Source organism: Pseudoalteromonas sp. SaAl2 (assembly GCF_052947895.1).
In genome coordinates this window covers 2421191-2478861 of record NZ_CM129605.1, presented here as the reverse complement: position 1 = coordinate 2478861, position 57671 = coordinate 2421191, and the positions used below count along the sequence as shown (strand labels likewise).

The 57671-nt window shown below is 39.4% G+C and carries 35 protein-coding genes, 7 tRNA genes and 10 pseudogenes (1 of these 52 cut by a window edge); 29 read left to right on the top strand and 23 right to left on the bottom strand.

All coding sequences use genetic code 11. The annotated features are described in order from the left end of the window. Window positions 1-6 precede the first annotated feature (6 nt). From era to pdxJ, 3 genes and pseudogenes are all read left to right on the top strand, one after another. The gene (gene era, locus ACU8V8_RS11720; RefSeq protein ID WP_446887599.1) at window positions 7-882 is read left to right on the top strand and encodes a GTPase Era; all 876 of its coding nucleotides are present in this window, start codon (window positions 7-9) and stop codon (window positions 880-882) included. A gap of 19 nt (window positions 883-901) precedes the next feature. After that, window positions 902-1588 carry a DNA repair protein RecO gene (recO, locus tag ACU8V8_RS11715; protein WP_446887598.1) on the top strand — a complete coding sequence of 229 codons (687 nt, stop codon included), beginning with the start codon at window positions 902-904 and terminating at the stop codon, window positions 1586-1588. A gap of 16 nt (window positions 1589-1604) precedes the next feature. Further along, a pseudogene (pdxJ, locus tag ACU8V8_RS11710) lies at window positions 1605-2335 on the top strand (pyridoxine 5'-phosphate synthase). Between the two features lie 66 nt (window positions 2336-2401). Here pdxJ and ACU8V8_RS11705 read toward each other — a convergent pair. Further along, window positions 2402-2593 carry a hypothetical protein gene (locus ACU8V8_RS11705; protein WP_087531994.1) on the bottom strand — a complete coding sequence of 64 codons (192 nt, stop codon included), beginning with the start codon at window positions 2591-2593 and terminating at the stop codon, window positions 2402-2404. A 52-nt stretch (window positions 2594-2645) separates the two neighbouring features. Next, window positions 2646-2816, bottom strand: a complete 171-nt coding sequence (locus ACU8V8_RS11700) for a DUF1328 domain-containing protein (protein ID WP_087531995.1) — start codon at window positions 2814-2816, stop codon at window positions 2646-2648. Between the two features lie 532 nt (window positions 2817-3348). Here ACU8V8_RS11700 and ACU8V8_RS11695 point away from each other — a divergent pair. From ACU8V8_RS11695 to ACU8V8_RS11685, 3 genes and pseudogenes are all read left to right on the top strand, one after another. After that, window positions 3349-3594 (top strand): OadG family protein, encoded by a 246-nt coding sequence (locus ACU8V8_RS11695; RefSeq protein WP_446887597.1) that lies wholly within the window; start codon window positions 3349-3351, stop codon window positions 3592-3594. A gap of 10 nt (window positions 3595-3604) precedes the next feature. Beyond that, window positions 3605-5393: pseudogene (gene oadA / locus ACU8V8_RS11690) on the top strand (sodium-extruding oxaloacetate decarboxylase subunit alpha). Between the two features lie 11 nt (window positions 5394-5404). Next, a pseudogene (locus tag ACU8V8_RS11685) lies at window positions 5405-6536 on the top strand (sodium ion-translocating decarboxylase subunit beta). A gap of 515 nt (window positions 6537-7051) precedes the next feature. Here ACU8V8_RS11685 and ACU8V8_RS11680 read toward each other — a convergent pair. After that, complete coding sequence (locus ACU8V8_RS11680) at window positions 7052-8365, bottom strand: peptidoglycan DD-metalloendopeptidase family protein (RefSeq protein WP_446887596.1); 1314 nt, start codon at window positions 8363-8365, stop codon at window positions 7052-7054. Window positions 8366-8515: 150 nt separating this feature from the next. Here ACU8V8_RS11680 and tyrS point away from each other — a divergent pair, with 150 nt between their 5' ends. Beyond that, window positions 8516-9715 (top strand): tyrosine--tRNA ligase, encoded by a 1200-nt coding sequence (gene tyrS, locus ACU8V8_RS11675; RefSeq protein WP_256827132.1) that lies wholly within the window; start codon window positions 8516-8518, stop codon window positions 9713-9715. 84 nt (window positions 9716-9799) lie between these two features. On the opposite strand, the pseudogene ACU8V8_RS11670 reads toward tyrS, so the two are convergent. The 4 genes and pseudogenes from ACU8V8_RS11670 to folE2 form a co-directional block, all read right to left on the bottom strand. Continuing rightward, window positions 9800-10743: pseudogene (locus tag ACU8V8_RS11670) on the bottom strand (cobalamin biosynthesis protein CobD/CbiB). 1 nt (window position 10744) lies between these two features. Next, window positions 10745-11452, bottom strand: coding sequence for a 5'-methylthioadenosine/S-adenosylhomocysteine nucleosidase (gene mtnN, locus ACU8V8_RS11665; protein WP_446887595.1), 708 nt, complete (start codon window positions 11450-11452; stop codon window positions 10745-10747). 109 nt (window positions 11453-11561) lie between these two features. Continuing rightward, a complete protein-coding gene (locus ACU8V8_RS11660; RefSeq protein ID WP_446887594.1) occupies window positions 11562-12155 on the bottom strand; it encodes a DUF2726 domain-containing protein in 594 nt (197 codons plus the stop codon). Between the two features lie 84 nt (window positions 12156-12239). Then, a complete protein-coding gene (gene folE2 / locus ACU8V8_RS11655; protein WP_446887593.1) occupies window positions 12240-13160 on the bottom strand; it encodes a GTP cyclohydrolase FolE2 in 921 nt (306 codons plus the stop codon). Between the two features lie 380 nt (window positions 13161-13540). Between folE2 and arcB the strand changes: the two genes are divergently transcribed. Next, window positions 13541-15865 carry an aerobic respiration two-component sensor histidine kinase ArcB gene (gene arcB / locus ACU8V8_RS11650; protein WP_446887592.1) on the top strand — a complete coding sequence of 775 codons (2325 nt, stop codon included), beginning with the start codon at window positions 13541-13543 and terminating at the stop codon, window positions 15863-15865. Between the two features lie 26 nt (window positions 15866-15891). On the opposite strand, the gene arcA is transcribed toward arcB, so the two are convergent. From arcA to trmB, 6 genes are all read right to left on the bottom strand, one after another. Then, entirely contained in the window at window positions 15892-16608 is a 717-nt protein-coding gene (arcA, locus tag ACU8V8_RS11645; protein WP_087532006.1) for a two-component system response regulator ArcA, read from the bottom strand. A 106-nt stretch (window positions 16609-16714) separates the two neighbouring features. Beyond that, window positions 16715-17239: a YfiR family protein gene (locus tag ACU8V8_RS11640; protein WP_446887591.1), complete on the bottom strand. Its 525-nt coding sequence runs from the start codon at window positions 17237-17239 to the stop codon at window positions 16715-16717. Next, window positions 17236-18321 (bottom strand): ATP-binding protein, encoded by a 1086-nt coding sequence (locus tag ACU8V8_RS11635; protein WP_446887590.1) that lies wholly within the window; start codon window positions 18319-18321, stop codon window positions 17236-17238. Before ACU8V8_RS11635 ends, ACU8V8_RS11640 begins: the two co-directional genes overlap by 4 nt. A 181-nt stretch (window positions 18322-18502) precedes the next feature. After that, entirely contained in the window at window positions 18503-18859 is a 357-nt protein-coding gene (locus ACU8V8_RS11630) for a hypothetical protein (RefSeq protein ID WP_446887589.1), read from the bottom strand. A 151-nt stretch (window positions 18860-19010) separates the two neighbouring features. Beyond that, window positions 19011-20036: a 16S rRNA (guanine(1207)-N(2))-methyltransferase RsmC gene (gene rsmC / locus ACU8V8_RS11625; RefSeq protein ID WP_446887588.1), complete on the bottom strand. Its 1026-nt coding sequence runs from the start codon at window positions 20034-20036 to the stop codon at window positions 19011-19013. Window positions 20037-20075: 39 nt separating this feature from the next. Further along, entirely contained in the window at window positions 20076-20801 is a 726-nt protein-coding gene (trmB, locus tag ACU8V8_RS11620; RefSeq protein WP_446887587.1) for a tRNA (guanosine(46)-N7)-methyltransferase TrmB, read from the bottom strand. Between the two features lie 165 nt (window positions 20802-20966). Here trmB and mutY point away from each other — a divergent pair. Both mutY and ACU8V8_RS11610 read left to right on the top strand, forming a co-directional pair. After that, window positions 20967-22041: pseudogene (gene mutY, locus ACU8V8_RS11615) on the top strand (A/G-specific adenine glycosylase). A 24-nt stretch (window positions 22042-22065) separates the two neighbouring features. Continuing rightward, window positions 22066-22339, top strand: a pseudogene (locus tag ACU8V8_RS11610) (oxidative damage protection protein). A 56-nt stretch (window positions 22340-22395) separates the two neighbouring features. Here the strand turns inward: ACU8V8_RS11610 and ACU8V8_RS11605 are convergent. Further along, window positions 22396-25177: pseudogene (locus ACU8V8_RS11605) on the bottom strand (ATP-binding protein). A 460-nt stretch (window positions 25178-25637) separates the two neighbouring features. Here ACU8V8_RS11605 and ACU8V8_RS11600 point away from each other — a divergent pair. From ACU8V8_RS11600 to ACU8V8_RS11530, 15 genes are all read left to right on the top strand, one after another. Next, window positions 25638-25713, top strand: a tRNA-Phe gene (locus ACU8V8_RS11600). Between the two features lie 72 nt (window positions 25714-25785). Continuing rightward, a tRNA-Thr gene (locus ACU8V8_RS11595) sits at window positions 25786-25861 on the top strand. A gap of 215 nt (window positions 25862-26076) precedes the next feature. Then, window positions 26077-26152: transfer RNA gene (locus ACU8V8_RS11590), tRNA-Phe, on the top strand. Between the two features lie 101 nt (window positions 26153-26253). Further along, window positions 26254-26329: transfer RNA gene (locus ACU8V8_RS11585), tRNA-Thr, on the top strand. A 50-nt stretch (window positions 26330-26379) separates the two neighbouring features. Further along, window positions 26380-26455, top strand: a tRNA-Phe gene (locus ACU8V8_RS11580). Between the two features lie 57 nt (window positions 26456-26512). Next, window positions 26513-26588 (top strand) — tRNA-Thr (locus ACU8V8_RS11575). Window positions 26589-26889: 301 nt separating this feature from the next. After that, a tRNA-Phe gene (locus ACU8V8_RS11570) sits at window positions 26890-26965 on the top strand. Between the two features lie 189 nt (window positions 26966-27154). Further along, window positions 27155-27430 (top strand): hypothetical protein, encoded by a 276-nt coding sequence (locus tag ACU8V8_RS11565; protein ID WP_446887586.1) that lies wholly within the window; start codon window positions 27155-27157, stop codon window positions 27428-27430. 92 nt (window positions 27431-27522) lie between these two features. Beyond that, window positions 27523-27939 (top strand): hypothetical protein, encoded by a 417-nt coding sequence (locus ACU8V8_RS11560; RefSeq protein WP_446887585.1) that lies wholly within the window; start codon window positions 27523-27525, stop codon window positions 27937-27939. Window positions 27940-28282: 343 nt separating this feature from the next. Beyond that, window positions 28283-29131 (top strand): ATP-binding cassette domain-containing protein, encoded by an 849-nt coding sequence (locus tag ACU8V8_RS11555; RefSeq protein ID WP_446887584.1) that lies wholly within the window; start codon window positions 28283-28285, stop codon window positions 29129-29131. A 46-nt stretch (window positions 29132-29177) separates the two neighbouring features. Beyond that, complete coding sequence (locus ACU8V8_RS11550; RefSeq protein WP_446889632.1) at window positions 29178-29933, top strand: AAA family ATPase; 756 nt, start codon at window positions 29178-29180, stop codon at window positions 29931-29933. Then, a complete protein-coding gene (locus ACU8V8_RS11545) occupies window positions 29920-30573 on the top strand; it encodes an HNH endonuclease (RefSeq protein ID WP_446887583.1) in 654 nt (217 codons plus the stop codon). The genes ACU8V8_RS11550 and ACU8V8_RS11545 overlap by 14 nt, the downstream gene beginning before the upstream one ends. 825 nt (window positions 30574-31398) lie before the next feature. Continuing rightward, window positions 31399-32805, top strand: a complete 1407-nt coding sequence (locus ACU8V8_RS11540; protein WP_446887582.1) for a TolC family protein — start codon at window positions 31399-31401, stop codon at window positions 32803-32805. Between the two features lie 2 nt (window positions 32806-32807). Beyond that, window positions 32808-34121, top strand: a complete 1314-nt coding sequence (locus ACU8V8_RS11535) for an efflux RND transporter periplasmic adaptor subunit (protein ID WP_446887581.1) — start codon at window positions 32808-32810, stop codon at window positions 34119-34121. Beyond that, window positions 34118-37198 carry an efflux RND transporter permease subunit gene (locus ACU8V8_RS11530; RefSeq protein WP_446887580.1) on the top strand — a complete coding sequence of 1027 codons (3081 nt, stop codon included), beginning with the start codon at window positions 34118-34120 and terminating at the stop codon, window positions 37196-37198. The genes ACU8V8_RS11535 and ACU8V8_RS11530 overlap by 4 nt, the downstream gene beginning before the upstream one ends. Before the next feature lie 87 nt (window positions 37199-37285). Here the strand turns inward: ACU8V8_RS11530 and ACU8V8_RS11525 are convergent. The 4 genes and pseudogenes from ACU8V8_RS11525 to ACU8V8_RS11510 all read right to left on the bottom strand — a co-directional run bounded on the left by ACU8V8_RS11525 (window position 37286) and on the right by ACU8V8_RS11510 (window position 44880). Then, a pseudogene (locus ACU8V8_RS11525) lies at window positions 37286-39326 on the bottom strand (prolyl oligopeptidase family serine peptidase). 239 nt (window positions 39327-39565) lie between these two features. Beyond that, window positions 39566-41524, bottom strand: a complete 1959-nt coding sequence (locus ACU8V8_RS11520; protein ID WP_446887579.1) for a phytase — start codon at window positions 41522-41524, stop codon at window positions 39566-39568. 11 nt (window positions 41525-41535) lie between these two features. Continuing rightward, a complete protein-coding gene (locus ACU8V8_RS11515; RefSeq protein ID WP_446887578.1) occupies window positions 41536-42510 on the bottom strand; it encodes a metallophosphoesterase in 975 nt (324 codons plus the stop codon). A gap of 63 nt (window positions 42511-42573) precedes the next feature. Next, window positions 42574-44880, bottom strand: a complete 2307-nt coding sequence (locus ACU8V8_RS11510) for a TonB-dependent receptor plug domain-containing protein (RefSeq protein WP_446887577.1) — start codon at window positions 44878-44880, stop codon at window positions 42574-42576. 286 nt (window positions 44881-45166) lie between these two features. Here ACU8V8_RS11510 and ACU8V8_RS11505 point away from each other — a divergent pair, with 286 nt between their 5' ends. From ACU8V8_RS11505 to ACU8V8_RS11490, 4 genes and pseudogenes are all read left to right on the top strand, one after another. Next, complete coding sequence (locus ACU8V8_RS11505) at window positions 45167-46075, top strand: GGDEF domain-containing protein (protein ID WP_446887576.1); 909 nt, start codon at window positions 45167-45169, stop codon at window positions 46073-46075. Then, window positions 46059-47048, top strand: coding sequence for an AraC family transcriptional regulator ligand-binding domain-containing protein (locus tag ACU8V8_RS11500; RefSeq protein WP_446887575.1), 990 nt, complete (start codon window positions 46059-46061; stop codon window positions 47046-47048). The genes ACU8V8_RS11505 and ACU8V8_RS11500 overlap by 17 nt, the downstream gene beginning before the upstream one ends. Before the next feature lie 113 nt (window positions 47049-47161). Beyond that, window positions 47162-48513: pseudogene (locus tag ACU8V8_RS11495) on the top strand (magnesium transporter). A gap of 242 nt (window positions 48514-48755) precedes the next feature. Next, window positions 48756-48914 (top strand): hypothetical protein, encoded by a 159-nt coding sequence (locus ACU8V8_RS11490; protein WP_176372522.1) that lies wholly within the window; start codon window positions 48756-48758, stop codon window positions 48912-48914. A gap of 113 nt (window positions 48915-49027) precedes the next feature. Here ACU8V8_RS11490 and ACU8V8_RS11485 read toward each other — a convergent pair whose 3' ends face one another. The 5 genes and pseudogenes from ACU8V8_RS11485 to ACU8V8_RS11465 form a co-directional block, all read right to left on the bottom strand. Beyond that, the gene (locus ACU8V8_RS11485) at window positions 49028-51547 is read right to left on the bottom strand and encodes a TonB-dependent receptor plug domain-containing protein (RefSeq protein WP_446887574.1); all 2520 of its coding nucleotides are present in this window, start codon (window positions 51545-51547) and stop codon (window positions 49028-49030) included. 135 nt (window positions 51548-51682) lie between these two features. Further along, window positions 51683-52678 (bottom strand): sensor domain-containing diguanylate cyclase, encoded by a 996-nt coding sequence (locus tag ACU8V8_RS11480; RefSeq protein WP_446887573.1) that lies wholly within the window; start codon window positions 52676-52678, stop codon window positions 51683-51685. Window positions 52679-53217: 539 nt separating this feature from the next. After that, the gene (locus ACU8V8_RS11475) at window positions 53218-53595 is read right to left on the bottom strand and encodes a DP-EP family protein (RefSeq protein ID WP_446887572.1); all 378 of its coding nucleotides are present in this window, start codon (window positions 53593-53595) and stop codon (window positions 53218-53220) included. 23 nt (window positions 53596-53618) lie between these two features. Then, a pseudogene (locus ACU8V8_RS11470) lies at window positions 53619-56868 on the bottom strand (nSTAND1 domain-containing NTPase). A gap of 132 nt (window positions 56869-57000) precedes the next feature. Beyond that, window positions 57001-57671, bottom strand: partial view of an MFS transporter gene (locus tag ACU8V8_RS11465; RefSeq protein WP_446887571.1) — the 3' portion only. The gene runs 532 nt beyond the window's last position; only the last 671 of its 1203 coding nucleotides appear in the window; its start codon lies off the right edge, out of view — the gene reads right to left on this strand; it ends in the stop codon at window positions 57001-57003.

Genomic DNA, 57671 nt, shown 5'->3' with positions numbered 1-57671 from the left:
TGTGGCATGATAGCCATTGTTGGCCGTCCTAACGTTGGTAAATCAACCTTACTTAATGAAATCATTGAGCAAAAAGTAAGTATTACTTCGCGTAAGCCGCAAACAACACGTCACCGTATTATGGGGATTCATACACAAGGCCAGCATCAAGCTGTTTATGTAGATACACCCGGATTGCACGTTGAGGAAAAGCGGGCCATTAACCGTTTAATGAACCGCGCAGCATCAAGCTCGATTGGTGATGTTGAGCTCATTATTTTTGTGGTTGAAGGCACTCATTGGAATGCTGATGATGAGATGGTTCTTAACAAAGTTAGCCAAAGTGGCAAGCCAGTATTATTAGTCATTAATAAAATTGACCAAGTTAAAGATCGTGACTTAGTACTTCCGCATATGAAGTGGCTGGGCGACAAGTTTGATTTTGTCGGTATTATGCCAGTGTCAGCGACACAGGGTAAAAATATTAACTTAATCAAAGATGAAGTAACGAAACGCCTTCCACCGTGTGAATTTTATTTTCCTGATGATTATGTTACAGACCGTTCTATGCGTTTTATGGCAGCTGAAGTTATTCGTGAAAAGCTGATGCGCTTTATGGGTGAGGAGCTACCTTACTCAGTGACTGTTGAAATAGAGCAGTTTAAGTGGCAAGACAATGGTGTTTGGCATATCAATGGCCTGATTTTGGTTGAGCGCGAAACACAAAAACGGATGGTTATAGGTAACAAAGGCGAAAAGCTAAAAGTTATTGGCCGTGAAGCACGCAAAGATCTTGAAGAAATGCTTGATAACAAAGTGTTCTTAGAGCTTTGGGTAAAAGTAAAATCGGGTTGGGCTGATGATGAACGAGCCCTGCGCAGTTTAGGCTATGGTGAAGATTAACTTCTGCTTAAATTAACCTATGGATAGCGACTTCTACACAGCATATTTGTTACACCGACGTCCTTATAGCGACTCACAAGTAATGCTTGATATGCTAGTAGAGGGCGTTGGCCAATTGCGAATGTTAGCCCGTATTAGTGGCCGACATGCAACAAAGCATAAAGCACAATTACAACCCTTCCAAACCTTACTAGTAAATTACACTGGTAAACATGATTTAAAATATATTCAACGCTTTGAATTACATGGTTCGCAATCACCACTTGTAGGTGATCAGCTTTACTGTGGCTTTTATTTAAATGAACTTACTAATCGCATTGTGCCAATTAATGAGCCAATTGATCATGCTTATCAGCTATATAAAACTCACCTTACGCAACTAAACCAGCATCCAAACTTACAAGCCGTGTTGCGCTCTTATGAGTTTCAGTTACTAGAGTTGCTCGGCTATGGTGTTGACTTTACTTTTGATGCGGCGGGCGATCCAATTGATGCGGCGCACACGTATAGTTACTTTGCTGAATATGGCTTTGTGATTCAGGATTTAAAAGGGGATGGGTTTACGGGAGCTCAGTTAAATGCAATTGCAGATCATGACTTTAGTGCGCCTGATGTGCTATATATGGCGAAACAATTAAGCCGTCATTTAATGAAGCCATTGCTTGGTAAAAAACCATTAAAAAGCCGCGAGCTTTTTATTAAATAATTTATATAGGTAAAAAATGAAAGACATTCTGTTAGGTATCAACGTTGATCATATCGCAACTCTACGCCAAGCACGCGGCACAAACTACCCGGATCCAGCTCATGCAGCAAGTGTAGCGGAACATGCTGGTGCTGATGGTATAACAATCCACTTGCGTGAAGATCGTCGTCATATTCAAGACCGCGATGTTTATGTTATGGCGAAAACGATTCAAACCCGTATGAACTTAGAAATTGCAGTGACCGATGAAATGCTGGATATTGCATTAGATGTAAAACCTGAATATGTATGTTTAGTACCAGAAAAACGTGAAGAGCTCACAACAGAAGGTGGTTTAGATGTTGCTGGTAATCTAGACAAAATTAAAGCTGCCACTGCTAAACTCGCTGCTGCTGGTATAAAAGTCTCATTATTTATTGATGCAGATAAAGCGCAGCTAGATGCGGCTAAAGCATGTAATGCCCCTTATGTAGAAATACACACAGGTGCTTACGCCGATGCAGAAAATGACACTGATATACAAAAGAACTTGAGCATATTCGCCAAGGTGTGGAATACGCGGCGGGCTTAGGATTAACGGTAAACGCAGGGCATGGCCTACATTATCATAACGTCAAACCAATCGCTGCGATGGAGGACATTTACGAGCTTAACATTGGTCATGCCATAATCGCTCGTGCTGCTATTGATGGCCTTGATAAAGCCGTACGTGATATGAAACGTTTAATGCTTGAAGCAAGAGCTTAAAGCGGCGAATTCTTAAAAACAAAAAACGACTCAGGTGAGTCGTTTTTGTTAACTATTAATTATGGATTAACAGTTAGTTTCTTCAGCGTTTACGCCTTCTTTAACTTCTTCACAGGCGTCTTCAACACCATTTTGTACGTCTGTTACTGCTTCATCAATACGTTCACCAGCTTCTTCTGCATGATTGTCTTCACAACCCATGATAAAAAAACTTGCAAATAGTGCGATAACGGCTGTTTTAACTGTTGTAGATTTCATAATGTAATTCCTTGTAAGTAATGTATGTATTAGTGTTTAAATTAATTTCTTGTTAAGGGGTTTTGCCTCGAAGCGCACCTGAAACGAGTGAAATAACTAATAATACTAAAAAGATAAAAAATATAATTTTGGCAATTCCTGCTGCGGCACCTGCGATACCACCAAAACCTAACACTGCAGCAATAAGTGCAATAACTAAAAATGTAATTGTCCAGCGTAACATTGTTGTCTCCTTGGTTTGTTAATTTGTTCAGTATAGTTGATGCCAGTTATGTGCCATTGTTAAAAGTACTTTAAAATCAATGTTTAACATATTTATTGAAAAGGTAGACAAGTGGATTATAAGTAATATTTACTTTATTACGTGTAACTTATTCTTAAAACAAAAAATAACGTGTTATTAAACGCCTCTCTTGGTAAGACCAATTTAACATGGCGGGGTGTTTCCTCTTGAATTTCGTGCATATTCAAACTGCTACTATGATTTTTTAATCAATAGTGCGCAGGATAGTTATAACTTTTAACTATATTCATTATTTATATTGTCTATATCTCAGAAAATAATAGCAAAATGTATGGTGTTAACTTTAATGCAGATATGTTAGCTTAATATTAATTGGTTTTACCAATTTACAAAGTGTTGGACTTGATCTATTTCTTTGATATGATTGGTGCATAATTATTTATATAAAGTGATTTTTTACCTATTCAGGTGGTAAATTAAAACGATAAATTTAGTAATCAAGGGGAGCAGCATGGACATAGCACAACTACTTGCTACAGCAGCAAATTTAATGGTCACTGGAATGGTGGGCGTTTTCGTATTCTTATCGCTGTTAATTTCAGCAATTATTTTTATGTCTAAAGTAATGAGCCGTTTTGAAGAGCCTATGGTTGAGGCTGCTCGTACACCATCTATTAAAGCCCAAGGTGTGCCAAGTGCACACATTGCTGCTATCAGTGCTGCAATCGCTCAGTACAAAAACAAACAAAAATCATAAGGGGTGACTCATGGCTAAATTAAAATTAACAGAGCTAGTGCTCAGAGACGCACATCAATCTTTATTAGCAACACGTATGCGTTTAGACGATATGCTACCAATTGCTGAAAAACTAGATAATGCGGGTTATTGGTCTATTGAATCATGGGGTGGGGCAACGTTTGATTCGTGTATTCGTTACTTAGGTGAAGATCCATGGGAGCGCATCCGTGCGCTTAAAAAAAGCAATGCCAAACACGAAGCAACAAATGCTACTTCGTGGGCAAAACCTTTTAGGTTACCGCCATTATGCTGATGACGTTGTGGAAAAATTTGTTGAACGTGCCCATAAAAATGGTGTTGATGTATTTCGTATTTTTGATGCGATGAATGATGTGCGAAACCTTGAAACTGCAATTAAAGCTGCTGTGAAGGTGGGGGCTCATGCACAAGGCACGATTTCATATACTGTCAGCCCAGTGCATACACTTGATATGTGGCTTACTTTAGCCAAGCAATTAGAAGATTTAGGCTGTCACTCAATTTGTATTAAGGATATGGCAGGTTTGCTTAAGCCTTATGACTGTGAGCAGTTGATCAAAGGATTAAAAGAAACTGTTTCTATTCCTATCGCTATGCAATGTCATGCAACAACAGGTTTGAGTACAGCAACTTATCAAAAAGCCATAGATGCTGGTATTGATATGCTTGATACCGCTATTTCGTCTATGAGTATGACCTACGGTCACAGCGCGACAGAAACAATAGTTTCGATTGTCGAAGGTACTGAGCGTGACACCGAGCTTGATTTAAATCAGTTAGAAGAAATCGCTGCTTATTTCCGTGATGTACGCAAAAAAGTATGCGGCATTTGAAGGGAGCTTAAAAGGTGTAGATGGCCGTATTTTGTTAGCTCAAGTGCCAGGTGGCATGCTAACTAATATGGAAAATCAGCTAAAAGAGCAAGGCGCAGCAGATAAACTGGATCAAGTTTTACTTGAGATCCCACGCGTGCGTGAAGACTTAGGTTTTTTACCATTAGTTACACCAACTTCACAAATTGTGGGTACTCAAGCAGTATTGAATGTATTGACCGGCGAAACGTTATAAAACCATCACAAAAGAGACCGCAGGTGTACTAAAAAGGCGAATATGGTTCAACACCAGCGCCAATGAATAAAGAATTACAGGAGCGTGTACTTGATGGTAGTGAGGCAATTACTTGTCGCCCTGCTGATGTACTGCAACCAGAACTTGAAACATTGCAAGCTGAACTATTAAAAGAAGCGCAAGAACAAGGGTTAGACCTTGCTGATGAGCAAATTGATGATGTATTAACATATGCATTATTCCCACAAATTGGTTTGAAATTCCTGAAAAACCGCAATAACCCAGATGCGTTTGAAGCGGTGCCAAGTGCTGAGTCAGCTAAGCAAGACAAACCTTCTTCAAGCAATAAATCTAATAACAACACAGTTAAAGCTGAACAGTACAGCGTAAAAGTTGATGGTAAAGTATATGACGTTGTCGTTGCCCAAGGCGGCGAATTAAAAGAAGTAACACTCAAAGACAGTGAATTAATTCCGCAATCTGCGTCGGTAGCATCGGGTGAAACTTTGAATGCTCCGCTTGCAGGTAACATCTTCAAGATCAAAGTGAAAGCGGGGCAAACAGTTAACGCAGGTGATGTTGTGATGATTATGGAAGCGATGAAGATGGAAACTGAAATTCGCGCTACTCACAGTGGAACTATTGCTGAACTTTTAGTTGCTGAAGGTGACTCTGTTGCCACAGGCGAAGCAATGATTGCAATGGCTTAGGAGTATAGAGGATGGAAGCGTTATTAAACCTCTGGCAAGCAACGGGTATAGCAAATTTCACTTTTCCTGCGTTAATCATGATTGCAGTAGGGTGCTTATTGTTGTACCTCGCAATTGCACGAAACTTTGAGCCACTATTACTATTACCAATAGGCTTTGGCGCTATATTAACAAATATCCCCGTGGCGGGCTTATCAGACCCCGGTGGTTTGCTCTACTACGTTTATCATATTGGTATTGATACTGGTGTATTTCCGTTATTGATCTTTATGGGGGTTGGGGCGCTGACAGACTTTAGTGCTTTAATTGCAAACCCGAGAATGATGTTACTTGGTGCGGCTGCTCAATTTGGTATTTTTGCTACCTTATTTGGGGCGATTTTACTTAACTATGTACCAGGCTTTGAGTTTTCGCTGCAGGATGCATCAGCTATCGCTATTATTGGTGGTGCTGATGGCCCAACAGCTATCTTCTTAGCATCAAAATTAGCACCAGATTTATTAGGGGCAATTGCAGTGGCTGCTTATTCGTATATGGCCTTAGTGCCAATTATTCAGCCACCAATTATGCGTGCCTTAACAACACCAGAAGAACGTAAAATTCAAATGCCACAGTTACGTACTGTATCGAAAAAGGAAAAGATTATTTTCCCTCTAATGGTATTGGGTTTAACTATGTTGTTTTTACCTGCGGCTACACCGCTAGTAGGTATGTTTTGTTTAGGTAACTTAATGCGAGAATCAGGTGTAGTTGATCGCTTAAGTAACAGTGCACAAAATGAGATTATCAATATCACCACGATTTTCTTAGGTTTAGCAGTAGGGTCAAAATTAGCCGCGGATAAGTTTTTAACTGTCGAAACACTGGGTATTTTAGCACTAGGAGCACTAGCGGTTCTCTATTGGTACAGCATCAGGTGTGTTTATGGCCAAAGGTTTGAATAAGTTCTCCAAGTCACCGATTAACCCTTTAGTTGGTGCGGCAGGTGTTTCTGCAGTACCAATGGCTGCTCGAGTCGTTAATAAAGTTGGCCTTGAGAATAATCCGCATAACTTCTTGTTGATGCATGCAATGGGGCCAAACGTAGCCGGTGTACTAGGGAGTGCCGTTGCTGCGGGGATTTTGTTAGCACTTGTAGGTTAAAATACAACAACAACAGTGCTCTTAATTTTGGGCACTGTTGAAGTAAACTTTACTTCCAACCGACTGGCGCAGTTTATACTGCGCTTTTTTTTGCCTGTTTTTAGGTATACTCAAATTTCGTTTTATTAATTACCTAAACTTAGAATCGGAACTTTGAAGGAATGATATGAATATATTCGTGATTTTAATATCCTTGTTTGTCGCTCTTGTCATTCTGGTACCACTACTTGAAAAGTATCAATCAAAGATGGGCTTAGAGGGCGCAACTAAATATGCGAAATATATTTGGCCACTAGTCATGATTTCATTGGTTGTGCAGCTGATTTATATGTTGGTGCGGTAGAGCGTTACTGTCAGGGAGCAGCGCTATAAGCTGTAAGTTTTAAGATGCTCGGCGTTAAAATAGGCTACGTAGGTTGGGTTGAGCACCGCGAAACCCAACGAGAAAACACTCTATCAAGAAAAAACCGTTGTTACTTACATAACAACGGCTTATATTTTTCCGCTGACAGCTCTTACTTAAGCGCTAACTGTAGCTCTCTGTTGCGCTCTAATTGCGCTAAGAATGTGTCTGCAATTGGCTTAAATTTCGCAAGCTCTGCGCGTGGTAATGGCTCAGATTTAGGTAGTTTAACCGTTTTAGGGTTACGGTGAACGCCGTTAACCAAAAACTCATAGTGTAAGTGTGCGCCGGTTACACGGCCTGTTGCACCTACAGTACCAATTTTTTGGCCTTGCTTAACTTTTTGACCCGTTTTTACTGCGCGTTTATTTAAGTGTAAGTATTTAGTCACGTATTGTGTGCCATGGCTTATAAATACATAATTACCGTTATACTTGCTATAGCCTGATTTAATTACTTTACCGTTACCTGATGCAACAACTGGCGTACCCGTACGTGCTGCGTAATCGATACCGCGGTGCGCTTTTACTTGCCCAGTAACAGGGTGTAAGCGGCGCGGGTTAAAGCTTGAGCTAATATATTTAAAGTTAACCGGTGCACGTAAAAATGCTTTTTTCATGCTACGGCCTTCAGGGGTATAAAAATTACCATCGCTGTGGCGAATAGCGGCATAACGCTCACCTTGATTTATAAATTCAGCGGCAATAATTTTACCTGTACCAATAAACTCGCCATCAACATAATGTGATTCATAAATTAAGCCAAACTGATCACCTTTACGAATGTCGTTAGCAAAATCCACGTCCCAACCAAAGATATCAGCAAAGTTCATAATTTGGCGTTCGCTTAAGCCTGCTGCAATACCTGAAGTCCAAAAGCTGTTGCTGATTTCACCGCCAGTTGATTTAGTTAAGGTTTCAATTTCTTTGCTGTCGATTGAGGTATCGTAATTGCCTTCCTCGTTTAAAGTCACAAATAAAGTATCTGTCTTTGAAATAACATAACGTAATTGTGCTAAAGAGCCGTCTTCGGCTGTGGCAAAGCTAAGAATTTCACCAGGGTGAATTTTAGTAAGTTTACGTGTTTCTGCATTGGTATTAAGTAATTTATGAACGGTTTGCGCGTTAAAACCTGCACGCTTAAAGATAAGTGCTAAATTGTCACCGTTCTTTACTTCAAAGTCGACTAGGTCATATTCTGGTAATTTTGCTGCGTCTTCTTGCGAATTTAATTCAGTTAATTGCTCAGCATCATCAACTTTAATTTGTAATTCGTAGCGCTTGCCAATTTCTAGTGCATCTGCACTGTTATCTTTAGAGGCGGTTGCTTTTTCAGAAGGAATAAGAGTCAGGGCAGCAATAGCAGAAACAAAACCTAGAATAAGCAATTTGTGTTTTTTTGGGAGTTTGTGCACAACGTGAACCATAACGTGCCTTTTTCTGCTGTCAAGATAATTAATCACTAATATTGCAGGATATACCTAATAAAGCGTTAATACCAGTGTTTTGTAGATTTAAACTGTGGCTAATTTACGCTAGAATCCCTAGGTTGACTGAATTTTTTGGAGTAATACATAGTGGATTTACAAACCGCTCTAGCAGAGATTAAACGCGGTGCAGAAGAAATATTAATTGAAGACGAGTTAGTTGAGAAACTAAAGTCTGGTAAAAAGCTTAAGATCAAGGCGGGTTTTGATCCAACTGCACCGGACTTACACTTAGGCCACACCGTGTTAATTAATAAAATGAAAACCTTCCAAGACTTAGGTCACGAAGTGATTTTCTTAATTGGTGATTTCACCGGCATGATTGGTGATCCAACTGGCAAAAATGTAACGCGTAAGCCACTTACTCGTGATGACGTGTTAGCAAATGCTGAAACGTATAAAGAACAAGTGTTTAAAATTTTAGACCCTGCAAAGACCACAGTTGCGTTTAACTCATCTTGGATGGAAAACCTAGGCGCTGCAGGTATGATCAAATTAGCTGCAAGGCAGACTGTTGCACGGATGCTTGAGCGTGATGACTTTAAAAAGCGTTATGCAAGTGGCCAATCGATTGCAATTCACGAATTTTTATACCCATTAGTACAAGGCTGGGATTCAGTTGCGCTAGAAGCTGATGTTGAATTAGGTGGGACTGATCAGCGTTTTAATCTGCTTATGGGCCGAGAGCTGCAAAAAGATGAAGGTCAAAAGCCGCAAACAGTACTGATGATGCCTCTACTAGAAGGCACTGACGGCGTACAAAAAATGTCTAAGTCGTTAGGCAACTATATTGGTATTACAGATGCGCCAAATGACATGTTTGGTAAAGTGATGTCAATTAGTGATGAATTAATGTGGCGCTATTATGACTTGCTAAGTAGCTTATCAATTGAAGAAATAGCTGCACTAAAAGAAAAAGTCGCGCAGGGCACAAACCCTCGTGATATCAAAATTGATTTAGCAAAAGAGCTGATCGCTCGTTTTCATAGTGACGATGCTGCACAAGGTGCACATGAAGATTTCATCAAACGTTTTCAAAAGAATGCATTACCTGATGATATCCCAGATGTAACAGTGACCATTGATGAAGATACTGTATTTGTAACGAATATGCTTAAAGAAGCAGGACTCGTTGCCAGCACGTCAGAAGCTATGCGTATGATCAAACAAGGTGCAGTAAAAATTAACGGTGAAGAGAAAGTAACCGATTCTAAGCTGGAAATAGCAAAAGGCAGTACGGCTATTTACCAAGTAGGTAAACGTAAATTTGCGAACATTACCGTTGCTTAATTAGCTAAGAATGAAAATTCAGTAATAATATAGCCAAATCATCTAGGTGGTTTGGCTATCCACAAACCAGCTTCGGCTGGTTTTTTATATCGTTTTTATAATCTCAACACCAAAGATCACTAACAACCAAAACCCGCGAGCCTGATTAAACCGATTTACCAGCACTGCTATATCTTCAGCTTTAGGTAGCCTGTCAGTACCTATACGCATTTTGTTAAAGCGCTGAGCTTGATACATTGCAGGTCCACCAAGTTGCACACCGACCGAAGCCGAGCATGCGCTTAGCAACCAACCTGAATTACCTTGATAAAAGTGCCGGCCGTAATGTTTTATGTAATGAATACTTTGCTTTGTCGCTTTGCTCATAGCGATTGTTAGAGTAAGCATGCGGATTGGTAGCCACTCGATAATAAATAAAAGTCCTGCAATAGGTTTTAAAAAAGTATTGTTGGGGGAAGGTCGCTGCGCCAAGCTTGATGCATTAGGCTTAATAAATGATAACTTAAGGTCACCATAGCACCAAATACTAAATATATAAAAATGACTGTGAAATAATGGCGAGCAACTCTTAATGCAAATGTTTCCATCGCAGCTTTACATATTCCTGCACTTGAAAGCTTACTCACATCGCGTGCTACTAGTGGGCTAAGTAAATCGCGCGCGGTGGCTTTTTGATTTTGTTTAACTAAACGAGCAATACGTAACGCTTTTTTTTGTATATTTTGCCATTGCAAGCATATGTATAAAATTAAACCGGCGAGTAGCTCAGGATAATAAGCAAATTCTAGCAGCAATACCGTAATAGTCATGATTACAAGAATCACTAAGCTGAAACATAATGTTGATGATAAGTAGTGATAGCTTTTAGGTTCTTTTTCACGGTATATCCGTTTACCTAACGGACGAAATACCGCCGTGAAAAATGTATTTGGATGATACCAGCTGCTTAAAGGTAAAAAGCGCTCAACCAGGAGCGCTAACAAAAACACAATAAAGTCCAAATGTTGTTGAACTAGATTGGGTAACACCTTATAAACTAACCGTTGTTAGTTTTTCAAGCAAAGCAACAACCATCTTAGATGAATTGATTGATGCCGTTTCTAAGTATTCTTCAAACGATTGTGGCGATTCTTTACCTGCAATGTCAGACATAGAGCGAATAACCACAAAAGGGGTTTCTAAGCTATGACATACTTGAGCAATCGCAGCACCTTCCATCTCTACTGCAAGCATAGTTGGAAAATCAGCACGCGCTTTATTGATACGTACAGGGTCACACATAAATGAATCGCCAGTACAAATTAAACCAATTAAGGTTTTAACGTCACTGATTTGAGCAATACTTTGCTCAGCCGCTTCAACTAGTTTTGGGTGCGCTGTAAAACCTGCAGGCATTTGTGGAACTTGGCCAATTTCATAGCCAAAAGCAGTCACATCAACATCATGGTGGCGTACTTGTGATGAAATGACCACATCGCCCACGCTAAGTGATGGATCAAAACCACCGGCAGAGCCTGTATTGATCACGCAATCGGGGTTAAAGTTATCAATCAATAATGTTGTTGCTATGGCTGATGCTACTTTACCAATACCTGATTGAACCAAAGTAACAGTGTTGCCAGCTAATTCACCCGTATAAAAGGTAAAGCCTGCTTTTGTTAAAGTTTGTGGGTTTTGCATAGCTTCACGCAAAATTTTAACTTCTGGCTCCATTGCGCCAATAATACCAACATTCATAATTTTTGATTCCTCGAATTGAATAGATAAGATTATACGTGAAGTTAGTAATAAAAAACAAAAATGCGAGCCTAAACTCGCATTTTTAAATATGATTTATTTACTGCGGTTATATTTCTGCTAAAGCGGTTGAATGTGCTTTTGCTTGTGAAGGGGATAGTACAGCAGGTTTGGTTACTCTATTACGAGTAGGACGCGCAGCTTGAGCTGCGGGTTTACCAAGTTTAAACATAATTGCATCACGGACTTCACTAGGGCGGTAGCCAGATTTTACTTTCATTCGAATATGAGGAATGCCAGCGGCTTCTAATGCGCCATTAACGAACCAGTCACGTTGTGCCTTGTGACCATCTTTATTTGCGTTGTTGACTAAGTCTACAGCGGCAACAATCGATAGCTTCTCTTTATCAATCAACACAAAATCAAGCTGCTTATTTTTTGCTTTGGCAATTGCAGCACGTTTAGCTTTAACCGATAGGCCTTTTTTACAATCAATAATATCGATTAGTTTCACACGACTAACGATTTTATATTGATCGCCTACAGCGCGCTCGAGTAAGTTTAAAAACGCACTTTCTACTTGAGTAAAAACACTTTGCTTTCGGGTGAAGGGATAAGGATTGCCGCCATCATCGGTAAATTTCGATGCAACAACAGAGGCCCCAACAACTAGCACTAAAATTGATAATAAAGCGAATTCCATACGGTAACTCCACAACAACAAATTGACACTTTGCTAGTTATAAGCAATTTATGTGCCCAGTTGGTGTGAAGTTGTATGTTAATTTTAAGGTTGATAACCGCCTGCAATACCTTTAACCGCAATAGCCACTGCATCGTGTGCGTGCAAAGATTCATAATGGTTTATTTGTAGCCAGTAATCGGCGTATTGGGCATGCTCTAGTACTGCTTTTATCTTACGTGCAGCATCTTCGCAAAACATTAAATTTTGCCCATTTAAACGAGCAAACTCTTGTTCATCTTCACGCTTAACGGCCGCTTGTACTGGGGTTTTTAGCTCAGTTTCAAGGGTATCAATCAAACTTAAGATATCAAACTCAGTAATGTTGTTATCAAGTTTAATTTTCACGTTTGCGATTGAACGCTGTGAATGCGGAGTTGCCACAATACCATCAGTACTGCCTAACCAAGCGACTACGTCTTCTTGGTTAATTGTTTGTTGGTCAAACTTCTCTACAAACGCGTTCTGTATTAGTTGGCGTGCTAAAGCGGCAGAGCAAGGACAAGTTGATGAGTAAGTTACATCTAAACTAAGCTCAAAGCTAAGTTGCCCGCGGTCAATTTTTGCCTCTAGTAGAATAGGGTAGCTTTTCCAGCCTACTTTATCGCTAAGCAATGATTTTCTGCGCAGTGGTAGCTCAAATTTGAATTCTATTTTAGCTTGATCACTTAGGCCTTCGTGACTAGATATAAATGTATCGAGGGCTTGAGCAATAGTTTGTGGGTTAACATGCTGCTCAGTAGAAAGTGTATCGAGTGCCAAAAACAAGCGCGACATATGAATGCCTTTTGCATCTTCTTTATGTAGATTTACAAAAGCGCGCGCTTTGGCATTTACATTTACAGGTGCAAGGCCACGAGATTCAAAAATAAATGGCAGCTCAATATCGGCCATACCAACCCAGTCTAATTTACCGGTTTGTAAGGCGGGAGCCGTATCTGCTATATCGGGCATATTGCTTTGCATGAAAAATCTCGTTATTGGCAATTGTAAAGCGCGGTATTTTACACGAAATAATTGAAAAATACGTAGTAGATGAAAATTTTATGTTTTCGTCGCGGAAGATGAAAATTGCTAATGTAAAAATGCTAAAATAGCCGTGCAAGAAAATGGGCCTAGCCATCTTTTTAACATGCTGAAAATCTTAATGATTAAAATAGCGAATGGATTTACAATTTTATAGCGTATTAGAGCAGTGTTATTTAGTTTATTTAATACCAAGATTGGGTATAGGCATTTTCATTTTGAAGCTGTGGCGCTAGCTTTTTTATATACTTATAACACTAGATTGAAGCATTGCTTAGTCTATTGATGTTAAAACCCATAGTCATGAGACAAGTTTATATATGATCGATTCTTCTTTGAGCCCTTGGGCTCGAATGCTTTCAAGTTTAATCACACGGTTTGGTGAGTTCAAAACGGCAGCGATTTGCTATGTGTTGCTGTTAGTTGTGTCATTGATATTAGCATGCATGTTTTATTATGTTGCAGTTGGCCATGTAGTGATTGTAGATGTACTTGCAATGTTATTTTTCACTGCTGTCGTATCACCTATTATGATTAGTGTGATTATAAACTCGATTCGTCAACTCGATGCCTCATACGCATACCTTGATAGCGCAACTAAACAAGAGAAGCTATTAAACCAAACGTTAAAAGATAATATCTCTCGGCTAAACGTTGAAATAGACGAACGTAAAATGGCTTTTCATGCCAAGCACCGCGCAATTGAAGAGCTTAGACGCGAAATAGCAGAGCGTAAGAAAACTCAGCAAGAGCTTGCCCAACAGGGAATGCTATTACGTTCTATTGTCGATTCATCTCCTGATTTATTTTATTACCGTGACAACAATGGGGTTTTCGCCGGGTGTAATAAAATGTTTGAAAAAGTTATTGGCAAACCGGCAACTGAATTAATTGGCAAAACCGCTGAGCAAATATACCCGCAACCTTATTTACCTGAGGTTCTTAGAACAGACAATAAAGTGGAAGAGACTCACCAAGCACTCACCCTTGATGTTGAGTACCCGGTTGATAGTGAAAATCGCTGGTTTGAAATGCGTAAATTACCTTTTATTAACGATGAAGGGGAATACATAGGCTTGCTTGCTTTTGGCCGTGATATAACGAGTCGTAAAGAAGCTGCACAAGCCCTTGAAACCGCATATAAAGACAAGGGTAAATTTATTGCCACTTTAAGCCATGAGCTAAGAACGCCACTTAACGGTATTGTTGGCTTAACACGCATGTTACTCGACACTGAACTTGATAAACAGCAACGTAGCTGGTGTAGCACGGTTTTTTCAAGCGCCGAAACTTTGGGTAATATTTTCAACGATATTATAGATTTAGATAAAATTGACCGGGAGCAGCTGGATATTGTCACTACACCAATAAATGTCTCTGACTTTATAAATGATGTGGTAAATTTTGCTGGCTTGATCGCAGAAGAGAAAGGGCTTGAATTTGAAATTGAGCGTAAAGGCATCTTAGATATTTATGCTTCGCTAGACCCTACTCGTTTACGCCAAGTTGTTTGGAACTTAATTAATAATGCGGTTAAGTTTACTCAGCAAGGGAGAGTAGAATTATCTTGTATTAGAGAGAACCGCGCTGACGGTACGTGGTTAGTGATGAAGGTTACCGATACTGGCCAAGGAATACCGCAAGAGCAATTACAGCGTATCTTTGATATGTACTATAAAGCGCCTGATTTAAATGGCACAAATGCTATTGGCTCAGGAATTGGTCTGGCAGTAACCAAAGCACTCGTAACGGCAATGAGTGGGAAAATTCGAGTAAGTAGTACTGAAGGCGAGGGCAGTAGTTTTGTCGTCGAGATACCATTGGCTTTATGTGTTGCGCCAACAGAACAAAGTTATGCAGGGCGCAGTTTAAACATTTTGTTAGTCGAAGATGTGCCGTTAAATGCTGAAATTGCTACTAATTTACTTGAGCAGCGTGGCCACGAAGTTATTTGGGCTGAAACCGGTGAAGATGCTTTATCGTTTGTTGAAACTGAGGATGATCTTGATTTGGTGTTATTAGATATGCAATTGCCGGATATTAACGGCGATGAAGTCGCAAGACAAATTCGTGCAGATAGCTATTTTGATAAATTACCTATAGTAGCGTTAACAGCAAATGTACGTAGCGCCGAGGAAGAGCTAGAAGGTATCTCCATCCAAGGGGCACTCGCCAAACCAATCAACACGACTAAACTAGATAAAATACTCGCAGAGTTATTTGATATTAAACAAGCTCAGCAATGTGATGAAACGCGCTTAACGGTATCTGCGCAGGATTGTTTAAATATAAATGTAGAACTACTCGATGTTGAAACTATTGAAGACTTTGTTAATTCAATGGGCATTGAGGTATTCAAGCGTAGTAGTAACTTATTTGCCAAGTTAAACCCTCAATACCAGCAAGAGTTGGCAAATACATTAGCGCAAGGTGATAGAGAAGAGTATAAGTCGGTCGCACATAAGCTTAAAGGGGCTGCAGGTTCAGTTGGTCTTAATGACGTGCAGCTGCATGCTAAAATGATGGAGCATGGGGCACTTGAGCAAAATGATGAGGAGTTACAACAATGGTTGATAGAACTTAAAGATAAAATAAATGAAGGACAACAAGCCCTTCATTTATTCTTACAGCAGTTAGAGAAGTAACTGCTGTAGGGTAACCAACAATATTATTAGCTGTCGATTTTACCGATGAATCTATAACCTTCACCGTGAATGGTGCTGATCAATTCAGAGGTGCTGTTGTCGCTTTCAAAATGTTTACGAATACGGCGAATAGTCACATCCACAGTACGGTCATTAGCACGTAGCTCACGACCCGTCATATGTTTAATTAACTGTTCACGACTAAAAATGCGACCTGGAGAATCAAGCATTAAGCGTAGTGCTCTGTACTCACCTTTAGGAAGACGTTTAGCATCGCCGTTTGGAGATGTTAAACAACGGCTATTTTCGTCAAGCTCCCAGCCATTAAACGTAATAACACCATTTGTTTCGATATTAGCTTCCTCACCGCCAAGAGCTGTACGAGAAATTAAGTTACGAGCACGAATGGTTAGTTCACGTGGATTAAAGGGCTTAGTGATATAGTCGTCCGCACCAATTTCTAGGCCTAAAATACGGTCTACATCATTATCACGACCAGTTAGGAAAATAAGCCCAACGTTACGCTTTTGACGCAACTCACGTGCTAAAATTAGCCCGTTTTTGCCTGGTAGGTTGATATCCATAACTACAAGATTCACATCATCATTATTTGTAAGCTTGTCATGCATGTCATCGCCATCTATGGCTTCAATAACTTTATAACCTTCAGCTTCAAATAAACTAACGAGGTTTAGTCGAGTTACGTCTTCATCCTCTACAATCAGAATGACTGGCGTTTGCATTATTAATTAACCTTTTCGGAATATTTTATTTACAATTAATTCGGTATTGTATTATAAAACCGAATACAGAGATTATAGGAGTATATCCATTTGTTAACAAGTAAAATCAATTTGGATAAAACTTTGAAACAGCTAATAACCGAGATTGCATTTTAAAACTACTACGCAATAACTGCTGTTTATTGATATACAGTCGGATTTTATTCCCTTCTTGGATCAAAGCGGCAATCCCGCCTTTTTCTAAAAAACTGATACTCTCACCAACTGTTAAGGTGTCTGACGAAATGGTATCGATCCAAAGTGGAATTATATCATCTTCTTCTGTTTCATCAATGTATGTGATATCACAAAAGCGAGAAAGTTCAGAAATTTGCTGTTTTTTATCTATTAAAATTATTTTGATGGCTTTATCGTTAACTCTTAATGATGGAGTGCTGTTTAAAATCGCTCCCACCCCTAGCTTTAAGTCATAAAAACAAAAGGTCATAGCGTGGTTTTCGTCAGCTTTTGCAAACTCAACAAACTTACTAATTTGATATAAAAATGCAGATTTAACCTGCTCAGGAGACTTTGCTAAAATGCTAAATGGAGCAAAAAATATTATGCTAAGTAACATCAGCTTTAATTTCATTTTATGTTGGCCTGCTCATTCGGCAGGGTGATTATAAATCGAGTCCCTGTAGTTTCTTGCTCATCGTAGTGTACATTGCCGCCTAATGCTTGTGTAACTAAGTTGTATACTAAATGCATACCCAGGCCGCTGCCTCCCTCGCCGCGTTTAGTTGTTACAAATGGGTCAAAAATTCGATTTTTAATTGTTTTATCAACGCCAATACCATTATCAAGATAATTAATAATTAAACTGCTTTCATTACGTTCTATAGTGAATTCAATTTCATTGCCGATATCATCTTTAAAACCGTGGATGACAGAGTTGCTGATAAGCTGCTGTAACACTTGTTGAAGTGGGCCTACTTTAGTTTCAAACATCAGTTCAGAAGGACAATGAATAATAACCTCTGGGGCCTTTTCTTGCATTTCAGTACGCATAGATAACAGTACATCTGAAATCAGATTTTTTACGTTTATTAACGAATTTAGTTCACCATCTTGGTTTACCGCTACTTTTTTAAAGCTAGAGACAAGCTCAGCGGCTCTGTTTAAGTTGCGGTAAATTAAATCAAGGTTTTCTATACCATCATCTATAAAGCGTTTTAACTGACTAGAGGTGAGAGTTTTGTTTTCAAATCCAGTATTAATTTCAGCAAGCTTGTCTCGTAATAAAGTGGAGCCTGTGATACCCAGACCGATGGGGGTATTCACTTCATGGGCGACACCTGCAACCATTTGACCAAGTGAAGCCATTTTTTCACTTTCAACGATTTGATTTTGATATTGATGCATGCGCTCAAGAGTATTTAATAGTTCTTGATTCGCTTCTCTAAGTGCAATTGTTCGCTGATTTACTTTTTCTTCTAGGCTTTGGTTTAGCTGTTTAATTTCGAGCTTATCATTCTTATGCCGCTCAATTTGGTTTTGCGTACGAGTAAGCATGATATTTAGGCTACTGGCGAGCATATTTATTTCTGTGATGTTCGTTTTTGGTGCGCGGGCATTGTAATTGTGATTTTTAGAAACATCTTGCAGTAACATGCTTAATTCATCAATTGGGTTTGCAATACGTTTTTGGATACGCTTAGCTACAAAATACACTAGGACTAAAACAAATAGAGTGAGTAATATATCTATCAGTATTTTTTTATTTATATAGTCGTTAAGACGCTCTAGCCCGCCACGAATATAGACATAACCTTTAATTTCTCCTTCATAGAGTATAGGCTTTATCAGTTCGACTTGATCGCCTGTAATTTTAGCTTCTTTTAACTGCTCAATACTATCTACACGAAGTGGTACAGGTGGCGTTTTTTTGCGTTAAAACTGGTAAAAACACAGCTTTATTTGAAATTTCATCAATGGAGTAGATATGTATATTCTTAACCAGTGGAATGGTTTCAAAGGACTTAAGCCGTTGCTCTTCCGTTTTTCTATCATCAAATAAAACGGTAATTTGGGCGTTAAATGCAACAATTTCAGCAAGGATAGTAAGTTTATTTATGATTAATTGTTTTTGCTCTTTAACATCAAGATAAGTTGAAATCGAAATAGACAATGATAAACAAAGAGCAGTAACAAACATCACTGCACTGATCAACGCTTTTCGAATACTCGTTTGTGGTAAAGATTTAGGCATTTTTTTGTTATAGCCTGATATTCATCATAGTGACTTCGTTTTCTAAGTCTAGCAAACGCAATGAAAAGTGACGAAGAAATATCAAATAATTGTCACTTTTTGTGTATTTACTTTAAAAACGGGGTTTATAGTTGTTTAAGTAGGACTTTATTTAGCTACTATAAACTGCAAACTTATTGTTTTTATGAACTGTTTGATACTCACCAAATTGAGACTCTAAAATAGGTGGGTATTTTAAAAAGCAATTCGCAACAATTGTCAGTTTGCCCGATTTAGTTAAGTGTTGTTTTGCATTACTTAAAAACTGCTCTGCAATCGTATAATCAGTCGCAATACCCGTATGAAATGGTGGGTTAGAAATGATTAAATCAAATTTGCCATTAATACTAGTAAGGCCGTCACTAAGCACAGCTTTACCATTTATATTATTAAGCGCTAGAGTTTGTGTTGTGGCATAAGCTGCAAGCGCACTTACATCTGAGCAAACAAAGGATAGGGCTATATTTTTAAGGCCTAGAAATGTAGCTATTAAACCTGCGCCGCAACCAAAATCGAGCACTTGGCCACTTTTAACATTTGGTGCGTTTTCTAGTAGCATTTTAGTCCCGGCATCAAGTTCACCGTGATTAAATACTCCGGGGATACTAATTGCGTTAAACTGCGTTCCTGCTACTTCAACAGTGAACTGCTTGTGATACCGGCTAATACTGAACTCAGCTAGTTGTGCAATACCAGAGAATAAATAGAGTGCGCAGTGGCGTGCACTATCAATTTTACGGCCAAATTCACAATGACTAATAAATTGTTTTTCTATCGACTTTACACCGCTTTTATTTTCGCCTACAACCAGCACGTCCGCATCCGCATGGATCGCGGCACGAATATTATCCAACGTCATTAATGCTTCAGGCTTTGATTTTGGATAATAGTAAATTACTAAATCAAATTGTTGCTCCGTTATTTCATGGCTTACGCAAACATCGATGCCGTTGATGTTTTTAGCAAATTGACCATTGGCATGGTTGTAACTAAAAGCGGTTATTTTACTGTTTGGGTTTAAACTTTTAAGTTGAGATAAAAAGCCATCTTGCACAAAATTGACTACCAAAATAGATTCAGCATTGAGTGATTCGCTATTTCGTAGTAATAATGAACTTGGGTTAGTTAATGCGCTCATAAATGGCTTTACCTTAAGAGTTGATTAATAAGTTGCTGGTTAGCTAATGCGTTCAAACATTAAATCCCAAACACCATGGCCTAAACGATGGCCGCGTTGCTCAAATTTAGTTAACGGACGTAAATCAGGGCGAGGCACATAATCGTTGCTTTGCGATTGGTTCTTATAGTGCTCAGCAGCTTGCATTACTTCAAGCATATGCTCTGCGTAGTTTTCCCAATCTGTTGCCATGTGAAAAACACCACCAAGCTTTAATTTACTGCGTAAGCTTTCAACAAATGCAGGTTGTACAATACGACGCTTATGGTGACGCTTTTTGTGCCATGGATCAGGGAAAAAAAGCTGCAACTTACTTAGGCTGCCATCAGCGATACAGTCTTTGAGTACTTCGACAGCATCATGTTCAAAAACGCGTAAATTGGTTACACCAGCTTCATCAGCATCCATTAAACATGCACCAACACCCGGGCGGTGTACTTCGATACCAATAAAGTTTAAATGCGGTGCGTTTTTAGCCATTTCAACTAATGACTTACCCATCCCAAAGCCGATTTCTAAAACAACATCATTATCATTACCAAATACTTGAGCTAAATCAAGCATACCGTTTTGGTGCTCAAGGCCCATTGTCGACCAGCATTTTTCAATTGCTGCTGCTTGTCCTTTGGTTAAACGACCTTCACGTTTAACAAAGCTACGAATTGTGCGAATATATTTACCTTCTTGCTTTGCTTGCTCAAGGTTATCGTTACTTGAATCACTCATATATTTTGGCCTGATGAAAACAACATGTTTAAAATGGTGGCGTATTATCCCTGACCGTGAGCTTGATCACAAGGCTTTATCCTTTGTGTATGTTTAGAACTTGATATTTTAACTCACTGCAATAGACTGCCCGCTATCAAGGGTCGAGTTATAAAAGTAGTTATTTTGAAGTTAAACAACACTGATGCAAACTGGTTTTCTCAGCAGGTAGTTGATTGGTATCAATTACATGGGCGTAAAACCTTACCATGGCAATTGAATAAAACACCCTATAAAGTCTGGGTGTCTGAGGTAATGCTTCAGCAAACTCAAGTTGTGACAGTTATTCCTTATTTTGAAAAGTTTATGGCAAGTTTCCCCGATATTATCGCTTTAGCGGATGCAGATGAAGATGTTGTGCTGCATCATTGGACTGGGCTGGGGTATTACGCAAGAGCACGTAATTTACATAAAACAGCCAAAATAGTACGTGATCAATACGATGGTGAATTTCCAACAAATATTGAACAAGTAATCGCATTACCAGGAATAGGCCGTTCTACTGCTGGTGCCGTCTTATCTTTGTCTCTTGGCCAACATCACCCAATTTTAGATGGTAATGTAAAGCGAGTTTTAGCTCGTTATTTTATGGTTGAAGGTTGGTACGGGGTTAAAAAAGTCGAGAATCAACTATGGCAACTAACAGAGCAACTAACTCCTAAAGGTAATGTCACTGAGTTTAATCAGGCAATGATGGATTTAGGTGCAAGCTTATGCTCTCGTAGCAGATTTGAATGTGAACCTTGCCCCCTTAACAGTCGCTGTAAAGCATTTAATAACGCAGTCGTTAAGCAGTTTCCTCATTCAAAACCTAAAAAATCAGTCCCTAAAAAAAGCTGCCATCAGTTGATCATTCAATGTGATGACCAAGTATTGATGGAAAAAAGGCCAAACTCTGGTATTTGGGGGGGTTGTTTAGCTTTTTTGAGTTTGAAAAAAAGAACAACTCGATGCTTTCCTTGCACAGCAGGGGCTGGAACTGAGTGTCACACAAGTGGAACCGTTTACTCATGTGTTCTCGCATTTTGAACTAACGATTAACCCTCATGTGCTTAAGGTTATTAAAATGCCTGATGTAGTTAATGAACGTCAGCTCGTTTGGTATCCGTTAGATCAATCGATTGAGGTCGGTTTAGCTGCACCAACTAAAAAGCTGGTTAAACAAATTAGCACAATGGTTTACACTAGAGATAAGTCTTAAACGCATATTAAGAAGAGATCAATTATGGCACGTACAGTATTTTGTCAAAAGTTACAAAAAGAAGCCGAAGGCCTTGGTTATCAACTATACCCTGGTGAGCTTGGTGAAAAGATTTTCAATAATATTTCAAAAGAAGCATGGGGTCAGTGGCAGCATAAGCAGACTATGCTAATTAATGAAAAACATCTAAACATGATGGACCCAGAGCATCGCACATTTTTTGGAAGAGCAGATGGTTGGCTTTTTATTTGAAGATAAAGAGGTCGAAATCGAAGGCTACCGTCCGCCTGAGAAGTAAATTTTTTGCAAGGCTAGTTGATAAAAGGGCGACGTTGCCCTTTTATCAACCACAAACTAGATACTATTTTCTTCTTGTTCGTCAGATTTTCTAATTTGTTCTTTCAGAAATTGCGCGACTCTAGAGTACTCGATTTCTAGAGTATCTCTTTGTTCTATTAGCTCATCACTCGATAAATTTTCTAAATTACAGTGTTCTTCAAAATCGGCGGATAATTTACTAATTTGTTCAGCTCCAATCGTTTTAGAAATTGATTTTAACTGGTGGCAGGCTTGTGCAATACCTTGATAGTCTGTAACCATAACAGCACTGTTTATTTCTTTAGTTAAGTTATTACTTTGCTCTAAGTACATTTTAAAAAAGCGTATTTGTTTAGCTTCATCGTTGTTTACGTATTTAGCTAGCATTTCTAAATTAACTGGGGCTGCAGGCCTTTCGCCGAGCTCGCCCACATAAACAGTACCTTGCTGACTTTTTTTGAGCCCACTTCTCTAAAATGGCTTCTAAAGTATTTAATTCCACAGGCTTAGTAATAAAATCATTAATACCTGCATTTAAACAGCGCTCTTTTTCGCCTTTCAGCGCATTCGCTGTGATTGCTATTATATATGGCTGTGCATTAATATCATCAAGTAATGAAGCTTCCTCTCTGATTGTTTCGACCATATCGTAGCCTGACATTTTAGGCATATGTAAATCAGTAAGAATGAGTGAATAGCGTTCTTCTCGCCATTTTTGCAAGCCTTGCTCACCGTTTTCAGCGACTTCAACGCCAAAGCCTAGCAAATGCAATTGATCGGTTAGTACTTGTTGGTTTAAGAGGTTATCTTCAACAAGTAAAATGAGTCTATTTTCCTCTCTAGCCTGTTCTACGTTTAGGTAGTTATTTAGAGTTTTAACGGGTTTCACTTGTTTAGGTTTATGAAGTCCAGCAGCTACAAGTAATGACATCATAAAGTTAGATTTGCACAATGGTGTAGCATTAAGATAAAAAATATTTTTATGGTTAATTGCTGCTTCATCTAGCTTACTTAGTACAACAACCTGTTGGTTATGATCTTCTAGAGTGTATATTAGACGACGTAGTAATGAATTCGTTTTTTCTATCGAATCAACACCATCAAGAACCCAGACAATACCAAAACTCTCTTGGTGCTGCTCTATTTCATCAAGAGTATCCGCTTGAAGTGTTTTAGCTCCCATAAACGATAGGTAACGTGATAATGTTTGCTTTCTCGTACTATTTTCGCTTATCAAAACTACAAGTTGATCTTTTAATGTATTTTTATGTGCGTACTTAATTGTTCCTTCGGTGCTAAAAGGTAATTCAACAACAAATTCACTGCCAATGCCTAAATCACTTGTAACATTAATTGTACCAAGCATGAGCTCGGTTAAACTTTTACAAATTGAAAGGCCAAGCCCCGTGCCACCATATTCTCGAGTGATAGAATTTTCAGCTTGAATAAAGGGGTTAAAAATTTCACGTAATTGTGCCTGGCTCATACCTTTTCCATTATCACTGACAATAAAACGTAGAGTGAAATGATCTGTCGTGTTTTGAGCTACTTCAACGGCTATACGAACATGGCCACGACGGTTCTCATCGGTGCTAGTGAATTTAATAGCATTACTACATAAATTGTACAGGACTTGGCGTACTCTCATGGTATCGCCAATTAAGTTTGTTGGAATATCTGGGGCAATTGCTAGCTCTAAATCGAGCTGGCGTTTTTTGGCAACCGATGATAAAACTCTGGCTACTTCTTCAATAGTGTCAGAAACTGAAAATGGGGTTGGATCTATATTGAGCCTACCAGCTTCAATTTTAGAAAAATCTAATATGTCATCTAAAATACCTAATAATGAAAACGCAGATTCACGAATAATAGTGCTTAGTCGATGCTGAGCGCCATCAAGCTCAGTTTGTCTCAATAGATCTATTGTGCCAATTACACCATTCATTGGCGTGCGTATCTCATGACTCATTGTTGCTAAAAAAGTAGTTTTAGAATCACTTGCTTGTTCAGCTCTTAGTGTTGCTTTCTCAAGCTGCATTGTACGTTTTTGAACTTCTATCTCTAACCCATTTTGCAGGCTTTGCAATTGGGACTGTGTTACTTGATTACTAACAATCGCGTTTTGTACTTGCTTGAGGAGTTTATTTATATTTATTGCAACTGCTTTCATCCCTAAATCTAACTGCTCTTTTACTTGTGATTCATAGTTAGAAGACTGACAAATTGTATCGATTTCTGAAGCGAGGTAGTCGATATTTCTTTTTATTCTTTTGTTTATAAAAGCATTAATATAGAAGGCAAATATAAATAAGCTAAAAAATGCTAACCCTGCTAATACATAAGTAAATAGCATTGAATCTGCTATAGTTGAAGCTGAGCTATGCCTGTCTTTAATTATTAATTCTCCAATAGGTTGATCATTCAAAATTAATTGTTTATGAATAACTGTTTTATTTTGAATAAATGTGTCCAGCTTTAAAGGTTTGATAGCAGGCTTATGGCTTGAATAAATGAGTTGAGGTGCACTTAATGATGTATACCTATATAAGTAATATTCAAATTGATTATTTAGCTTTGAGCTTAAAATTAATAGTTGCTCTGCTTTGTTTTGCCCCGATTCACTAAGAGTGGTGACTAATTGTTTTTCTAAATTATTAGCTAACTCGCTTAAGTCAGTAGCGCTTTTGGCTTGAAAGTTACTAATTTGTTTTATCGGGTAGAAGTAGTAGGCGGCTAAAGCTAATGTTATTGCCACAATATTTGTAAATATAATAAGTGGTAATAAGCCCTTAACGGGCGAAGAAAATTTACTCTGCATTTATTTTCCAATTTTAATGTATTAGCTACGAACCAAACAGCAGCTTATTTACTTGGAATCAATCCTAACATTTACTGAAAATAATTCACTACGTAATGTACATATTATTGCAATACTTACTACTTTACAGAATAAGCCCTTGTAATTACCCATAAGCAATTACAAGGGCTTATTCTAAATCACTTATTTTGATGTAAAAAGCATCATTTAATATGTTTATCGTACACATTGCTGTAAAACTGTTCAAACAGTGGGGTGGGATAAAAAAAAGTTGACTTGCAGGGGCAAAACCAGTTTAATACGCCGCACGCCCAGATAGCTAAGTCAGCAGAGCTTGTTGGGAAGAGTGTTGATAATACTCTAGGTTTTAAGTAAAGCTGAATTCCCACGATAGCTCAGTCAGTAGAGTTAGTAGGAAATAAATTGAAAGTCCTATATAGTTTATAGGCAAACTGAATTTGCCTCGATAGCTCAGTCGGTAGAGCAGAGGATTGAAAATCCTCGTGTCCGTGGTTCGATTCCGCGTCGAGGCACCATTATTATAAGTAGTAATGTTTGAGTTGTATGTTAAAACGTTATTACGCGTGCCAAAGCACACGATTTAGTGTGCCGACTTAGCTCAGCTGGTAGAGCAACTGACTTGTAATCAGTAGGTCAACCGTTCGACTCGGTTAGTCGGCACCATTTATTTGATAATTTGAACAGAGCAACTGACTTGTAATCAGTAATTCATTTAAGTTATCCGTTCGACTCGGTTAGTCGGCACCATTTATTTTAGATAATTTGAACAGAGCAACTGACTTGTAATCAGTAATCATTTAAGTTATCCGTTCGACTTGATTAGTCGGCACCATTTATTTAGATTAAATGTTTTAAACATTTAATTAGCACTATTAAGTGCCTCGATAGCTCAGTCGGTAGAGCAGAGGATTGAAAATCCTCGTGTCCGTGGTTCGATTCCGCGTCGAGGCACCATTTATTTGAAAAGGCTTCGCAATAGCGAGGCTTTTTTAATTAAAAAATTTAAGTTAATCAATCTTTAAAATTGATATGTGCCATAGCACACAGTTTAGTGTGCCGACTTAGCTCAGCTGGTAGAGCAACTGACTTGTAATCAGTAGGTCAACCGTTCGACTCGGTTAGTCGGCACCATTTATTTTAGATTTATTGTTAAGTTAACAGTGAATCAGCACAGTTGTTGTGCCTCGATAGCTCAGTCGGTAGAGCAGAGGATTGAAAATCCTCGTGTCCGTGGTTCGATTCCGCGTCGAGGCACCATTTATTAAAGTTAATCAATCTTTAAAATTGATACGTGCCTAGCACACAGTTTAGTGTGCCGACTTAGCTCAGCTGGTAGAGCAACTGACTTGTAATCAGTAGGTCAACCGTTCGACTCGGTTAGTCGGCACCATTTATTTTAGATAATTTGAACAAAGCAACTGACTTGTAATCAGTAATCATTTAAGTTATCCGTTCGACTCGGTTAGTCGGCACCATTTATTTTAGATAATTTGAACAGAGCAACTGACTTGTAATCAGTAATTCATTTAAGTTATCCGTTCGACCCGGTTAGTCGGCACCATTTATTTTAGATAATTTGAACAGAGCAACTGACTTGTAATCAGTAATTCATTTAAGTTATCCGTTCGACTTGATTAGTCGGCACCATTTATTTAGTTAATAGTTGCTACTGTTAACAAGCACTGTTAAGTGCCTCGATAGCTCAGTCGGTAGAGCAGAGGATTGAAAATCCTCGTGTCCGTGGTTCGATTCCGCGTCGAGGCACCATTTATTCTAGCCTAGCGCTAATATCTGAAATGCCTTTTCCTACTAAAATATAGTTTCCCTACAAAAGTACCTAGTTTTCGTCATAACAGACGGAGGCGACTTTGCGAACGCCAGAAAGCAAAAAACCGCGATAAAGAAACTCAGATTAAGTTTGGCGACTTAAGTTTCTAACGCGGCTTTCATAAACAATTGACTAGAAAATTTAAAAATAATTTTTCATCAGGCCTAAATACAGTTGCTGATCAATGTGGCAAAAAGAAACAAGTGTTTTTTGCGCTTGAAGTATTGTCTGCTACTCAAACATTAGTTTTGGGACATATCGCATACCATCATGCAAAACACGGTAAATTTAATTCATCGGCATCAGCTGTGGCTAAGCATCTGGCTTATTCAATTAATGCAGTTAAAAACGCCCTTAAAAGCTTACTAGGGCCATTAAAAGATGAAAAAGAGCCCCACTACTGATAGAAACACCCAATAAATCGAGCTATAGCCGCACACTACATTTAAATGTAAAGCACCCGCTTGGCTATCGTTTATTGCAAAGCTTTACGCAGATGCTTAATAAACAACAATCGAGCCATACACTACGCTTATACCCTGTACAGCTTCATCTATTTGATTCAAAAAGTCGTTATGACTCACGCCATCAACACAAAATGCTTATGCTGCAAGCGTTGATCACTAGCAAGATTAAAGCAGGCAAAATCGCTAGCCGAAATAAACGCGATACTTATCAGCAAAGTATTTCACAGTTAGCCAATAAGCTAGGTTGGGCGTATATGACAGTAAAATCATTGACAGAGACTATGCTCGAGGTGGGCTTATTGTCAGTGGTTCGAGAAAAAGTACGTAAAGTCGTTAAACTTATCTTTAGTTGTACTAAACAGGTTAAAGTGAAATTGTCGAATAATCAGCACCCTAAAGTACCCATATCAGCACCAATAGAGCGTTATAGAAATCCTGTAACCTAGTTCCTTTCTTTTATTTTGACTGCCTTAAGCTGGTAGGGCTTGAGTGTGCCTATTACATTAGTAAAAACATATTTTTTACCTCAATGGTTGATTGGAACTACTAAACATTACTTGTTTTGTTGAATCCTTCTGAATTCTTCAGGTTTTTTTTCTCAGAATTATTTATGCATAATAACTTTAATTAGTGACACTTGAGTTGGAACTTTGATAAGTTCGTGCCTAGTAAAGTAAATTTAGTAAGAGCTACATTTAAATTTGTGATGGCTTTAAATAATGATAAATAAAAATAATAATCAAAAATATTGCGCAAAAATTTTAATTTCATAAGTAAGGAAGAATTAACATGCTTTTAAAAAGTGTGCAGTTAAAAGGGAGAACAATTCCTTTGGCTAAGCCAGGAGTAACCAAGGGTGCAAATGCTGTAACAGTCATAATGGGAAATAATGGTAGTGGGAAAAGCTATCTGTTTCAAAATATTTGCTTCGCTTTTATTAAGGTCAGTTATAAAAATAATTTTCGGTACGAATTAAATAATTTTTCAAATATACCAAAGAAAGAAGAGTTAGATGATATAACTTACCTAAGTAACGATATTTCATACTCAATTTCAAAGCCAGTCCATCCTTTTGTTGAAAAATATAAAGTTTCAAACGATGAAGTTGTGACTTTGGTTTCTCATTACCCATATGAAACTGTAATAAATATAAACGAAACAAACGATGGAGGAAGTAATCAACAGCTGATGGAGTACTTCCTTACTGAGGTTAAAAATCAATCTCAAAAACTTATTTGTAAAAAAAATTCTCAATTGGTTGACTTCAAAGACCTTGTTTTTCCATGTAAAATTTTGGGTATTACAGGCAGTCCATATGATAAATTTCCCTTTTTAGAGCGACGACCTCATCTAAAGCTTACTATTCCTTACGTTTATCTAGGCACTAGATCAAGTGATATTTCAGGAGCAAGACTTAAGAGAAGCTATTTAAGTAATAAGTTTGATCAGCTTGGGGCCTCATTCATAAAATTACTTCTTAAGCCTAAGCGCAAATATATTGATTTCTCGAAAGTTTTTAATTATTTGAATATATCCAATACATTTACTTTGAAGTTGATTCTATCAGAGCGTTTTCGAGTTGAGGATGTTGAAAAAAATAAAATACTAAACATGATTAGAAGTATTAAGTTTTTTTAAAGATAAAGACCATGATGAGTTTCGAAAAGAAAATGACAATGAAGCTCTGGCAGAGCAGTTAATTAATGCATTAGAGTTTGTTCTAGAGGGTAAAGAGTTAGATAATCATTTCTTTAAGCCTATAGAAATTAGTTGCGCAATAAATCTTGAAAAAGAACATGAAAATAAAACATTTTTAAGCTCCTTAGAGCTTTTAACTGAATACGATTTAATAGAACTTGATGATGTTGAATTTAAGAAACGAGATTCACAAAGTGAGTTTTTACTTTCAGAGGCAAGTTCTGGGGAGTTGAGCTTATTATTCACGATGTCATCCATAGCAGGAGAGATTGAAAATAACTCATTAATACTGATTGATGAGCCTGAGCTTAGTTTACACCCAAGGTGGCAATTGAGTTTTTTAGATCTACTTCAATCTACATTTTCTAATTATAAAAATTGTCACTTCATCATTGCTACGCACTCTCCAAATTTGATTTCCTCTATAAGTAAAAAAGATGCATTTATAGTTAATCTAGGTTCAGATATCCCAGAATTGATGTTATCTAAGGATTACCATAATAGATCAGCGGATTTTCAATTGGCAAAAGTTTTTGATGCGCCAGGCAATAATAATGAATACTTAATAAAATTAGCGATTAATATATTTTCTAAAGTAAAAGCTAATAAAAGTTTTGATGAGGAAGATCTTCAAAACTTAGACTTTATGAATGGAATAAAAGGTAGTTTACCTGAAAATGATTCTGTTATTGAGTTAATTGAAATGCTTAATGAGGTGTATCAAAAGTATGGCCGAAATTAAGAGTGAAGTTTTATTTAACAAGGCTCAAAAGCAGTTGATATCAGATGTTGTTGATAATCCTGATTTTAAGCATAGTGATTGGAACAATGATAATTTAAGCAAAGAGTTAGCTGGTTTACGCTCTTTTATTAGAAAGCATTACAGAGTTCAACAAAATAAGAGATGCGCCTATTGTAGAAAAGACATGAGTGTCGTTTCTGCTTTAAATTGTCATGTAGAACACATTGTTCCAAAGTCACTGCATGATAAATACATGTTTCTTCCTAAAAATCTGTGTGTTGTTTGTGCGGATTGTAATCAAATAAAAAAAGATAAAGAAACATTAACCTTAAATCAAGGAGGGAAAAAGCGCACACGGTACCCTAGAGCTAGTTCAGGTTTCAAGATTGTGCACCCTCACTTTGATAACTATGAAGATCACATAGATATAAGTAGAGACAATTGGTACATAGATAGAACAAGTAAAGGGCATTTTACCATTGGTGTGTGTAAGTTAAATCAACGTTCAGCAGATTATGGGATTGATGAACCTAATGAGGTTTTACAGTTGGCTGTAGAGTTGCAATCAGCCATAGCTAACGGTAATCACCAAACAGTGCAATTACTCAAAGATAGAATGATGAATCTCTTAAATTGCTAAATTAACCGCGTCACTCCCGCGTAGAAATAGGGGAGTGACGCGGTGGGCAAACCCAACCGTACCAACAGGTCTATTACTTTTGTTGAAGTTATGGGCGGGTTATCCCATTATCGGATTACTTACTTAACGAGGCCATTGGTCAGCGTATCTTTAGAACAAAGCTTTCAGCTTTGTCATTTCGAAAAGCTACAAACGAGTGTAGCCAATAGGCATTTAATTTTCAAAATAACTAAAAGTTTATTTGGCGCTCGTTCGCCTAAAATTTGCTATATTAGCGATATTTTAGGTATTAATAGCCCTTTAACGGCTATTAAAAAATAGGAGACTTGTTATCACCTAACTAACCTGTACTAAGAAAATTTTTTTGTAGCAAGTAGTTATCAGTATAAAGCTGAACCACCTATTGATTAATATTTACTGTTATTTTCTAATCTTGAAAAACTCGCAAACTCGCAAACTCGCAAACTCGCAAACTCGCAAACTCGCAAACTCGCAAACTCGCAAACTCGCAAACTCGCAAACTCGCAAACTCGCAAACTCGCAAACTCGCAAACTCGCAAACTCGCAAACTCGCAAACTCGCAAACTCGCAAACTCGCAAACTCGCAAACTCGCAAACTCGCAAACTCGCAAACTCGTGCTCTTTACAAGTGAATGCAACCCCGCAAACTTCATCCTACGCACCAGCTTTTAACCTTTCATCTTACTAATCCAGCACTTTAACGTACTGTATGCTAAGAATTTGTAATGTTATGTAAAGTCAGTTGAGCTATTCGTGCATGAGTGCTTGAATTACACTCAGTAATAGATGTATTCAGGGTTAAACATGAACTGGCAATTAAAGCCGAGTATTGTTGCACTATCTGTGTTGTTTATCGGGGCATGCGCAACACAGCCTACTCAACAAGAGCGTGTGCAGCAGCTCGAAACACTACCAAATAATTGGCAACAAGATTTAGAACAACAAATAGCGGGAACGGTCGCAAACGATTGGTTGCAGCAGCTTGAAAATCCACAAGTGTATGTACTTGTAGAGCAAGCGCTTAAGCATAACCAAGCTATTTTACAAGCGGGTTATGATGTCGCTATAAAAGAGCAGCAATTAATAGCTACAGGAGCAGCGCTTTGGCCAAGCTTAGATCTATCTGCACGTACAAGTAGAAGTAAAGATAATCGTCCCGTTAGCTACAGTAATGCCAGCTCTGCCGATTTATCACTCAGCTATGAAATTGATCTATGGGGTAAACTCTCTTTAGCTGAGCGCCAAGCAAATTTGGAGTATTTAGCGCAAAAAGCAAACTTTGAGCAGTCTCGCCAGCAATTGGTCGCTGAGGTAGTCAGTGGTTGGTTTAATGTAATAACAGCCCAACAGTTATTAGAGTTATATAAACAAAGAGAAAAAATAGCAGAGCAAAATCTTGCGATTATTGAATCTGGTTATCGCCAAGGCTTGAATGAAGCGCTTGATGTTTATTTAACTCGTAACGAATTAAATACTGAACGTTCAAATATTGCTGAGCAGCAAGCAACCTTAACAGAATCAATTCGTGTACTTGAGCGTTTAACCGGTGAATACCCTAAAGGTGCTTTAACTGTAGATGCCGATTTACCTTTACTTGACCAACCAATTCCGAAAGGTTTACCGTCAGAGCTTATTACTCGTAAACCAAGTTTAATGGCTAGTTGGTATCAATTATTAAGCACTGATGCTGGTTTAGCATATGCTCACAAACAGCGTTTTCCTAGCTTAAATTTGTCAGCGTCAATTGGTGATAGTACTGATAGGGTTAGTGATCTATTTTCGCCTTCAAGTTTAGCGTGGTCACTGGTTGGTAGCATTGCGATGCCTATTTTTGATGGTGGACGCTTAGCTGCGAATGAAGAGCAAGCTAGATTAACGGTGAAACGTCAAGAGCAAGTGTATCTTGAGTCTTTATACGATGCATTTGGTGATGTTGAAAATGCAATTACTCAAGAGCAGTCGTTGCAGCAACGCTATGAAAAAACACTCGAAGCGCAAACCAATGCTATTGCCGCAGAAAAGTTATCATTTGAACAATATCAAAGTGGTTTAGTTGATTACACCACGGTACTTGATGCTCAAGATCGCTCTTTCAGTGCACAAAACTCAGTGATCAATATCAAAAACCAATTAATATTAAATAGAATAAAGTTACATATTGCCCTTGGTGGCGATTTTTCCGAGCCTAACCAAGAGCCAGAAGAGCAATAATTATGAACAGTAAACTTCGTAAACTATTAATCCCAACTATTATAATCGCAGTTACCGCGACGTTGATTGTCGTTATTAAAGACAACCCACCTGAAACGAGACGTTTTGGCTCTGCACCTAAAGCGAATGTGACTGTTGCAGTGTCTCGCTTAGAAGCTAAGCCTTATCAAATAATGATCAACAGTTTTGGTACGGTAAAGCCAAAAACACAAAGCATGTTAGTGTCGCAAGCATCAGGGCAAATTATTAAAATTAGTGACCAATTTCGCGAAGGTGGCTTTTTTGATAAAGGTGAGGTGCTACTTGAGTTGGATGATAGAGATCACCGTGCAGAAGTTAAATCTGCTCAAGCTAACTTATTAAGTGCACAACAAGCTTTGTTAGAAGAAGAAGCGCGTGGTAACCAAGCACAAACTGATTGGCAGCGTTTAGGAAATGGTGAACAAGCCAGTTCATTAGTACTGCGTAAACCACAATTAGCAGCAGCGCAAGCTGAGGTTTTATCAGCACAAGCGCAGCTAGAAAAAGCTGAGCTTGATTTAGAACGCACTAAAATCCGAGCACCTTATGCAGGTAGAGTTTTAAGCCGCAGTGTTGATTTAGGGCAAGTGGTAAATAATAACACTGAACTTGCCTCTATTTATGCAATTGACAGTGTGGAAATCCGTCTTCCAATTAAAAATAAAGACTTACCTTTTATCGAATTACCAGAACAGTTTCGTGATGGGGTAAGTAATGAGCAAGGTTCAGCCGTTGTTTTTCGCTCCGATCTTGTTGGCGCACAACAATGGCAAGGCCAAATAGTTCGTACTGAAGGTGCTATAGATTCATCTGCTCAGCAGCTTTATGTGGTTGGGCAAATTCACGACCCATATAAAGCAACGGCAAATAACCAATATCCAATTAAAATTGGTCAATATATAACAGCGCAAATTAAAGGGGTAGAGGTTCAAAATGCAATTGTAATTCCCAATAGTGCTATTTACCAAGGCAGCTATGTATATATTGAAGAGCAAGGTATCTTAAAGCGTAAAGATATTAGCTTAAGATGGCAAAATGCCAATGATGCGATTATTGCATCCGGGCTTAGTGCGGGCGATAACTTAGTTATTACGCCGCTAGGTCAAGTAAGCTCAGGCACACAAGTAAATATTATGGGTGAACAAGCCTATCAAAGTACCCGTGGTCAAAAGCAAGGTCGAGGTGAACGCCCGAGTAAAGAACAATTAGAAGCTATGGCCAAAGAGCAAGGTATTTCAGTTAAAGAGCTAATGCAGCAGCGTCGCCAAGCTCGCGGCCAAGGAGCTGGGCAATGATAGCTTGGTTTACTAAGAACCATGTAGCCGCCAACTTACTGCTTATTAGTATTGTGTTGTCTGGGCTATTTAGTTTATCGACTCAAATTCCTTTAGAAGTCTTTCCTTCTTTTGAGGCGGATCGTATTAGCGTAAAAGTGACTTTGCGTGGTTCAACCCCGGAAGATGTTGAAAAGGGTGTGACTATTCGCATTGAAGAAGCGGTGCAAGACTTGGAAGGGATAGAGCAAATTTCAAGTAGTTCTTCTGAAGGTTCATCGTCCGTGAGTATTGAAGTTGAAACTGGTTATGATGCTCGTGATTTATTGGCTGATATAAAAAGCCGAGTTGATGCCATTAATACTTTCCCAGTGGATGCTGAAAAGCCCGTTGTTGCGCTTGATCAACGTATTCGCGAAGTAATCGCAGTGACAGTTTCGAGTGAATATGGTGAAAAAGAAACCCTTGAATATGCTGAAAAAGTACGTGATGACTTACTGCGTATTCCTTTAATTACCCAAGTTGAACTAAGCGGTGTTCGTGATTACGAAATTGCTGTAGAAGTAAGCCAAGATGTATTACGTCAATACGATTTAAGTTTGGCGGAGATTTCTTCAGCAATATCTCGCTCAAGTACTGATGTCTCTGCCGGTAACTTAAAAACTGAGGGCGGTGAGGTGCTTATTCGCTCAAAAGGCCAAGCCTACCGTAAGAATGAGTTTGCACAAATTGTTGTTAAACAACAAGCTGATGGCACTATTATTCGTTTAGGTGACATTGCCAGTATTACTGATGATTTTGAAGAAACCCCAGTTCGCACTCGTTTTAATGGTAAGCAAGCTGCATTTATCGACGTGTATCGTATTGGCCCACAAAGTGCGATTGGTGTGGCTGATGCAGTAAAAGATTACATAAATGAACAACAAGAGAGCCTACCGAAAGGCTTTCAGCTCAGTTACTGGGATGATGATTCGCAAATAGTAAAAGGGCGTATTGCCACTTTAACAACCAATGCGATTCAAGGTGGTATTTTAGTATTGGCACTACTGACGTTATTTTTACGCCCAGCCATTGCAATATGGGTGTTTGTTGGTATTCCTGTATCGTTCATGGGTGCATTTTTAGCGATGCCGTTGTTTGGTATTACGCTAAATATAATGAGCTTATTTGGCTTTATTTTAGTACTGGGGATTGTTGTTGATGATGCGATTGTCACTGGCGAAAATGTCTATACCCATTTAAAAACTGCAGAATCGGGAGAGCAAGCGGCTATTCTAGGAACCCAAGAAGTTGCTACTCCTGTCACTTTTGGTGTTTTAACAACCGTTGCTGCATTTTTACCGCTGGCATTTATTGAAGGCGGGCGTGGCGCTTTGTTTGCACAAATTCCCGTTGTGGTTATCCCGGTATTACTATTTTCGTTAATTGAATCTAAGTTTGTGTTACCAGCGCATTTAAAGTACATCAAATTGCGTAATCAAAAATCAGAGCCTTCAAAGCTTGAGCGTTTACAGCAGCGTTTTGCCGATGGTTTTGAAACAGCGATTATGAAATATTATCAGCCTGTACTTAATTTAGCACTAAAAAATAAGTTAGCTACAGTAAGCGCATTTATTGGTATATTTTTAGTGATTCTAACACTGATATCGAGCGGTTGGACTAAGTTTGTTTTCTTCCCGCGTATCCCCAGTGAGACAGTACGTGCAAACGTTACTTTCCCAGCGGGTACACCTTTTGATGTGACTAATAAATATATTGTACTTATGGCAGACAAAGCCAAAGAGTTACAAGATAAGTACCGTGATGAAGATGGCGAAAGTGTTATCTTGAATATCTTGGCAAGTACAGGTGGTCGAGGAGGCACATCAAATACTGGCTCTGTACGTTTTGAAATTACGCCGGCGGAAGAGCGCGACTCAGATATTGGCTCGCAGCAACTATCGAGTGAATGGCGAGACTTAATCGGGGTGATCCCTGGTGCTGAAACGATTACCTTTAGGGCTGAAATTGGCCGTAGCTCAGATCCAATCAATGTTCAGCTCTCTGGTAGCACAATTGAAACATTAGAAACAGTTGCTGAAAAAATTAAAGTGCGTCTAGCAACCTACCCAACGGTATTTGAAATTGCAGATAGTTTGTCAGACGGTAAAGAAGAGCTGCAAGTTGAACTGACCGACCAAGGTTTGGCGCTGGGTTTAAACCGTACAGATGTATTACAGCAAATTCGTAATTCGTTCTTTGGTTCTCAAGCGCAACGTATACAAAGGGGCCGTGACGATGTGCGAGTGATGGTTAGGCTACCATTATCTGAGCGTCGTTCAGTAGCAGATTTAACTGACATTCTGATTGATTTGCCAGATGGTGGTACAGTGCCATTATCACACGTTGCTAAGTTAGTAACAGGTGAGAGCCCATCGAGCATTCGCCGTATCGATCGCTACCGTACCTTAAATGTTACCGCTGATGTTGAGAAGAACAACACCAATATGACGGTTCTTCAAGCTGACTTGAAAGGGTATTTAGACGAGCTTGTGCAACAATACCCTGGTGTAGATTACACCTTAGAAGGTGAGGCGAAAGAGCAACGAGAGTCGTTTGGTTCACTTGCCTGGGGGTTATTGTTTGTATTCTTTATCATTTATGCTCTATTAGCAATTCCGTTTAAGTCTTACTTACAGCCATTAATAGTAATGAGTGTGATCCCATTTGGCATGATAGGTGCGGTAATGGGGCATTGGATCATGGGAATGGATTTAACCATAATGAGCCTACTCGGCATGCTAGCCCTTGTTGGTGTAGTTGTGAACGATTCATTGGTACTGGTTGATTACGTAAACAAAAAGCGCAGTGAAGGCGGTGATTTACTTGAAGCTGTAAAACGCGCTGGTGCGGCTCGTTTTCGTCCCGTTATGCTAACGAGCTTAACTACGTTTATAGGTTTAATGCCGCTATTGTTTGAAAAGGCAACACAAGCACAATTTTTAATACCGATGGCTGTAAGCCTTGGCTTTGGTATTATTTTTGCGACTTTTATTACCTTGTTATTGGTTCCTGTAAATTACATGTTGATGGAACGCTTTCAAGGTTGGTTTAAGTAGTTAGAATTAACCTTTCTTCTTAAAATAGACAAACAAAAATGCCGCAGTTTAGCGGCATTTTTTATGAGATTAAAACAAGAGGTTGAGTTATTTCTTGTATCGCTCAAACCACGCTAACGTGTGCTCTACTTTAGAAATCATGCGAGATGGGCGTCCTGCAATACCATGGGGTGAGCCTGGTACACGGATAAGTACGGTGTCTACTTTTTGTAACTTGAGAGCTTGATAAAACTGCTCAGATTCTGAAATCGGCGTGCGTCGGTCTTCTTCACCTGTCATCAGCAAAGCTGGTGTTGTAACATTGCCTACGAGTGATAATGGTGAACGCTGCCAATAATGCTCCACATTATCCCAAGGCATACCTGGGAATTGATTGCGGATTTGGCCGATATAACTGTCAGCCGTTAACGTTTTACTCAGCCAGTTAATTACCGGCTTTGTGATTGCCGCGGCGTTAAAACGATTAGTTAAGCCAATGGCGTAAGCTGTGGCAATACCGCCTGCAGAGCCGCCTGCAATAAATAGGTTTTCTTTATCAATAAACCCTTTGGCTATCATGGCATCAACCGCTGAATTATGATCGGCAAAGTCTTCTTTTGAGCTATATTTTCCATCGAGTAATAAGGCAAAGTCTTTACCGTAACTGGTTGAGCCTCGGTAATTTACATACACCACCACATAACCTTCACTTGCGTATCGTTGTAGCTCAGCTGTAAAGCTTGGTCCGTAGGCAAGGTGTGGGCCACCGTGAATTTCAAGCAATAAAGGGTACTTCTTGGTTTTGTCGAAATTAGGCGGAGTAATGTACCAACCTTGAATATTTTCATTATCAAATGATGACTTAACATTTAACTCATGGACTTCACCTAATTGTTTGTGCCCGAGTAAGTCTTCATTTAAAGCGGTTAAGGTTTTGCTTTTTCCTTTGTGTAAATAGGCTAAATCAGCCGGGCGTTGACTACTGCCTTGGGTATAGGCAATTGCGCCATTTTTAGCGAGACTGAAACTACCACTGATATACGGACGACCAATAGAAGTGCCTGATAGTGAATCAACGAGATCGGTTACTTTGCCTTTAAATGATAATTTTGCCAGCTTGCGCTTACCAAAGTCGTCATATTGAATAACAAAATCACCTTTACCTGACCACTTGTAATCAGCCACTGAGCGGTCAAAGTCATTACTTACATTGGCAATTTTTTTTATTACTTTTAGTAATGACATTGAGTTGGTAATTTACGTAGGGAACGGGGGCGTTATCACGGGCAATAAAAGCAATTTGTTTGCCATCTACTGAGTAAGTTGGGCTAGACTCTCGACCTGGCAATTGAGTTAGCTGGGTATAAGTACCTTGTTTTATATCAACTTCATATAAATCAGATTCAGTGGTGCGATACTCCCAATCAGCATGCTGATCTGATGAAAAAGCAAGTTTGCTATCATTAGGAGACCATGCAAGCGGCCCATAATGCTGGAAATTCCCAGTTGTTAATTGCCTAGCTGTGCCGCCATTAGCGGGTACCACAAATACATGACGATAGGCAGGCTCTAAATAGCCTGAACCATCCGCTTGATAGCGGGCTTTTTCATACACCTTTACGGGCTCTGACCAAGCGGCGCCTTTTGGCTTTTTAGGTAACTTAACTGACTTAACAAAGTCTGTTTTACCGGCAGGTACATTCATGGTAAAGGCGATGTTGTTACCATTATTAGACCAGCTTAAACTGCGAATTGATTTAGGCAGCTGAGTTAATAACGCTAATTTATCTTGCGCTAACCAATAAACGTAAAGTTGATTACTGCCGCTTCGATTAGAAGTAAACGCGACTTTTTTAGAGTCGGGCGACCAAGTCGGTTGCCCGTAATTATGTTCATCAGCGAGTAGTGGATAATGCTGATTTTGTTTTACATCGTATAGCCAAATACTGCGTTTTGCAGCATCTTTCATGATGTCATAGCCACTTCTTAGATAAATGATTTTCTTACCATCAGGACTTATTTGTGGATTGTTAACATATTCAAGCTGGAAAATATCTTCGGCAGTAAGCGTGTCATTTGCGTAAAGGTTTACGCTGTAGGAGGCACATAGCAGCGCCGAGCTTAACGTTAGTAATGCATTTAATTTCATAGTTATTCATTTTTTGTATAATAAAACATCATCCTATGATGCCCCAATTTTTTGGACAAGATAATTGAGATTAATGAGCACGTCATTAAGTTAAATGGCAATACAGCAATGACTACACTTTTGGGGAGATAGAAATAGGCTCTATTCGTGTTTAGGTATAGTTGGGGGAGTTTTGACTGTGCCAAAAAATGCCGCTTAATCGCGGCATTTTTTATAGCTAAACTTTGGTTACAGTTTATCTATTTAATGGCTTTTTTTACTTCACGCCAGTCAACAATTTTAAAGTTTTGTGGTTGTAGTGGCATACGGTTGTAACCATCTTGAACGATTAGCATGCCTTCAGGGTAACCAGGTAAAGCTGCTGAAGTTACTGTTAAGCCGTCTGTTTCACCTGCGCCATCAATGCCTTTATCAAGATTCGCGATGACATTAAACTTACCCGCAAAGCTCAAGCTTGGCTGAGTATCATCTGAGATATTATAAAGCACATAACTATTATCGCCTTGGCTTGATACCACTAAATAACGCTCATCATCACCATGGTAAATTTCCATACCTTCAACATCTGCCACAAGTTGTTCATTAACACCTTGCAGCATAACTGGTGAATTACCCGCTGTAGGCTCTGCACCAATATACCAAATACCTTGATCTTCTTCGCCAGCAAATAATTGGCCTAGTTTATCATCTGCAGTGCAGCCTTCAGGTTGGCTTGGCAAAGTAAACTCTCTAACTAATTCGCCGCTGACATTATTTTGCTCACCGGTTAATTTGTATTGCTGAAATAAGCCAGATTTATCATTTACATAAACATAATGGCCAGAATCAGATGAATACATACACATACCGTAAATTTCAGCTAGGTTTGTTGCCACTTCTGTTACATGTTGTACCTTGTTGTCGTTATCGACTGTAAAAACGCTGATGCTGTTCAGTGTACGGTTACTGGCAGTGATCCAGGTGTTAGTTTGATTGTTTATACCTTGATGTTGACGAACATCAACATTGTTTAAACGTCCAACATTGAGTGACTGTATTTTGTTGCCATCAAGATCATAAACCATTAAGCCACGGCGTTTATCGGTGCCTAAAATCAAGCTGTTTTTAGCATCTTGTGGGTTTATCCAAATTGCAGGATCATCCGCTGCATCGCCAAACGCGGCTACGGGTGTGGTTTGTGCGCTCGCTGTAATGTGAGTCATCGCCGCCTTGTTTTGAGAAGCCGTCGTTTGCGCTGTGTAGTTAACCTTTGTGGTAATGTAAGCACCCGTTTCATCATCAATTAATACCAACTGTGCTTGCTCATTATTAATAAGCTCTGCTGCCACAGACTCAATTGCCAACTCACCGTTAAGTGACCACTGACTAAGTTTTTCTGTTTGTGCGTTGTAGGCATAAACTTCATTATTATCAGTGGCTGTCAGCCACAAGGTACCATCGTCTGATACAGATAACGCGCCGATTTCAGCTTTTAATTCACCATAAGGCTCAACTAATGCCACTGGCTGTTTATTGGCATCGGATTCAGCATCAGCATTGATAGCCCAAACGCCGAGTTCAGCTTCGCCCACATACAAGGTTTTTGTTTCGTCATTAACTGCGCAACCTGAGGCTTCAGTAACGGCTGAAAATTCACGAACAGCGATGTTTTTTGCTTGCTTGCTCGCTAAGTCATAAACAATGGTTTCACTGATCAAGCCGCGAACATCTGGCACAAACGCTGATACAGTTGCATTGTTATCGTTTTTAAATAAACACACAGCATCTGGTTGTGCTTGTGGTGGACTGATACGTGTAAGCTCAGTTAGCTGCCAAGATGAATCCGTTTTCAGGAGCTTAAAAATAGCCACATTGTCTTGATTGTTATCTAGGCTAGCCAATAAAAATTGTTGCTCTGTGATTTTCTTCAGTGAGATAGATTCAAAGTTACCCGCTAATAACACACTGCTTTGGTCTTTATCTGCCACTAATAAGCCTTGGCTTTCGCTGGCAATCAACCATTGGTTATTACCCAGCGCTGATGCCTGTGAGCCTTGCATATTTTGTTGAGGGCCAAATTTTTCCACAGCTATTGCTGTTTTTACCATAGCTGCGTTGCTTTGGCTGCTGGGTTCCTCATTACTTGTGCAGCCGCTAAGTGCTGTAACCAGAAGTGCACTTGAGAGCACTGTTGAAATGGTACTTAATTTAAAGTTCATTATTTTATCCTTTACTTATTAATATGCTTTTCAGTGCTAAAACGTACTTCACCAAGGTGATTAATTGCGCTCATTTTTAGCGTTTCACCATTGATAGATACACTTAAAAAGCCAGGGGTTGCTTCTGCATAACGGGTAAATTCACGCTGTTTTACAAAACGTGCTTCGCTTCCTCCGCCAGAGACAAAGTGAGCAACCTTGCTATTTTTTGGTTGGTTGTATTGCAGGTCATGCTCGTGCCCAGCAATATAGGCTTGCACGTTATGACGTTCTAAAATCGGCTCTAAAATATCGCGAATACCTTGGTTACGGCCAAAGCGTTTACCACTGGAATAAAGTGGGTGATGACCGACCACAATCTTCCACTTTGCTTTACTGCCGGCAAGTTGGGTTTCAAGCCAAGCCAATTGTGTTTGATAACCTTGACCTTGAGTTGAGCGGTATTTTTCACGGGTTTTATATTCAGGCTGAATTGGGTTGGTATCTAAAAACACCATTAAAACTTGTTCATTGTTTTCAAGTTCAAAGGTTTTACTGTAATACCTTGCGGGTAACTGCCAGCGCTGACTTTTGTTTGTATAGTCAATTTGTGCTTGGGCGTTGCCAAGGTAATCATGGTTGCCTAATACAACATACCAGTCTTCAAATGTATGCGGGCCGTGGTATATATCCTCAAAGGCAGATTGCCATAAAGGGTCGTTGACGCTTGCTACCCCATTCGGGTAAAAGTTATCACCAGTTGAGACGATAAAGTCAGCATCGGTTTGATACATGGCTATTTCTAATTGGTGTGCGACTTCTTTTTGATAAAAGTGGCCGTTATGTCCCCAGTCGCCAATTACCATAAAGTTAAGGCTATCTGGTAGCGTATTTAACGTGGCAATTTTTTGCTGTTGATAAAGCTCATCTTTATAAATAACTGGTGTGGCAGCACTAAGCGTATGAGATGCTAATAATGCAGCCATGATAAAAGACAGTTTAAACATGTTTTAACTCCAAAAAGCACGTAATGGCTTGCCAATACGTGCTTAAAATGACAATACCCGTGATTAGAATGCGTAACGTAGCATTACTTGAATGACTGGGCCTGCTTCTTCAGACTCAAGCTCATATTCATCAAAGTCACGATTGTTTTGGTCATCAAGTGAGTCAAACTTGTTGAAAACTTCATCTTTACTAGCATCTAGTAAGTTTGAACCCACTAGGCGAAGTGTTACATCTTGCCAGCGTTTTTCTACGAATAACTCCAAGTCAGCGCCGTAAGAGGTTGTTACTTCTTCCCCTACAAAGCGTCCGTAAGCATCACCTTGGTTACGGTATGTTGCACCAAATGATGCGCCTAGGTCAGGTAAATCTTGGATAAAGCCAATGTTATAAACATAATCTGATTGGTCATTAAACTTACGTTTACCAAAGTTGTCTTCAACTTCACTATCAAGCCAAGAGTAGTTTAAGAAAATACCAGTATTTGGCATGTTGATTGCGCTCAGTGGCGTTGATAAATCAAACTCAATACCTTGTACTGTGCCATCGCCAGTATTTTGTGGTTGCAGTACAAATGTACCTTCGCCTTCTGAGCCTTCAACACCTGTGCTGGCAATTTCAATTAGGTCGCTAACGTCACGGTAAAATACGTTTACACCGACAACGCCACTTTTACCTAAACGGTATTCGTAACCTAAATCGATACCCCAAGAAGATTCTGGCTTAAGATTTGGGTTACCTAAAAAGTCATTATCAGCGAGTTCTTCTTCAAGTAGAGCCGGTGTCATATAATCAAAATCTGGGCGGCGTAAGCTACGAGCAACAGAGGCGCTGACTCGGCCGTTATCACTTACACTGTAACGAAAGTGAGCCGACGGTAAAATAAAGTCATAATCATTTTCGGCAGTAACGCCTTCATTGGTATCGGTAATACTTGAGTCAGTTGACTCCCAGCGCACACCCATTTCCCATGAGAAAACATCGGCTTCGTGTTTGATTAAAGCAAACAAATCAAAACGGTCTTCTTTGAGGGTGTTCACACCGCCGTCTACTGCTTCAAATTCGTTATTAAATACAGCTAAAGACATAGGCGTTTGGTTAAACTGATCCCAGCCAGTAAGTGTTTGCTCATTTTCATCTTCAGCTTCAAAAATTGCTGTGTCGCGCTCTTTACCTTGTACAAAAGCACCGAATTGAACTTCTTTTGAGTCGCCTACAAGCAAGCTATGCTGCCATTGCAATGACCACTCTTTATCATCGATATCAACAGTTTCTTCGGCTTCTTCAAAAACCATTGGTAGTTCAGACGTATCAAGCTCAACTTCTTGCTCGTATACAGATTCTTCAAAGCTGGCGTAACCTACTTTAAACTTACTGGTACCGCCTAAAAGCGGTAGTTGATAGCCTGAGTTTATGTTGTAGTTGGTTTGGTCAATGTAGGAAACATTTGCGTTGTCTGAAAGCAAGTTACCGCCTTCAACCACTGAGTTAGATGTGGCTGTCGCGTCGTCATATTCAAAAGAGCGCTCATCTTCGGTACGGTCGGTATCGACCCACATTGCGCTAATATCAAATTTACCGCCGTTATCAAACGCCTTTTCAAAGCTAGCGTTTAGTGAAGTATCATCGCCATCACGAGTATCTGATTGATCTTCACGGTTATCAAAATCATCTGTTGCATAATTAGGATTATTTTCAGGGCTATCGCCATAACGAATACTTGATTTTTGTTTTGGGTTATAACGACCTTGTAAGTTGGCACCTACTAGCAAGCGGCCGCCAGCAAACTCAGTGCCGTATACGCCTGCAAAGCTTTCTTTTATTTCGCCATCATCATAACGCAGACCGCCGGCGCGGATATAGCCGCCGTCTAAGCTGTAGCCATCACGTAGTACAATATTAAGCGTTCCCGCAATAGCATCGGCAGAGCGGTTTGCACTTGATGAACGAATTATTTCGACACGCTCGATTAATTCGGCAGGAATACGGTCGACAAAGAATGAACGGTCAGCGCCTGCGCCCGGTACTTCTTCACCATTAATGAGTACTTTAGTATACGCAGGGCTTAAACCACGCATACGTGCGCCGTCTGATTCAAGTACGTCAGATAAAAACGTTACACTAGGTACACGCTTTAGTGCATCACCTGCTGTTAGTGGCTCAAAACGCTGAAAGTACTCTTGTGAGTATTCAAGTGTAGGGGCCAATTCTTGTGAGCGGTTGCGATAACCAATCTCACCATATACCACAAGCTCTTCTGATACTTTTACTTCTGGCTCTCTTGGCGATGTTTGTTCTTCTGCGTTAACACACACACTAAATTGGCTTAATGCCAGTGCAGCTACTACAGCGTTTAATTTAAATTGTTTCATTGATTTGCTCCCGGTTGTCCTTGGTTTGGAGAGCAAACTAAAAAAAAGTAAATGACGCTAATGTGACAGTTATAAAGATAATCTTTGCTAAAGCGCTAATTTACAGCATTAAAAAATACATTTGAGCTGTTAAAACATCGCTGTAAGCCGCTATAAATGGCAGCTTATAGTTTGTTTATTGACAAATTTTAATCTCAATGTCATATCAATGAGCCAAAATGACCCTGACGAATAAAGCATGACTGCGCTAGCATGCAGACCAACATAGACTAAAGAAGCCACCGTAATGCGATATAACCCATTTACCAGCCATGTAAAATTAACCAATATCATCATTTCATTATTGGTTATTGCTGTAGCAATATGCGCTTACTTTGGCGAACTTAAGCAATGGCAAGAAATTGCATGGCTCGATATTTTAGGTGAAGGCGGTATTGTGTTGATGACCCTAAGCTGGATAATCGCTTTACTCATCTCACGCCCGCCAGGCAAAGTAACCAGTTTATTAGTGCTTGGTTTAGGCCTGTTTATGTTCTCTGCCACTTTGGATTTACTCGATGAATGGCTTAAGCAACCATCACAGCTTTGGTTGACTTGGTTTGAATCATTACCAGCTCCTTTTGGCATGTCGCTTACCAGCGTAGGGCTTTATTATTGGCATCAAGAGCAATTTGTTTTAAACCGACAATTACGCCGTCGCGAAGCACATTTACGAGAGCACGATAAAGTTTGCCCAGTGACGGGTTTATATCGTGTGAACTATTTGCACTCGTTAATGCAGCAACATCAAAGTGAACAGCGTGCAGCCACTTTAGGTATCATTGATATTCGTGATTTCGCTAAGTTTAACGCCCAGTTTGGTTTTACTGAAGGCGATAGGTTGCTTAGAGAAATCAGTGATTTATTAGTGATGAATTGCCGTTTGAATGATGTGTTATGCCGCTACGCTGGCGATTGTTTTATTGTGCTAATGCCGGGAACTAGCCAAAGCCAAGGCAAAGAATTATTAGCACAAATGAAAGCTGCACTTAATCATTGTGCTTTTAAAGTCGCAAAAAGCAAAGGTGCGCAGTTTCAGCATATACTAACCGCTACCACTGCATTACATTTTGAGCACGATCCCGTACAGCAAACCAGCCTATTACATCAGCAACTACAACAACAAAAGGCGCTAATTGGTGCAGCAGTATATTAGTTTAGATGATAAGTATATCAGCGCTGCTGGAATGGTCACTGCGCTGGTGGAGTTAGCGCAAGGTCGTGGGATCCCGCTGCATAAATTGCTACGTGGTACCGGGATTTTTGAGCAAGACTTATATGACTTATCTCAGCGCTTTAGTCTATCGCAGTTATTGTCTTTAATTAGCCAATTTAAAACCCTAATGAAAAGTAATGACAGTGGCTTTTTATTAGGGCATCAACTGGTTAATGATGTGAGTCCTGCAATGCAAAGTGTGCGTTTAAGCCCAACTCTTGGCAGTGCTTTAAAGCAATTACAAAAAATACGTAGCACACTTACGCCGTTATTTTTTACTCGTCAGCATATTTTTCAAGACGACTTTTACCTGTACCTACAGCCGAGCGTTGGTATGGATGAATCGTTAAAAAACTATTGTTTTGAAATATACAGCGCTGCGTTTATCAGTTTAATCAAAAGAGTCAGTAATCATTACCCACACTGCTATTTTGATTTTACTTGTAAGCGTCCACGGCATATTCAAGAGTATGAACAGCATTTAGGTTTACGGATACGTTTTGAGCAGCCTTATACTCGATGGCATTTTAATAAACAATTATTGAAGTGCCCAAACCCAGAATCAAGCCCGTTGCGCTGGCAGCAGTGTTTAGCTCAAGTGCAAGGGCGAGCGGTGACGTTTGTCGAGGCTGTGTGCCAACGAATTCATCAAGATAAAAATAATAGCCTAGTTAGTAGCGCCGAATACTTTGCAATGAGCCCGGCAACATTTAAACGTAAGCTCAAACAACACGGGGTTAGTTATTCGCAATTACAAGATGAACAAAATAAGCTCAAAGCCCTTTACCTACTGGGCGTACGCCAACAAGGCAATGAACAAGTTGCAGAGCGTTTAGCGTTTTATGATATCCCCAACTTTCGCCGTGCTTTTAAGCGTTGGACTGGTATTACACCAAGTCAGTTAAAAATATAAAGTAAATGACGTATGTGAAATTGCTTATTTTTATTCTAAAGAGAAAGTTTTAACACCACTTTTTGTCAAGCTACGTTAAACTCTGATTATAGATGTAATTAATTGAGATCCCTATGATCGAGTACCCAGTTGACCAACTTCCTCAACTCATTGATGAGTTATTACAGTGCGACACCACCTCCCGCAAAAACAAACTGTTGGCAGATGCCAAGGACAAGCTATCAACTGAGCATCTATCATTATTATTTGAGGCGCTTCCGAAAGAGCAGCGCCTAGAAATATGGCTATTACTTGATGAAGACACCCAACACGAGATTTTTATTAATTTAGGTGCTGATAGCTGCCGTTGGTTATTACAAACTCTGGATGAAGTTGAAGGCTTTAAGCTTTTAGATGAAGTAAGTGTTGAAGAGTTACTGGAATTAGAAGAGGTAATTCCTGAGCGCTTTGTAGATTATGCCCGCAGGCAACTTGATGAAGTACAAACCAAGCAATATGATTTAGCACAGCAATTTAACCCAGAACAGCTAGGTCACTGGCTTAACTTTGACTCAATTAAGGTATCTGAAAAGCTTACCGTAGGCGGTGTGCGCAAAATATTACAAAAAGGGCTGCCGCAATTTACTGAAGTGATTTATTTGGTGAGCCGTAAAGGCACCTTAATAGGCGAAGTATCAGTTAATGCGTTATTTAAAGCACAAGACTCGGATAGTTTACTCGACTTTGCTAATTTAGATGTTACCTCACTGCACGCTGACGATGATTTATACGAGGCTGCAGAAGTGGTGATCCACAGTGAAACAATGGCGATGCCAGTGGTCAATGCTGATAATAAATTGCTTGGTCGATTAACAGTGTCCTCTGCTTATGAACTACGTCAGGAGGTTACGGACGAGGCTGCTGCCAAAGCGGGTGGTTTGAGAGAAGACGAAGACTTATTTTCAAGCGTAACTAAATCAGCAAAAAACCGTGGCATTTGGTTAGGTATTAACTTGGCTACAGCGTTTTTAGCCTCATGGTTTATAGGTTTGTTTGGCGCCACTATTGAGCAAGTTGTGGCGCTTGCGGTATTAATGCCTGTGGTGGCTTCAATGGGCGGTATTGCCGGTAGTCAAACACTTACGGTTATAGTGCGCGGTTTAGCACTGGGGCAGGTGACCGATTCAAATCGCAAAGCATTACTTAAAAAAGAATTACGGGTAGGAGCCGTCAATGGTTGCGTCTGGGCAATAGTGATTGGAGTGCTGACTAATCTTTGGTTTAACGATGCGATGCTCAGTATAACGATTACTGTGGCTATATTGTTAAACTTAGTGGCAGCATCGCTTTCAGGAGTCATTATTCCGTCAATTTTAGACAAGATGAAAATAGATCCTGCGCTTTCAGGGTCAGTAATTCTAACCACAGTCACTGATATTGTGGGTTTTGTGACCTTTTAGGGTTGGGTAGTTTGTTACTTCTTTAAAAGGTGGCTAGATTTATTCACTAAATTGAGTTTGAAGTGGGTACGGAAATAGCGAAAGGGTTAGCACTTTTTTTGCATTATTTTTGTGAAATGGTTATGTCCATCAGTTTAATTGGTTTCAGTTTCATTGCGACTTTATGAATTTTTGGTGAATAAGTGGTTGCAGGCTATTAACTACTACTTTTTTATAATACTGTGGCTTTCTCTGCAATTAGAGATTCATCAATTTTAAAGGAAAAATAATGTCAAAAAAGCCAGCTAAAGCTAAGAAAAGTGACGCAAAACTTGCTAAAAAAGAAGTAAAATCAATCAAAAAAGAAATCAGTGCACGTAAAGAAAAAGTTGCTAAGCAAAAAGCAAAAATCGGTAAGCTTAAAAAAGCACTTAAGAAGTCAGCTTAATTTTAAGTGGCAGCAGAAACGCTGTTTAGTGCTCGACAATGATGATAAAGCTATCATCATTGTCGGCATCTCCTTCCTTAACTAATTATTGCAGAAGCTACTCTTAACCATAGTTAAAAGCTATAAGTGATATTGCCGTAAATAAAGCGGCCATCTAGGCTATATGGTGTAAACGGGCTATAACTAAATATTTGATTAAAGTCACTAAAGCCGACATTACTTACAGTATCTTGCGGATATTGATCAAATAAATTGTTCGCACCGATAGCCACTTTCCATTGTTGAGATGGGTGATATGCTACTTCAAGATCAGTGATCCATTTTGCCGCAATGACTTCATCCCCTTCAGGCGTACTTGAAGTATCTGTGACTTCGCCGTAGCGAGTTGTACGTAATGTTGTTTGAAAATCAGCGAAATCCCACGTTGCTGATAAATTCCATTTATCGGCTGGGGTGCCTTCTTCAAATCGGGTGATCTCACGACGAGCAAAATACTCGTAGTCATCGCCCAGAGCTTCAAGTTCGGCTGGGTTTTCTTTTACATGAGTGACTTCTGTATCATTAAAGTTCACTGCAGCGCTTAAACGTAAGTCACCATAACCTTCTAAATCTAACGAGTAGGTTGCCACAATATCAACCCCTTGCGTACGTGAGTCAATCGCATTAGTGAAGTACCGAACGCTTTGCGTGTTTAGCTCGCCTGCCTGAGCTAAAATTGCCTCAACTTCAGTCCCTTGTAGATTTTCAGATAACACAATTCGGTCGTCTATCTCAATTCTGTATGCATCAAGTGTTAGGCTGAAATTGCCTTGAGTGAAGATGAATCCAGCAGTCATGTTCACTGACTCTTCAGCATCAAGAGCGCGGGCACCAAGCGCTTTTGCTGCAGGCTCATCTACTGGGAATAAACCAACTTCACTAGGAACACCGTTTTCAAATACCGTGCTCACAGATTTATAACTGGTTTGCGCAAGCGAAGGGGCTCTAAACCCTGTACTAATTGCGCCGCGAAGCGATAATGACTCGTTAATGCTATAGCGAGATGCGAGTTTTGAGGTAAAGGTACTGCCAAAATCGCTGTAATCTTCAAAGCGCCCAGCTAATACAAGATTCCAATCTTCGGTTAAGTAAGTGTCAAACTCAGCAAATACAGCTATATTATGACGGCTCCTATCAGTGGTATTTTCTGGTGAAAAACCTGCTAATACTTGAGCACCGCCAGCAGCAACCGGCTCACCGTTCTCATCAAGTACAGTAATATAAGAAGCTTCTTCACCTGCTTTTATTTGGTAGTTTTCATGGCGATACTCAGCACCAATCGTAATAAAAACATCATCAGGTAAGCCAAAGTCAAAACTGTTGTTTGCATCCATGTTTATTAGGTATTGTTCATAGACTAATGAACCGTTATCAAATTCAATTGGGCTATCTATGCCCATTGAAGTGTTTATGCTATTGCTAACCCCCAAACCAAAGTCATTAAGGCCGTAGTTAGTACTTACCTCCCATGCCCAGTCGTTGGTTTCGCCGTTTAGGCCAATGGCGAATGAGTAGTCATCTACGTCTGTATTAATTTGTGGTAAAAAGCCGTCAGGGTAAACCTCAGGTAAATTACGTATGTCGCTAGCACGGCGATAAAAACCAGCAGAGTTACCTTTACGGTTTGAATAGCTAGCAAATGAATACAGTGATAGCGAATCGTCAAAATCGTAGCCTAGGTTATAAAATAGCGCGATGTCTTCAATATCGGCTTTACCAAAACGATGGTTATAGCGGTCAAAGTCGAATTCCCGTGAGTCTAATGCATCATTTGTATCGAGACTGTATTGCTCGCGTTCGTCGATACCAGAGCGATTGGTCGGTTCGTTATTACGCGATTCAATCGATATATTAATAAAGCCGTTATCAGCCAACGAAAAGCCTGCATTAGCACTGGCTGTACGTGAAATACCATCTTTTAGTTTACGGTCGCTGCCTTTGGTAAAGCTTAACCCGCCAGCTTGGTCAGCGCTGGTACCTAACAATTGGGGGGAGCCTGCCATTTGTGTGTTGTATTGGCCGAAGGTGTAACTAACGGCTCCACCGTCATCGGTATCTTTCAGGATGATGTTGATCACACCTGCAATGGCGTCAGAACCATATTGCGCGGCTGCACCGTCGCGTAGCACCTCAACGCGCTTGATAGCTGAGGTTGGAATATTATTTAAATCGACTGCGGTTGAGCCACGCCCTACAGTGCCACCTAAATTTAAGAGTGCACCTGAATGACGGCGTTTACCGTTGACCAACACTAGAGTGTGATCTGGCGCGAGGCCACGAAGCACGGCAGGTTTTGCGTGATCAGTGCCATCTGCAAGGGTTGCACTTGGGTAATTAAAGCTTGGTAATTGTGCAGCAAGAACTTGGCTGATTTCTAGCTGGCCTGTTGTTGCAAGGTCGCGGCTTGTTAATAAATCTACAGGCACTGTGCTTTGGGCAATACTGCGCAAGCTACGACGAGTACCAGTGACTGAAATAACTTCAACCTCTTGTGCTGTTGTATCCACTGTCTGCTCAGCAGCGATTGCAGTCACTGAAGCCCCAAGTGTACTTGCAATGGCGAGTTGCAAAGGTAACTTTTTAAAAAATGTCATTGTTGATCCCGTCTGACTATCGTGTTTTAGCGCAGTCTATATAGCCAATTAGGAACAAACAAATAACAATAAAATATAGTATATGTATAACAAGCGAGACTTGTTAATCGGGTTTTTATATTGTTAATTACGTGTTTACGCACGAACAATTATTTTATTTCTACCGTCACTCTTAGCTCTATATAAAGCGGTGTCGGCTGCGCAAATTAAAGCTTCATAGGTGCGGTATTGGTTATTGTTTTCGCAGGCAATACCTTGACTAACGCTAATTTTAACGCCTGGCGGTAGACCAATATCGGTAAAGGTCATGGCGTTTATTTGTTGTTGGATATGTTGTGCCACTACATTTGCGCTTTCACGATTACAACGCGGTAATATCACTGCAAACTCTTCACCGCCGTATCGCGCTGCTAAACAATCTCTTGAAGGGATACAATCTAATATCACCTTGGCTATTTTTTGCAGGCATTTATCACCTTTAATATGGCCATAGGTATCATTGAATTTTTTAAAGTGATCCACATCAATGAGTATACTGCTGAGAGCTTGTTTACTTTGAATGCTTTCTTGCCAGTATTTTTCTAATGACTCATCGAGCGTTAACCTGTTTGCTAAACCAGTTAAGTGATCGGTCGATGCCTGTATTTTTAATCTATTATACATAGCTTTATGTGAGCTTATATCATGCAAAATACATATATACAGCTTTTGTGCACTTGCTATGCTATTTGGCATGCTTGAGATTGATAAGTCGGCTTCAATAATACTGTCATCAGATTTAGTTATTTTCACTTCGTTGGGGCCAAAGTTAAGGCGAGTGTCTTTAATATCTAGCCAATTTAATAATGTATACATGTATTTGTCGCGATCAGTATTATATAAAAAATCTAATATACTTTTACCAATTAACGCTTGTTGTGAATCCCCCAATAATTGAGCGGCTACTGGGTTTACAAATTCAAAATTACCATGTTGGTCGATTACAAACATGCCCTCAGCTGTGCCGTTAAACAATTCAATTAAAGAACCAAATTGCAGATGAGACAAAGAGGTAGACAGGCTACTTCCAACTTGCTCTGTTTGTACATGTGTAGCCAACAGTTGGCTGTTATTATTAGTTTGGTTAGGCACGTTAATTCCTTCACGCTTTGCTATACGTTTTTGGTGTCTACTAATTTATGAAAAAAACAGCAAATATACCTTCTGCTAACCTTCTGGTTTTAAGTTTTTGAATTTAATGACTTTGTTTTTTGTGCGTAGGCTTAATTTAAAGCTGTGCGGCTATGTAAGTCATTTTTCCTTTGTTTACTATTCTTGGATCTTGGCTTAAGCCTAATTTAAGCAGGTCAAAGCATGCTTGTTTTAGGCTGACTAAGCTGGCGAGAATTGCCGTTAGACTGCTAGCATCGCCAGTATGCTAAAGGTACCGAGCAGGCAGCTGCTTATGAGGGACTTTCTGATATATAGATCAATTTACTATTAGATTTTTCGTATATTAAATCATTAAGTAATCGCAATTTTTGGTCTTTATTATACAGTAGTAATTAAAGGATAGGTTATTGGGGGTATTAATGCGTAAGTGTTGGCGTTAAAGTGTTTTGTCTTATAAAAATTGCACAGAAATAAATCAGCCCCATGCAATTTAAAAATCAATAATTAAGCGTTGTTCATTAAAGTTCTTTTTCATTTATAACTTGAGGGTCAGGGCTTGAATAAGGCTTTTCATTGCACTCAACATGAAATACTAAACAGGCAGTGCCGGGGTTTTCATCGGTGTCGATAATGGTGATTGCTTGACCATTATCATTGACTTTTGTTGTAAAGTTGCTGGCACAGTTGCCTTCTTTATCGGTGATAGTTGCCCCTGTGAATAAAAAACCTTTAGCAAGTGTTGCTTCATTTAAGCTATAAATACCCGCTGTTTCGGTTCTGACAACGCCACCGCCAGTAACTTCTTTGTTATCCTTAAAGTATGTAAAGTTGGCCTTGTCGTAACTGTCTAGTTCAATATTGACAGTAAAGTTGATTTGCTCTTGAGTGGTATTCATATTATTTCCTGTTGTATGCATGCTTATAGCTTAAAATTAGTAATGCCTAATTTAACTAGGTTTGCTTTTATTGCTGGTATTTCGTTTGCTCGGTTTAAGCAGGTGTACGCCTGTACCTGTGGGTACGTTACGTGAACGCTTTGGTTGATTTTTACTGTTTGAGCAATGTCATTAAGTGCATTTAAGCAAAGTTGCTCTCGCTGGTTCACTGATTGCAGCTATTTTTGCTTTAAGTAAGTTTACCCGTATGAGCACTACGTTATCGCCTGTTTGTATTTGATTTGCTCTATACTTTTGATAGTTTTCGTCACTCTCAAGGGTTGTTAATAACTCTTGCGCTTTAAGGGAAGCGTTTCTGTCAATGAAATAGTGAATCAGACTAATTTGTATATTGATTGGGCTGATATTATTAAAACCTTGTGATTTTAAGAACTTAATAGTTTCTTCTATTCTTAAATCAATATTTTTATCGTTAGACAGCATTAGTAAGTGCGCTAAAGAGCGATAATACATTAGCTGAAATTTATTGTCTTTTGGATCTTGCTCTAAAGCCTTGTTTATAATTTTGTTAGCAAAAAGAGCTTTTTGATAGGCTATTCGTTTATCGGTTAAATAGCTAAGTAAGTAACTTTGTTGCATGTGTATATTTGCTGACATATAAAAAAGGCTTGCGTCATTGGGGTAGTGATTAGCCATTTTTTTGAACACGCTAACTGCATTTTCCAGCATATCTACTGCTGCATTAAAGTTACCCAATCTCTCTTCTGTTTTTGCAAGCCAGCTGATGGTGTCGGCTTTATCGCGCAATAAGTTTTTATTGTTTGGTTTAAGTTCAAGGGCCTTGTTTTTAAGGGTGAGTGACTTTGTAAACCGTTGCTTCGCGGCAGTGTAGTTAAATTGCTTTAAATACAATGACCCCAGTGAATTATGTGAGTACGATAGCTCCATAATGGAGTTAAAGTCATTCGGTGCTAACGAATACATGGTTTCACTATAAGCGTGGTATTTTTTAAATAATGGCTCAGTGGCGGCGTAGTCACTGTTGTCATAATTAAGTTGACCCAACCAAAAGGCATTAGCCCCTGCAAGCGTGAGTAACTCTATGTTGTTTGGTTGGGTTTTTAATAATGCCTCAAGACGAGTGCGGGCGTTTTCAAAGGCGGTAAAGGCTTCGTCTGTTTTACCGCGGGAATAGGCCACTTCTCCCATGGCCTCAAGGGTTTGTGCATATTGAAAGCGGTTGTTAAAGTCAGCTTGGTTATCGGTGAAATTAAATAACGAGTCGTTATGCTGTTGGTTAGTAAAGTATTCCAGTGCTTTATTGCTTATGCCATCAAGTAAGTCCATACGTTTTACACTACGTAGTTTATCGGCAAATTCACCTACCATAAAGCCGAGTAAATTCTCTGCTTCTAGGCGTTTTTGTTGGGCTACTTGCTCAGCGTGGTAGCTGCGCACACTCATTGTAATGGCAATGACACTGATAACAAAAAACACCGCAGTGGTAAATTGTAGTAAGCGTTTATTACGTTTAGCTTTTTTGTTTGAGGCTTTAAGTAGTGCAGTTTCTGAGTTTGATAATCTAAACAGTGAACTGTTGGCAATACTTTGTGCTTCTTGCAGTGGTTTACCTTGAGCTAATAAAAAGTCAGGGTGCTTTTGCTCGTTTAGCCAGCGCTCAGCAGCGTGTTGCAATCGGCTTTTTATGGCAAGGCTTTCTTGGTGCTCGCTTATCCAACTAATAGCACGTTGCCAATGACGCAGTAATGCTTCGTGGGCTAAGCTAAAACAGGCTTGCTCATTTTTAAGGTGTGACACAAATAAGCGGCTATCGACCATCGCTTGTACTAGCTGGTTTTGCGCTGGATTATTTAGCTCATCCCAACGTGCTGCCCGGCTAGTGAGGGTTTCACCATCGGCGTTTAAGGTAATTAATCTAGACAGTATTAAACCCAGTTCAACTTGTTGTGGTTTGGGTAATTGCGTAAATACTTGTTCGGCTTTTTGGCCAATAGCGCCTTCAATACCGCCTAATGCTTGGTAGTGTGAAACTAATAATTCATCGTTGTCACTACGCTGTAAATACAATTGTTGCAAGGTGTATTGCAACATGGGTAGGGCATCTGGGTTATTGATGGTGTCGTTACAGAGTATTTCATCCAGTGGTGTTTGGTGCTCAGGATCAAGCTGCCATTTAAGGTCAGCAGCTAAAGCTGGAAGGCGTATCATCTGTTTGAGTTCAGCGCGTGTGGGCGCGAGTAAATCAAAATGAGCACCGTTGGCTTTGCCTGCCATTAAGCTTGGCTCGTTGACAACATGGGGATAGAAGTCATTGCGACAGGCACTAAAAATTATTATGCAATCACTACTAGCAAACAACTCTATTAAAGCGAGAAATTGACTGCGCTCTTGCTCGTTAAATAACGCTGATGAGAGTAAGACTTCAAGGCGGTCAATAAACAAAAATAAATAGGGTTTTACTTTGTTTACTTGCTGCTTTAGTGCTTTTTTACATAGATCAATTACTTGCTCTGGCGATGTTAATAGCAACTCGCATAGCGCATCTGCACTAATATCGTTGAAAACAGGGGTATGGTTAATTTCTAAATCTAGTAAGGTCGAGGCTAAATCAAGAAACAATCGCTCTTTGTTTATATCGGCAAAATCGAGCTGGCAGTATGATTCAACCCGAAAACCATCGTAGCCAGCGCCACTCATTAATGCTGGTAAAACACCAGCGTTGACTAATGATGACTTGCCAGAGCCACTTGAACCAAGCAATAAACAAAATGCACGGCCATAACTTATTTGCGCAGACGTACGCTGTAGTAATGTGGCGATTTGTTTAGTACGACCAAAAAATACAGTGGCTTGCTCAGGCGAAAAAGCGCTTAGGCCAACAAAGGGCGAGTCACCTTGCCAGGTTGTATTATTTGCTTTTTGCTCGTCATCAAGGGGGAACCTAATAGGAGCAATAACACGATAACCACGTTTACGAATGGTTTCAATGTATTTAGGGTCGCTCGCTTTATCATTAAAGGCTTTACGTAATTGAGTGATAACTTTGTGTAACGGGTTGTCACCTACAGCAATATTTTGCCAACAATGATTTATTATTTCGTCACTGGAGAGTAACTCACCTTGTTTTTCACATAGCAATAATAGAACGTCCATCGCTTTGGGCTCTAGTTGCTTGACCTTTTCACCTAAACGAAGGGTATTTGTAGCTGGGGTAACTTGCCAGTCACCAACAAAAAAGATAGGTGTGCTCATGCTTTGCTCATTATTGTTATTTAAGCAGTAATACTCTATTAGCATCCTACTGCAAGAGTAATTTTAATACAATATTATGAGATTAAAGAAACATGAAAAGTGTTTTACTCTGTTGCTGAAGTAGAAAAGTGATTAAGCTGGGGCCGTTAAATCTTTATTTTTGCCCATCTGCATGGCACTTATAAGCCACATTATTAAACCACCAGCAAATAATGCTGCTGCAACGTAGCCGGTTTGATTGGGTAGAGCACCATTTGCTATAACCAGCCCACCAACCCAAGGACCAATCGCATTTGCAACATTAAATGCGCATTGCACTAGTGCCCCTATCATGGCATGGCCGTTTGGTGATACATCCATCAGCATAGTTTGGATAACGGTTCCTAAACCTACGCTACAGCCAATAAAGAAGATAACTACATACATGAGCCAAATATGCTCACTCGCACTGACATACATAGTGGCAAAAGCAATAGCGCTTAACAGTGCAATACCTGTTGTATATAACGGTGAGTGATCCGCCGCTTTACCGAGTATGTAGTTACCCAATGTGCAACCAATACCAAACATGATCATTGCAATAGAAATTGTATAAGCTGGAGTATGTGTCACTTGTAAAATTGTATCGGCTATATATGTGTATATGCAAAATACACCACCAAAGCCAATGATTATGATACCTAAAATAGACCAGACTAATTTGTTTTTAAGTACGCTTACTTCACCTTTTATATTTGATGCGTGTTGATTGTCTTTATTTGGCACCACTTTATAAACCAAAAAGAATGCGATAAAAGCCAGTA

Excerpts from the sequence above, each read along its gene's own strand:
- ACU8V8_RS11490 (WP_176372522.1), top strand. The coding sequence starts at position 48,756 with ATGTCAAAAAAGCCAGCTAAAGCTAAGAAAAGTGACGCAAAACTTGCT.
- ACU8V8_RS11510 (WP_446887577.1), bottom strand. The coding sequence starts at position 44,880 with ATGAAACAATTTAAATTAAACGCTGTAGTAGCTGCACTGGCATTAAGC.
- ACU8V8_RS11680 (WP_446887596.1), bottom strand. The coding sequence starts at position 8,365 with ATGGTTCACGTTGTGCACAAACTCCCAAAAAAACACAAATTGCTTATT.
- era (WP_446887599.1), top strand. The coding sequence starts at position 7 with ATGATAGCCATTGTTGGCCGTCCTAACGTTGGTAAATCAACCTTACTT.
- ACU8V8_RS11560 (WP_446887585.1), top strand. The coding sequence starts at position 27,523 with ATGCTTAATAAACAACAATCGAGCCATACACTACGCTTATACCCTGTA.
- ACU8V8_RS11700 (WP_087531995.1), bottom strand. The coding sequence starts at position 2,816 with ATGTTACGCTGGACAATTACATTTTTAGTTATTGCACTTATTGCTGCA.
- folE2 (WP_446887593.1), bottom strand. The coding sequence starts at position 13,160 with ATGCAAAGCAATATGCCCGATATAGCAGATACGGCTCCCGCCTTACAA.
- ACU8V8_RS11540 (WP_446887582.1), top strand. The coding sequence starts at position 31,399 with ATGAACTGGCAATTAAAGCCGAGTATTGTTGCACTATCTGTGTTGTTT.
- recO (WP_446887598.1), top strand. The coding sequence starts at position 902 with ATGGATAGCGACTTCTACACAGCATATTTGTTACACCGACGTCCTTAT.
- ACU8V8_RS11505 (WP_446887576.1), top strand. The coding sequence starts at position 45,167 with ATGCGATATAACCCATTTACCAGCCATGTAAAATTAACCAATATCATC.
- ACU8V8_RS11545 (WP_446887583.1), top strand. The coding sequence starts at position 29,920 with ATGGCCGAAATTAAGAGTGAAGTTTTATTTAACAAGGCTCAAAAGCAG.
- ACU8V8_RS11695 (WP_446887597.1), top strand. The coding sequence starts at position 3,349 with ATGGACATAGCACAACTACTTGCTACAGCAGCAAATTTAATGGTCACT.
- mtnN (WP_446887595.1), bottom strand. The coding sequence starts at position 11,452 with ATGAATGTTGGTATTATTGGCGCAATGGAGCCAGAAGTTAAAATTTTG.
- ACU8V8_RS11475 (WP_446887572.1), bottom strand. The coding sequence starts at position 53,595 with ATGAATACCACTCAAGAGCAAATCAACTTTACTGTCAATATTGAACTA.
- ACU8V8_RS11520 (WP_446887579.1), bottom strand. The coding sequence starts at position 41,524 with ATGAACTTTAAATTAAGTACCATTTCAACAGTGCTCTCAAGTGCACTT.
- ACU8V8_RS11530 (WP_446887580.1), top strand. The coding sequence starts at position 34,118 with ATGATAGCTTGGTTTACTAAGAACCATGTAGCCGCCAACTTACTGCTT.
- ACU8V8_RS11515 (WP_446887578.1), bottom strand. The coding sequence starts at position 42,510 with ATGTTTAAACTGTCTTTTATCATGGCTGCATTATTAGCATCTCATACG.
- arcA (WP_087532006.1), bottom strand. The coding sequence starts at position 16,608 with ATGCAAACGCCAGTCATTCTGATTGTAGAGGATGAAGACGTAACTCGA.
- trmB (WP_446887587.1), bottom strand. The coding sequence starts at position 20,801 with ATGAGTGATTCAAGTAACGATAACCTTGAGCAAGCAAAGCAAGAAGGT.
- arcB (WP_446887592.1), top strand. The coding sequence starts at position 13,541 with ATGATCGATTCTTCTTTGAGCCCTTGGGCTCGAATGCTTTCAAGTTTA.
- ACU8V8_RS11630 (WP_446887589.1), bottom strand. The coding sequence starts at position 18,859 with ATGCCTAAATCTTTACCACAAACGAGTATTCGAAAAGCGTTGATCAGT.
- ACU8V8_RS11640 (WP_446887591.1), bottom strand. The coding sequence starts at position 17,239 with ATGAAATTAAAGCTGATGTTACTTAGCATAATATTTTTTGCTCCATTT.
- ACU8V8_RS11555 (WP_446887584.1), top strand. The coding sequence starts at position 28,283 with ATGCTTTTAAAAAGTGTGCAGTTAAAAGGGAGAACAATTCCTTTGGCT.
- ACU8V8_RS11485 (WP_446887574.1), bottom strand. The coding sequence starts at position 51,547 with ATGACATTTTTTAAAAAGTTACCTTTGCAACTCGCCATTGCAAGTACA.
- rsmC (WP_446887588.1), bottom strand. The coding sequence starts at position 20,036 with ATGAGCGCATTAACTAACCCAAGTTCATTATTACTACGAAATAGCGAA.
- ACU8V8_RS11660 (WP_446887594.1), bottom strand. The coding sequence starts at position 12,155 with ATGGAATTCGCTTTATTATCAATTTTAGTGCTAGTTGTTGGGGCCTCT.
- ACU8V8_RS11705 (WP_087531994.1), bottom strand. The coding sequence starts at position 2,593 with ATGAAATCTACAACAGTTAAAACAGCCGTTATCGCACTATTTGCAAGT.
- ACU8V8_RS11535 (WP_446887581.1), top strand. The coding sequence starts at position 32,808 with ATGAACAGTAAACTTCGTAAACTATTAATCCCAACTATTATAATCGCA.